The 57,671-nt window shown below is 55.4% G+C and carries 52 protein-coding genes and 1 tRNA gene (1 of these 53 only partly in view); 31 read left to right on the top strand and 22 right to left on the bottom strand.

The features are described from left to right. Nucleotides 1-1,283 carry the 5' portion of an NAD-dependent DNA ligase LigB gene (gene ligB, locus BM373_RS15115; protein ID WP_090462926.1) on the bottom strand. It extends 409 nt beyond the left edge of the window, so only the first 1,283 of its 1,692 coding nucleotides appear in the window; the start codon lies at nucleotides 1,281-1,283; its stop codon lies off the left edge, out of view. A gap of 259 nt (nucleotides 1,284-1,542) precedes the next feature. Here ligB and gmk point away from each other — a divergent pair, with 259 nt between their 5' ends. From gmk to recG, 5 genes are read left to right on the top strand one after another with little or no spacing between them, the layout of a single operon-like run. Next, the gene (gmk, locus tag BM373_RS15110; RefSeq protein WP_090462923.1) at nucleotides 1,543-2,166 is read left to right on the top strand and encodes a guanylate kinase; all 624 of its coding nucleotides are present in this window, start codon (nucleotides 1,543-1,545) and stop codon (nucleotides 2,164-2,166) included. A gap of 54 nt (nucleotides 2,167-2,220) precedes the next feature. Next, nucleotides 2,221-2,496, top strand: coding sequence for a DNA-directed RNA polymerase subunit omega (gene rpoZ, locus BM373_RS15105; protein WP_031523238.1), 276 nt, complete (start codon nucleotides 2,221-2,223; stop codon nucleotides 2,494-2,496). Nucleotides 2,497-2,514: 18 nt separating this feature from the next. Next, nucleotides 2,515-4,629: a bifunctional GTP diphosphokinase/guanosine-3',5'-bis pyrophosphate 3'-pyrophosphohydrolase gene (gene spoT / locus BM373_RS15100; protein ID WP_090462920.1), complete on the top strand. Its 2,115-nt coding sequence runs from the start codon at nucleotides 2,515-2,517 to the stop codon at nucleotides 4,627-4,629. Between the two features lie 4 nt (nucleotides 4,630-4,633). Then, nucleotides 4,634-5,323, top strand: coding sequence for a tRNA (guanosine(18)-2'-O)-methyltransferase TrmH (gene trmH / locus BM373_RS15095; protein ID WP_090462918.1), 690 nt, complete (start codon nucleotides 4,634-4,636; stop codon nucleotides 5,321-5,323). A 3-nt stretch (nucleotides 5,324-5,326) separates the two neighbouring features. After that, nucleotides 5,327-7,408, top strand: coding sequence for an ATP-dependent DNA helicase RecG (gene recG / locus BM373_RS15090; protein WP_090462914.1), 2,082 nt, complete (start codon nucleotides 5,327-5,329; stop codon nucleotides 7,406-7,408). A 12-nt stretch (nucleotides 7,409-7,420) separates the two neighbouring features. On the opposite strand, the gene BM373_RS15085 is transcribed toward recG, so the two are convergent. Continuing rightward, entirely contained in the window at nucleotides 7,421-8,263 is an 843-nt protein-coding gene (locus BM373_RS15085) for a hypothetical protein (protein WP_090462911.1), read from the bottom strand. 181 nt (nucleotides 8,264-8,444) lie between these two features. On the opposite strand from BM373_RS15085, the gene xanP reads away from it, so the two are divergent. The 4 genes from xanP (at nucleotide 8,445) to BM373_RS15065 (ending at nucleotide 14,822) form a co-directional block, all read left to right on the top strand. Beyond that, nucleotides 8,445-9,836, top strand: coding sequence for a xanthine/proton symporter XanP (gene xanP, locus BM373_RS15080; RefSeq protein WP_090462908.1), 1,392 nt, complete (start codon nucleotides 8,445-8,447; stop codon nucleotides 9,834-9,836). A gap of 120 nt (nucleotides 9,837-9,956) precedes the next feature. Then, on the top strand, nucleotides 9,957-11,672 hold the full coding sequence (locus BM373_RS15075; protein WP_090462905.1) for an AsmA family protein: 1,716 nt from the start codon (nucleotides 9,957-9,959) through the stop codon (nucleotides 11,670-11,672). A 206-nt stretch (nucleotides 11,673-11,878) separates the two neighbouring features. Next, nucleotides 11,879-13,429, top strand: coding sequence for a PTS transporter subunit EIIC (locus tag BM373_RS15070; RefSeq protein ID WP_090462902.1), 1,551 nt, complete (start codon nucleotides 11,879-11,881; stop codon nucleotides 13,427-13,429). A gap of 13 nt (nucleotides 13,430-13,442) precedes the next feature. Then, entirely contained in the window at nucleotides 13,443-14,822 is a 1,380-nt protein-coding gene (locus BM373_RS15065; RefSeq protein ID WP_090462899.1) for a family 4 glycosyl hydrolase, read from the top strand. 47 nt (nucleotides 14,823-14,869) lie between these two features. On the opposite strand, the gene yicI is transcribed toward BM373_RS15065, so the two are convergent. Then, nucleotides 14,870-17,188: an alpha-xylosidase gene (gene yicI / locus BM373_RS15060; RefSeq protein WP_090462896.1), complete on the bottom strand. Its 2,319-nt coding sequence runs from the start codon at nucleotides 17,186-17,188 to the stop codon at nucleotides 14,870-14,872. Nucleotides 17,189-17,199: 11 nt separating this feature from the next. Next, nucleotides 17,200-18,594, bottom strand: coding sequence for a glycoside-pentoside-hexuronide family transporter (locus tag BM373_RS15055; RefSeq protein ID WP_090462893.1), 1,395 nt, complete (start codon nucleotides 18,592-18,594; stop codon nucleotides 17,200-17,202). A gap of 288 nt (nucleotides 18,595-18,882) precedes the next feature. Here BM373_RS15055 and BM373_RS15050 point away from each other — a divergent pair. After that, nucleotides 18,883-18,977, top strand: a tRNA-Sec gene (locus tag BM373_RS15050). A 63-nt stretch (nucleotides 18,978-19,040) separates the two neighbouring features. Here the strand turns inward: BM373_RS15050 and BM373_RS15045 are convergent. From BM373_RS15045 to BM373_RS15030, 4 genes are all read right to left on the bottom strand, one after another. Next, the gene (locus BM373_RS15045) at nucleotides 19,041-19,976 is read right to left on the bottom strand and encodes a GlxA family transcriptional regulator (RefSeq protein WP_090462890.1); all 936 of its coding nucleotides are present in this window, start codon (nucleotides 19,974-19,976) and stop codon (nucleotides 19,041-19,043) included. After that, nucleotides 19,964-21,160, bottom strand: coding sequence for an MFS transporter (locus tag BM373_RS15040; protein ID WP_090462887.1), 1,197 nt, complete (start codon nucleotides 21,158-21,160; stop codon nucleotides 19,964-19,966). The genes BM373_RS15045 and BM373_RS15040 overlap by 13 nt, the downstream gene beginning before the upstream one ends. 2 nt (nucleotides 21,161-21,162) lie before the next feature. Continuing rightward, nucleotides 21,163-21,924, bottom strand: coding sequence for an SDR family oxidoreductase (locus tag BM373_RS15035; RefSeq protein WP_090462883.1), 762 nt, complete (start codon nucleotides 21,922-21,924; stop codon nucleotides 21,163-21,165). Nucleotides 21,925-22,183: 259 nt separating this feature from the next. Continuing rightward, nucleotides 22,184-23,092 (bottom strand): LysR family transcriptional regulator, encoded by a 909-nt coding sequence (locus tag BM373_RS15030; protein ID WP_090462880.1) that lies wholly within the window; start codon nucleotides 23,090-23,092, stop codon nucleotides 22,184-22,186. Nucleotides 23,093-23,208: 116 nt separating this feature from the next. On the opposite strand from BM373_RS15030, the gene nfsB reads away from it, so the two are divergent. Further along, nucleotides 23,209-23,862 carry an oxygen-insensitive NAD(P)H nitroreductase gene (gene nfsB, locus BM373_RS15025; protein WP_090462877.1) on the top strand — a complete coding sequence of 218 codons (654 nt, stop codon included), beginning with the start codon at nucleotides 23,209-23,211 and terminating at the stop codon, nucleotides 23,860-23,862. Here the strand turns inward: nfsB and BM373_RS15020 are convergent. Next, nucleotides 23,859-24,782, bottom strand: a complete 924-nt coding sequence (locus tag BM373_RS15020; protein WP_090462874.1) for a cupin domain-containing protein — start codon at nucleotides 24,780-24,782, stop codon at nucleotides 23,859-23,861. The genes nfsB and BM373_RS15020 overlap by 4 nt on opposite strands. Before the next feature lie 124 nt (nucleotides 24,783-24,906). On the opposite strand from BM373_RS15020, the gene BM373_RS15015 reads away from it, so the two are divergent. Beyond that, nucleotides 24,907-25,440, top strand: a complete 534-nt coding sequence (locus BM373_RS15015; RefSeq protein ID WP_090462871.1) for a carboxymuconolactone decarboxylase family protein — start codon at nucleotides 24,907-24,909, stop codon at nucleotides 25,438-25,440. A 112-nt stretch (nucleotides 25,441-25,552) separates the two neighbouring features. Here the strand turns inward: BM373_RS15015 and BM373_RS15010 are convergent, their stop codons facing one another. Then, nucleotides 25,553-26,500, bottom strand: a complete 948-nt coding sequence (locus tag BM373_RS15010; RefSeq protein WP_090462868.1) for a LacI family DNA-binding transcriptional regulator — start codon at nucleotides 26,498-26,500, stop codon at nucleotides 25,553-25,555. Nucleotides 26,501-26,793: 293 nt separating this feature from the next. Here BM373_RS15010 and BM373_RS15005 point away from each other — a divergent pair, with 293 nt between their 5' ends. The 5 genes from BM373_RS15005 to BM373_RS14985 all read left to right on the top strand — a co-directional run bounded on the left by BM373_RS15005 (nucleotide 26,794) and on the right by BM373_RS14985 (nucleotide 31,684). After that, nucleotides 26,794-27,108: a PTS sugar transporter subunit IIB gene (locus BM373_RS15005; protein WP_090462864.1), complete on the top strand. Its 315-nt coding sequence runs from the start codon at nucleotides 26,794-26,796 to the stop codon at nucleotides 27,106-27,108. A gap of 11 nt (nucleotides 27,109-27,119) precedes the next feature. After that, nucleotides 27,120-28,445: a PTS sugar transporter subunit IIC gene (locus BM373_RS15000; protein ID WP_090462861.1), complete on the top strand. Its 1,326-nt coding sequence runs from the start codon at nucleotides 27,120-27,122 to the stop codon at nucleotides 28,443-28,445. A gap of 19 nt (nucleotides 28,446-28,464) precedes the next feature. Then, nucleotides 28,465-29,856: a glycoside hydrolase family 1 protein gene (locus tag BM373_RS14995; protein ID WP_090463251.1), complete on the top strand. Its 1,392-nt coding sequence runs from the start codon at nucleotides 28,465-28,467 to the stop codon at nucleotides 29,854-29,856. 2 nt (nucleotides 29,857-29,858) lie between these two features. Continuing rightward, entirely contained in the window at nucleotides 29,859-30,161 is a 303-nt protein-coding gene (locus BM373_RS14990; RefSeq protein WP_090462858.1) for a PTS lactose/cellobiose transporter subunit IIA, read from the top strand. A gap of 143 nt (nucleotides 30,162-30,304) precedes the next feature. Next, on the top strand, nucleotides 30,305-31,684 hold the full coding sequence (locus BM373_RS14985; protein WP_090462856.1) for a carbohydrate porin: 1,380 nt from the start codon (nucleotides 30,305-30,307) through the stop codon (nucleotides 31,682-31,684). An 86-nt stretch (nucleotides 31,685-31,770) separates the two neighbouring features. On the opposite strand, the gene nepI is transcribed toward BM373_RS14985, so the two are convergent. The 9 genes from nepI to rpmH all read right to left on the bottom strand — a co-directional run bounded on the left by nepI (nucleotide 31,771) and on the right by rpmH (nucleotide 38,853). Then, nucleotides 31,771-32,952 carry a purine ribonucleoside efflux pump NepI gene (gene nepI / locus BM373_RS14980; protein WP_090462853.1) on the bottom strand — a complete coding sequence of 394 codons (1,182 nt, stop codon included), beginning with the start codon at nucleotides 32,950-32,952 and terminating at the stop codon, nucleotides 31,771-31,773. 125 nt (nucleotides 32,953-33,077) lie between these two features. Next, entirely contained in the window at nucleotides 33,078-33,644 is a 567-nt protein-coding gene (locus BM373_RS14975) for an NADPH-dependent FMN reductase (protein ID WP_090462850.1), read from the bottom strand. A 19-nt stretch (nucleotides 33,645-33,663) separates the two neighbouring features. Next, nucleotides 33,664-34,389 (bottom strand): 4'-phosphopantetheinyl transferase family protein, encoded by a 726-nt coding sequence (locus BM373_RS14970; protein ID WP_090462847.1) that lies wholly within the window; start codon nucleotides 34,387-34,389, stop codon nucleotides 33,664-33,666. 188 nt (nucleotides 34,390-34,577) lie between these two features. Beyond that, the gene (gene cspA, locus BM373_RS14965; RefSeq protein WP_090462844.1) at nucleotides 34,578-34,790 is read right to left on the bottom strand and encodes a transcription antiterminator/RNA stability regulator CspE; all 213 of its coding nucleotides are present in this window, start codon (nucleotides 34,788-34,790) and stop codon (nucleotides 34,578-34,580) included. Between the two features lie 213 nt (nucleotides 34,791-35,003). Next, nucleotides 35,004-36,368 (bottom strand): tRNA uridine-5-carboxymethylaminomethyl(34) synthesis GTPase MnmE, encoded by a 1,365-nt coding sequence (mnmE, locus tag BM373_RS14960; protein WP_090462841.1) that lies wholly within the window; start codon nucleotides 36,366-36,368, stop codon nucleotides 35,004-35,006. A 99-nt stretch (nucleotides 36,369-36,467) separates the two neighbouring features. Further along, on the bottom strand, nucleotides 36,468-38,114 hold the full coding sequence (yidC, locus tag BM373_RS14955) for a membrane protein insertase YidC (protein WP_090462838.1): 1,647 nt from the start codon (nucleotides 38,112-38,114) through the stop codon (nucleotides 36,468-36,470). A 2-nt stretch (nucleotides 38,115-38,116) separates the two neighbouring features. Continuing rightward, nucleotides 38,117-38,374 (bottom strand): membrane protein insertion efficiency factor YidD, encoded by a 258-nt coding sequence (yidD, locus tag BM373_RS14950; RefSeq protein ID WP_072570898.1) that lies wholly within the window; start codon nucleotides 38,372-38,374, stop codon nucleotides 38,117-38,119. Continuing rightward, complete coding sequence (rnpA, locus tag BM373_RS14945; protein WP_072570900.1) at nucleotides 38,338-38,697, bottom strand: ribonuclease P protein component; 360 nt, start codon at nucleotides 38,695-38,697, stop codon at nucleotides 38,338-38,340. The genes yidD and rnpA overlap by 37 nt, the downstream gene beginning before the upstream one ends. Before the next feature lie 15 nt (nucleotides 38,698-38,712). Beyond that, complete coding sequence (gene rpmH, locus BM373_RS14940) at nucleotides 38,713-38,853, bottom strand: 50S ribosomal protein L34 (protein WP_003849659.1); 141 nt, start codon at nucleotides 38,851-38,853, stop codon at nucleotides 38,713-38,715. 604 nt (nucleotides 38,854-39,457) lie between these two features. Here rpmH and dnaA point away from each other — a divergent pair. From dnaA to BM373_RS14880, 11 genes are all read left to right on the top strand, one after another. After that, nucleotides 39,458-40,852 (top strand): chromosomal replication initiator protein DnaA, encoded by a 1,395-nt coding sequence (gene dnaA, locus BM373_RS14930; RefSeq protein WP_090462835.1) that lies wholly within the window; start codon nucleotides 39,458-39,460, stop codon nucleotides 40,850-40,852. 18 nt (nucleotides 40,853-40,870) lie between these two features. After that, complete coding sequence (gene dnaN, locus BM373_RS14925; protein ID WP_090462832.1) at nucleotides 40,871-41,971, top strand: DNA polymerase III subunit beta; 1,101 nt, start codon at nucleotides 40,871-40,873, stop codon at nucleotides 41,969-41,971. Continuing rightward, nucleotides 41,971-43,044, top strand: coding sequence for a DNA replication/repair protein RecF (recF, locus tag BM373_RS14920; RefSeq protein ID WP_090462829.1), 1,074 nt, complete (start codon nucleotides 41,971-41,973; stop codon nucleotides 43,042-43,044). Before dnaN ends, recF begins: the two co-directional genes overlap by 1 nt. 28 nt (nucleotides 43,045-43,072) lie before the next feature. Beyond that, nucleotides 43,073-45,487: a DNA topoisomerase (ATP-hydrolyzing) subunit B gene (gene gyrB, locus BM373_RS14915; RefSeq protein ID WP_090462826.1), complete on the top strand. Its 2,415-nt coding sequence runs from the start codon at nucleotides 43,073-43,075 to the stop codon at nucleotides 45,485-45,487. A 261-nt stretch (nucleotides 45,488-45,748) separates the two neighbouring features. Continuing rightward, complete coding sequence (yidA, locus tag BM373_RS14910) at nucleotides 45,749-46,561, top strand: sugar-phosphatase (RefSeq protein ID WP_090462823.1); 813 nt, start codon at nucleotides 45,749-45,751, stop codon at nucleotides 46,559-46,561. A 247-nt stretch (nucleotides 46,562-46,808) separates the two neighbouring features. Beyond that, a complete protein-coding gene (dgoR, locus tag BM373_RS14905) occupies nucleotides 46,809-47,498 on the top strand; it encodes a D-galactonate utilization transcriptional regulator DgoR (protein WP_090462818.1) in 690 nt (229 codons plus the stop codon). Next, on the top strand, nucleotides 47,495-48,373 hold the full coding sequence (locus tag BM373_RS14900; protein ID WP_090462815.1) for a 2-dehydro-3-deoxygalactonokinase: 879 nt from the start codon (nucleotides 47,495-47,497) through the stop codon (nucleotides 48,371-48,373). The genes dgoR and BM373_RS14900 overlap by 4 nt, the downstream gene beginning before the upstream one ends. Then, nucleotides 48,357-48,974: a 2-dehydro-3-deoxy-6-phosphogalactonate aldolase gene (locus BM373_RS14895; protein ID WP_090462813.1), complete on the top strand. Its 618-nt coding sequence runs from the start codon at nucleotides 48,357-48,359 to the stop codon at nucleotides 48,972-48,974. The genes BM373_RS14900 and BM373_RS14895 overlap by 17 nt, the downstream gene beginning before the upstream one ends. Beyond that, on the top strand, nucleotides 48,971-50,119 hold the full coding sequence (gene dgoD, locus BM373_RS14890) for a galactonate dehydratase (RefSeq protein WP_090462810.1): 1,149 nt from the start codon (nucleotides 48,971-48,973) through the stop codon (nucleotides 50,117-50,119). The genes BM373_RS14895 and dgoD overlap by 4 nt, the downstream gene beginning before the upstream one ends. Before the next feature lie 214 nt (nucleotides 50,120-50,333). After that, nucleotides 50,334-51,626, top strand: coding sequence for an MFS transporter (locus tag BM373_RS14885; RefSeq protein WP_090462804.1), 1,293 nt, complete (start codon nucleotides 50,334-50,336; stop codon nucleotides 51,624-51,626). A gap of 50 nt (nucleotides 51,627-51,676) precedes the next feature. After that, nucleotides 51,677-52,903 (top strand): YidR family protein, encoded by a 1,227-nt coding sequence (locus tag BM373_RS14880; protein WP_090462802.1) that lies wholly within the window; start codon nucleotides 51,677-51,679, stop codon nucleotides 52,901-52,903. On the opposite strand, the gene BM373_RS14875 is transcribed toward BM373_RS14880, so the two are convergent. Beyond that, the gene (locus tag BM373_RS14875) at nucleotides 52,904-53,233 is read right to left on the bottom strand and encodes a YceK/YidQ family lipoprotein (protein WP_177220156.1); all 330 of its coding nucleotides are present in this window, start codon (nucleotides 53,231-53,233) and stop codon (nucleotides 52,904-52,906) included. Between the two features lie 309 nt (nucleotides 53,234-53,542). Here BM373_RS14875 and ibpA point away from each other — a divergent pair, with 309 nt between their 5' ends. Further along, nucleotides 53,543-53,956: a small heat shock chaperone IbpA gene (gene ibpA, locus BM373_RS14870; RefSeq protein WP_090462799.1), complete on the top strand. Its 414-nt coding sequence runs from the start codon at nucleotides 53,543-53,545 to the stop codon at nucleotides 53,954-53,956. Between the two features lie 94 nt (nucleotides 53,957-54,050). After that, nucleotides 54,051-54,479 (top strand): small heat shock chaperone IbpB, encoded by a 429-nt coding sequence (gene ibpB / locus BM373_RS14865; protein WP_090462796.1) that lies wholly within the window; start codon nucleotides 54,051-54,053, stop codon nucleotides 54,477-54,479. Between the two features lie 62 nt (nucleotides 54,480-54,541). Here ibpB and nudI read toward each other — a convergent pair whose 3' ends face one another. Continuing rightward, the gene (gene nudI / locus BM373_RS14860) at nucleotides 54,542-54,967 is read right to left on the bottom strand and encodes a nucleoside triphosphatase NudI (protein WP_090462793.1); all 426 of its coding nucleotides are present in this window, start codon (nucleotides 54,965-54,967) and stop codon (nucleotides 54,542-54,544) included. A gap of 142 nt (nucleotides 54,968-55,109) precedes the next feature. Here nudI and BM373_RS14855 point away from each other — a divergent pair, with 142 nt between their 5' ends. Next, complete coding sequence (locus BM373_RS14855) at nucleotides 55,110-56,771, top strand: putative transporter (protein WP_090462790.1); 1,662 nt, start codon at nucleotides 55,110-55,112, stop codon at nucleotides 56,769-56,771. On the opposite strand, the gene BM373_RS14850 is transcribed toward BM373_RS14855, so the two are convergent. Then, nucleotides 56,751-57,485, bottom strand: coding sequence for a GntR family transcriptional regulator (locus BM373_RS14850; protein WP_090462787.1), 735 nt, complete (start codon nucleotides 57,483-57,485; stop codon nucleotides 56,751-56,753). The two genes, BM373_RS14855 and BM373_RS14850, sit on opposite strands and share 21 nt — an antisense overlap. Nucleotides 57,486-57,671: the final 186 nt, after the last annotated feature.

The raw sequence follows: 57,671 nt of genomic DNA, 5'->3' as shown, positions 1-57,671 counted from the left end.
TCTAAGGCATCCGGTGAACTGACCCATACCAGCCGCGCAAGAAACTGCTCGCTGCATTCCGGTGCAGCATAGAAACAGGTCAGGGCGTTGAAATGAGACGGCGGCGGCGTCGGTTTCTTGCGCGTAAGGTTTCGCCAGGCAACGCCGTCAATGCGCGGTATCCCCTGCCCGGCCAGGCTGATTTGCACCTGATCGCCAGGGGCGATGTCCAGTTCATTCCAGCGGCGGACAGAACCAATGTTAACCCGCTGCACACGTTTATCATCCAGTTGCACGGGCTCCAGTTGCGCGACCACCGCAATTTTGCCGCTGCGCCCGATAGTGAACTGAATGTTTTTGACTTCCGTAACCTGCTCTGCTGGCGGATATTTCCACGCCACCACGCCGTCATTTTGCCCCGGCAGCCACCGGTGACCTTCCGGTTCTTGGCCCGTTCTGATGACCACGCCATCCGTGACAAAGGGCAGAGACGAGGTAAACCAGCGCGACCGAATCGCCTCCACATCGTCCGCATCGTCAACCGGCAGGCTGTAACGTGAGGCTAATGTAAATCCGGCGTCGTTGAGCAGCTGCAGGCGCTTTTTCATCTCCGCTGGACCATCAGGCCAGGCCCAGACAAACAGCGCTATTTCATTAAGGAGAGGCGATTGCGCTCGCTGCATCAACGCGCCCGCGACTTTCGCCCGCGCATTCATACCGCCCATCTTCTGTTGAATGTGTTTACCACGCAGTAAAAACAGTTCGCCTTGCAGGACGCTGTTTTGCAGCGCCCCATCAACATGGGCGGGCACGGACGGGATTTGCCGCACTTTTGCTGTCCAGTCTTCGCCCGCCAGCCCGTTGCCCCGGCTGATCGCCTGCACCAGTTCACCATTGCGATAAATCAGCGTGACGGCCACGCCATCAACTTTTGGTTGCACCCACAGGTCGCGCTTTTTCGTCATCCACTGGGCTAACGCCTTTTTATCTTCCAGCTTGCGGACGCCAGTATGCGCAACCGGATGAGGAACGGTGCCACTGATGGGTGGCGTGGCAATATCGGCAGACGTCGGGTGACCGAAACAGTGTTCCCAGTGTGTAAGCCGCGCGCTTAGCTGATCGTACACACCATCGCTGACCTGGCTTTTACCCTCCTGCCAGTAAGCGTCATTCCACCGGGCAATCTGCTGCTTAAGCCGGGCGATCTCCTGCTCTGCGCGGGCGGGCGGCCAGACCGGGCATGTTGCATAGGCGCATCCATTGCAGAATAAAAAGCACAACAACCATCCTGTGAGTTTGAACATCTTTATGCCTCCTTTGCATAATTCGCCCCGGTATAACCCGGCGGCAGATTTATCACTAAGGGGCAAAAATCGTTTTTTCGGCACGGATTCCAGGGTTTTTAGGCTGTTGCTGCAAACGTCCGGCAAATCAGGGAAACGCTACGCAAAATGTAATAATCTCGTGCAAAAGTGTGACAAAGGCTACGTCACCAGGCGGCGACGTGTATAATAGGCACGTATGTAAGCATTCCCATTCGTTCATCACATACAAAAGATACTCATGGCTCAAGGCACGCTCTATATTGTTTCCGCGCCCAGTGGTGCAGGTAAATCAAGCCTCATTCAGGCTTTATTAAAAACCCAACCGTTGTACGACACCCAGGTTTCTGTTTCACACACCACGCGCGCACCGCGTCCGGGTGAAGTGCACGGTGAACACTATTTCTTTGTGAATCATGACGAATTTAGAACCATGATTGGCAACGACGCGTTTCTTGAGCATGCGGAAGTCTTTGGTAATTATTACGGCACCTCCCGTGACGCTATTGAGCAAGTCCTGGCGACGGGCGTTGATATTTTCCTTGATATCGACTGGCAGGGCGCACAGCAAATTCGCCAAAAAATGCCGCAGGCACGCAGCATTTTTATCCTGCCACCGTCAAAGGTTGAGCTGGATCGCCGCTTACGCGGTCGCGGTCAGGATAGCGAAGAAGTGATTACCAAACGTATGGCCCAGGCAGTTGCAGAAATGAGCCATTACGCCGAATATGATTATCTGATCGTGAATGATGATTTTGATACCGCCATCAGCGATATGAAGACCATTATTCGCGCTGAACGTCTGCGCATGGGCCGCCAAAAGCAGCGACATGACGCTTTAATCAGCAAACTATTGGCAGACTGAACGTACTTTCAGTATCATGCCCAGTCATTTCTTCATCTGTGGAGCACTTTAAGTATGGCACGCGTAACTGTTCAGGACGCTGTAGAGAAAATTGGTAACCGTTTTGACCTGGTACTGGTCGCCGCGCGTCGCGCTCGTCAGATGCAGGTTGGTGGTAAGGATCCGCTGGTAGCGGAAGAAAACGATAAAACTACCGTTATCGCACTGCGCGAAATCGAAGAAGGTCTGATCAACAACCAGATCCTCGACGTGCGTGAGCGCCAGGAGCAGCAAGAGCAGGAAGCCGCTGAGTTACAGGCCGTCACCGCTATTGCTGAAGGTCGTCGTTAATAACACTGCGGGTCGCCCTTGTATCTGTTTGAAAGCCTGAATCAACTGATTCAAACCTATCTGCCGGAAGACCAGATTAAGCGTCTCCAGCAGGCGTATCTCGTTGCACGTGACGCTCACGAGGGCCAGACACGTTCAAGCGGTGAACCCTACATCACGCACCCGGTGGCAGTAGCCTGTATTCTGGCCGAGATGAAACTCGACTACGAAACACTCATGGCCGCCCTGCTGCATGACGTGATTGAAGATACCCCCGCCACCTACCAGGATATGGAACAGCTATTTGGCAAAAGCGTTGCCGAGCTGGTGGAAGGGGTGTCAAAACTTGATAAGCTCAAGTTTCGCGATAAGAAAGAGGCGCAGGCCGAAAACTTTCGCAAGATGATTATGGCGATGGTGCAGGATATCCGCGTCATTCTCATCAAACTCGCTGACCGCACCCACAACATGCGCACGCTGGGCTCTCTTCGCCCGGATAAACGTCGCCGCATCGCCCGTGAAACCCTCGAAATCTACAGCCCGCTGGCGCACCGTTTAGGTATCCATCACATCAAAACCGAGCTTGAAGAGCTGGGCTTTGAAGCGCTGCACCCTAACCGCTATCGCGTGATTAAAGAGGTGGTGAAAGCCGCACGTGGCAACCGTAAAGAGATGATCCAAAAAATCCTCTCTGAAATCGAAGGGCGTTTGCAGGAAGCGGGAATTCCGTGCCGCGTAAGCGGACGCGAGAAACATCTCTACTCTATTTATTGCAAAATGGTGCTCAAAGAGCAGCGTTTTCACTCGATCATGGATATCTACGCCTTCCGCGTGATCGTTCATGACCTCGACACCTGCTATCGCGTGCTTGGCCAGATGCACAGCCTCTACAAGCCGCGCCCGGGTCGCGTTAAAGACTATATCGCCATTCCAAAAGCGAACGGCTATCAATCTTTGCATACCTCCATGATTGGTCCGCACGGCGTGCCGGTTGAGGTGCAGATCCGCACCGAAGACATGGATATGATGGCGGAAATGGGTGTTGCGGCACACTGGGCGTATAAAGAGCACGGTGAGAGCAGCACGACCGCGCAAATCCGCGCCCAGCGCTGGATGCAGAGCCTGCTGGAACTGCAACAAAGCGCCGGTAGCTCCTTTGAATTTATCGAGAGCGTTAAATCTGATCTTTTCCCGGATGAGATTTATGTTTTCACCCCGGAAGGACGCATTGTCGAACTGCCCGCTGGCGCGACGCCGGTGGACTTCGCTTATGCGGTGCATACCGATATCGGTCATGCCTGCGTCGGCGCGCGCGTCGACCGGCAGCCGTATCCATTGTCGCAGTCGCTTTCCAGCGGCCAGACGGTGGAAATTATTACCGCACCGGGCGCGCGTCCGAATGCGGCCTGGCTGAACTTTGTCGTCAGCTCCAAAGCCCGCGCCAAAATTCGCCAGATGCTGAAAAACCTTAAGCGCGACGACTCCGTCAGCCTGGGTCGCCGTCTGCTGAACCATGCGTTAGGTGGCAGCCGTAAACTGGCTGAGATCCCACCGGAGCACATCCAGCGCGAACTCGACCGCATGAAGCTCGCCTCGCTCGACGATCTGCTGGCCGAAATCGGCCTTGGCAACGCCATGAGTGTGGTTGTTGCGAAGAATCTTCAACAAGGTGAAGCGGGCCCGCATGTTCCGGCGCAGTCCACCAGTCACGGTCATCTGCCCATTAAAGGCGCGGACGGGGTGCTGATTACCTTCGCCAAATGCTGCCGTCCAATTCCGGGCGATCCCATCATCGCCCACGTCAGCCCCGGTAAAGGGCTGGTTATCCACCATGAGTCCTGCCGTAATATTCGTGGCTACCAGAAAGAGCCAGAGAAGTTTATGGCGGTCGAGTGGGACAAAGACACCGCGCAGGAATTTATCACCGAAATCAAGGTGGATATGTTCAACCATCAGGGCGCGCTGGCGAATCTGACGGCGGCGATCAATACGGCCTCTTCCAATATTCAGAGCCTCAATACGGAAGAAAAAGATGGCCGCGTTTACAGCGCCTTTATCCGTCTGACCGCGCAGGATCGTGTGCATCTGGCTAATATCGTGCGCAAAATTCGCGTACTGCCAGACGTGATTAAAGTCACCCGTAACCGAAACTAGCCCTATGAATTCACAGCGTTATGCACGTATCTGTGAAATGCTCGCCAGACGTCAGCCCGATCTGACGGTCTGCATGGAGCAGGTTCATAAGCCCCATAACGTCTCGGCGATTATCCGCACCGCAGATGCCGTAGGCGTGCATGAAGTGCATGCCGTCTGGCCGGGGGGACGCATGCGCACCATGCTCTCTTCGGCGGCGGGCAGCAACAGTTGGGTACAGGTCAAAACCCATCCTGCTATCGGCGATGCCGTCTCGCACCTCAAAAGCCAGGGCATGCAGATCCTGGCGACCCATCTTTCTGATAAAGCAGTGGATTTCCGCGAGATCGACTACACCCGCCCAACCTGTATTTTAATGGGTCAGGAAAAAACCGGGATCACCCAGGAAGCGTTAGACCTTGCCGACAGCGACATTATCATTCCGATGATCGGCATGGTGCAGTCGCTTAACGTCTCCGTCGCTTCAGCGCTCATTTTGTATGAAGCGCAGCGCCAGCGGCAAAACGCAGGCATGTACCAGCGTGAAAACAGCATGTTGCCGCACGAAGAACAACAGCGCTTACTGTTTGAAGGCGGTTACCCGGTGCTCGCTAACGTAGCGAAGCGCAAAGGGCTGCCTTATCCCCACGTGAACACGCAGGGCGAAATTGAAGCCGATGCCGCGTGGTGGGCCACTATGCAGGCGACGGATTAACCTATGCGTGGCCGCCTGCTGGATGCCGTCCCGCTAAGTTCGCTTACCGGCGTGGGTGCAAGTCAGAGCGGCAAGCTCGCGAAAATCGGCCTGCATAACGTGCAAGATTTGCTCCTGCATCTGCCTCTGCGCTACGAAGACCGCACCCAGCTTTACCCTATTGGCGACCTGCTGCCGGGCATTTATGTCACGGTGGAGGGCGAGGTGCTCAACAGCAATATCACCTTCGGTGGCCGCCGGATGATGACCTGCCAGATTAGCGACGGCAGCGGCATCCTCACCATGCGTTTTTTCAACTTCAATGCGGCAATGAAAAACAGCCTCGCGCCGGGTAAACGCGTGCTGGCTTACGGTGAAGCGAAACGCGGCAAATACGGCGCGGAGATGATCCACCCGGAGTACCGCGTTCAGGGCGATCTCAGCACACCCGCGCTTGCCGAAACCCTGACGCCCGTTTATCCCACCACTGAAGGCATTAAACAGGCCACGTTGCGCAAGCTAACCGATCAGGCGCTTGAACTGCTGGATACCTGCGCCATTGCCGAACTGCTTCCCGCTGAATTAGCTCAGGGGATGATGAGCCTGCCGGAAGCCCTGCGCACGCTGCATCGCCCGCCGCCGACGCTTCAGCTTGCTGATTTAGAAAGCGGTCAGCATCCCGCACAGCGCCGCTTGATCCTTGAAGAGTTGCTGGCACACAACCTCAGTATGCTGGCGTTACGTGCCGGGGCGCAGCGCTTCCACGCGCAGCCGCTTACCGCCCGCGATGATTTAAAAAATCAGCTTCTGAACGCGCTGCCGTTTAAGCCCACCGGCGCACAGGCGCGGGTGGTGGCGGAAATTGAGCGCGACATGGCGCTGGATATTCCGATGATGCGTCTGGTGCAGGGTGACGTCGGCTCCGGTAAAACGCTGGTATCGGCGCTTGCCGCGCTGCGTGCCATCGCCAATGGCAAACAGGTGGCGATGATGGCCCCGACCGAACTGCTCGCTGAACAGCACGCCAGCAATTTCCGCAACTGGTTTGCGCCGCTCGGTATCGAAGTGGGCTGGCTGGCGGGCAAGCAAAAGGGCAAAGCGCGCCTTGCGCAACAGGAAGCTATCGCCAGCGGCCAGGTACAGATGATTGTCGGCACCCACGCGATTTTCCAGGAACAGGTGCAGTTTAACGGCCTGGCGCTGGTGATTATTGATGAACAGCACCGCTTTGGCGTGCATCAGCGTCTGGCACTGTGGGAGAAAGGCCTGCAACAGGGTTTCCATCCCCATCAGTTGATCATGACGGCAACGCCCATTCCGCGCACCCTCGCGATGACGGCTTATGCCGATCTGGACACTTCCGTCATCGACGAAATGCCGCCGGGACGCACGCCGGTGACCACAGTAGCCATTGCTGATACGCGTCGCGGCGAGATTATCGACCGCGTGCGCAACGCCTGTATGCAGGAAGGGCGGCAGGCTTACTGGGTCTGCACGCTGATTGAAGAGTCCGATTTACTGGAAGCTCAGGCTGCCGAAGCCACCTGGGAGGAGTTAAAGCTGGCGCTGCCTGAACTGAACGTCGGCCTGGTGCACGGTCGTATGAAACCCGCTGAAAAGCAGGCAGTTATGCAGGCATTCAAACAGGGTGAACTGCATTTGCTGATCGCCACCACGGTCATTGAGGTCGGCGTGGATGTGCCTAACGCCAGTCTGATGATTATCGAAAACCCCGAACGACTGGGCCTTGCGCAACTCCACCAGCTCAGGGGCCGCGTCGGGCGTGGCGCTGTCGCCTCCCACTGCGTGCTGTTATACAAATCGCCGCTGTCAAAAACCGCGCAAAAGCGTTTGCAGGTCCTGCGCGACAGCAATGACGGTTTTGTGATTGCGCAGAAAGATCTCGAAATTCGCGGTCCCGGCGAACTGCTTGGCACCCGCCAGACGGGGAATGCCGAATTCAAAGTCGCAGATTTGCTGCGCGATCAGGCGATGATCCCCGACGTTCAGCGCCTCGCCCGGCATATTCACGAACGCTACCCGGAACAGGCCGCCGCCCTGATTGAGCGCTGGATGCCGGAAACCGAGCGTTATTCCAACGCCTGACCCTGTCCCGCTTTAACGGGCCAGTTCCTCCAGTAAATCCTCGATCTGTATGGCAATGATCTCCCTGCTGTTACGGGCATCCTGCGCGACACGCCTTGCCAGCGCCTCTTCAGAACAGTCGTGCAGCATGGAAACTGCCGCCTCGATTCCTGTTAGTAGCGAATCAACCGTTAATACAGACTGTAAAAAGGCCAGATTTTCTGCAAGCCAGGGAAAGTCATAAAAGAGCGTCACTGTAAAAAACGTCCGATCTCCGGGAGAGACGGGAACGTCGCCGGGAGGATACACCAGGAACGCGGCGTAAATGATCAGGCAAACAGCCTTACCCGGCGTATCAAGCTGCCACCATTCCCGCCAGATATCAGCAATAACCGGGGCGACGCCTCCCGTTTCATTTAACAGAAGCAGCCAGGAAATACCCGGCTGCTCCCCTCGTTCCCGCTCCATACGCGCGATTATCGTATCGACAATAAAGCGCTTCACGTGCTGCCGCTGCCGGGAATTCATCATTTCCTGCCACAAAAAGGGGCGTCGCAGCGCGTGTAAAAAGAACTCCATCGTGCAACCGTGCCCTTTTTTTATGACTTCCTCATGCCAGGTCGCGAGACATAAAGGGAACAGATAGCGGAAAAGTTCAGGCTGCATCGGTTCGTTATAGGACAGGTTATGCAGGTATAAACGGCGTAATTGCGCTCCGGTAATCAATTGCCAGTCGGTGGCCGCCAGCGCACAAAGTTTTGCATCATCGTAATCAAATTCATGCTCCCAGACGTTTTTAACGGGCTGTGCGTTACCAAATATTTTCCGGCAACGCTCATGCACGGGTAAAACCTTTGTCTTATCTTTCCCTGACATACAACCTCCCTGTTTTCCCTCTGAATATACCGGCTATTACGCGCGCTCATCTGTAACTGCATCAAATTCCTGAAGTCGATTTGAGATACGGAACGGCTCTGTAAATTTTATCATTGCAAACGTTTGCTTTTACCAAACAGTCCGATAAAATGCCCGCTTTTCCACCATGGGATTGCCTGAGATGTCCGTTAACACCCTCGAGTCAGAAAATGCGCAACCGGTTGCGCCGCTGCATAACAGCGAACTGATCTACCGTCTGGAAGATCGTCCGCCGCTGGCGCAAACCCTTTTTGCCGCCTGTCAGCACCTGCTGGCGATGTTTGTTGCGGTCATCACGCCAGCGCTGCTGATTTGCCAGGCGCTCGGTTTACCGGCACAGGACACGCAGCACATCATCAGCATGTCGCTGTTCGCCTCAGGCGTTGCCTCGATTATTCAGATTAAAGCGTGGGGACCTGTCGGCTCGGGTCTGTTATCGATTCAGGGCACCAGCTTTAACTTTGTTGCCCCGCTGATCATGGGTGGTACGGCATTAAAAACCGGCGGTGCTGACGTACCGACGATGATGGCCGCGCTGTTTGGCACCCTGATGCTGGCAAGCTGCACGGAAATGGTGATCTCCCGCGTTCTGCACCTCGCGCGCCGGGTGATCACCCCGCTGGTTTCCGGCGTGGTGGTGATGATTATCGGCCTGTCACTGATTCAGGTAGGGTTAACGTCTATCGGCGGCGGCTATGCAGCGATGGCCGATCACACGTTTGGCGCACCGAAAAATCTGCTGCTGGCCGGTGTCGTGCTGGCGGTGATTATCGTTCTGAACCGTCAGCGTAATCCGTATCTGCGTGTGGCGTCGCTGGTGATCGCCATGGCGGTAGGCTACGCCCTCGCCTGGTGGATGGGGATGCTGCCGCAGAACACCGCGCCGACCAGCAACGATCTGATTATGGTTCCAACCCCGCTCTATTACGGCCTGGGCATTGACTGGAATCTGCTTCTGCCGCTGATGCTGGTGTTTATGATCACCTCACTGGAAACTATCGGCGACATTACCGCGACATCTGACGTCTCTGAACAACCGGTTTCCGGCCCGCTGTACATGAAGCGTCTGAAAGGCGGCGTCCTGGCGAACGGCCTGAACTCCTTTGTTTCAGCGGTATTCAATACCTTCCCGAACTCCTGCTTTGGCCAGAACAACGGCGTGATCCAGTTGACCGGCGTGGCCAGCCGTTACGTGGGCTTTGTGGTGGCACTGATGCTGATCGTGCTCGGTCTGTTCCCGGCGGTGAGTGGCTTTGTACAGCACATTCCTGAGCCGGTACTGGGCGGCGCAACGCTGGTGATGTTCGGTACTATCGCCGCGTCCGGTGTGCGCATCGTTTCCCGCGAGCCGCTGAACCGCCGCGCGATTATGATCATCGCCCTGTCGCTGGCCGTTGGCCTGGGCGTGTCGCAGCAACCGCTGATCCTGCAATTTGCTCCGGACTGGCTGAAAAACCTGCTCTCATCAGGTATCGCCGCGGGCGGCATCACCGCCATCGTGCTGAACCTGGTTTTCCCGCCTGAGAAAAACTAAGTTCCCACCCGGCAGCGGAGCCTTTCCGCTGCCGCCGTAACACCGATTCACCATTCCTCCCTTGAGCATTGCGCACAATTCGTGCATAAACTCTTTGTATGTTCCCTGGGATGGAAGACCATGAAACTTATTGGAAAGCTGCTGCTATTTATCCTTATCGCCCTGTTGCTACTGATTCTGGCCTGTTATTTTCTGGTTCAGACGCGCTGGGGCGCGGCGCAGGTCGCCTGGTGGGTCACCAATAACACCGCCTACCAGTTGGCATTTGAGGCGGTCGATCACCGCTTCTCTTCCCCCTCCCATCTGCTACTGAAAAACGTCAATTTTGGCCGTAAAGGACAGCCCGCCACGCTGGATGCCAAATCGGTGGAAATTGGCCTGAGCAGCCGCCAGCTCACCGATCCGCTCCATGCCGACACGATTCTTTTGCAGGACGGTACGCTGAACTTATCGCCGAATACCGCCCCGCTTCCTTTCCAGGCCGATCGCCTGCTGCTGAAAAATATGGCGTTTAACAGCCCTGCCACCGGCTGGGATCTGAGCGCGCAGCGCGTTACCGGCGGCGTCAGCCCCTGGCAGCCGAAAGCCGGGAATGTGCTCGGCAGTCAGGCCCAGATTCAGGTGAGCGCAGGCTCGATGACGCTTAATGGCGTACCGGTCAGCAATGTGCTGATTCAGGGCAGTATCGACAACAATGAAGTGACATTAAGCACCATTGGGGCTGATATGGCGCGCGGTTCGCTGACCGGCACCGCCCGGCGCACGGGGAACGGCGGCTGGATCGTCGACAGCCTGCGGCTGAATGATATTCGCCTGCAAAGTGATAAATCCCTGAGCGATTTCTTCGCCCCGCTGACCACGCTGCCTTCGCTGCAAATCGGCAGGCTGGAAGTGACCGATGCACGCCTGCAGGGTCCGGACTGGGCGATAACCGACCTCGATCTGAGCGTACGCTCCCTGACGCTCAGTAAAGGAGACTGGCAAAGCGAGGACGGTAAATTGTCGATGAACGCCAGCGAGTTCATCTACGGCTCGCTGCATTTGTTCGATCCGATTCTCAACGCGGAGTTCTCACCGCAGGGCATTGCGCTGCGTCAGTTCACCTCACGCTGGGAGGGCGGCATGGTGCGCACCTCCGGCAACTGGTTGCGCGACGGGAAAGCGCTGGTACTGGATGACGCCGCGATTGCCGGGCTGGAATACACGCTGCCTGAGAACTGGAAACAACTGTGGATGGACAACCTCCCTGCCTGGCTGAACGCCGTGGTGGTGAATAAATTCAGCGCCAGCCGCAACCTGGTAATCGATATCGATCCCACCTTCCCCTGGCAGATCACCGCGCTGGATGGCTATGGCGCAAATCTGCAACTGGCGCGCGATGGCAAATGGGGTGTCTGGGGCGGTAGCGCGACGCTGAACGGCGCAGCGGCAACCTTCAATCGCGTTGATGTCCGTCGCCCGTCATTAAGCCTGGCCGCCAACAACAGCACGGTGAACATCAGCGAACTGAGCGCGTTTACCGGACAGGGACTCCTGGAAGCCACGGCGACGGTGTCGCAACTGGCCGACAGGCAGGTCAATCTGAGCCTGAACGGACGCGGCATCCCCCTGAACGTGCTGCAACAGTGGGGTTGGCCTGCGCTACCCGTATCGGGTGACGGAAATGTTCAGCTTACTGCCACCGGTAAAGTGCAGGCTGATCAACCGCTAAAACCGACGGTAAATGGAGAGTTGAAGGTGCTCAATACCCGGAAGCAGCGCGTCACCCAGACAATGCGTGGCGGGGAAGTGAGCACCGCTCAGGCAGACGCTCCTGCTTCCACCCCTTCTCCCTGATAAACAGCAACCGCCTTTCTATTAGTTTTACTCCCGGATCGCCCGGTCCGGGAGTATGACTCCCGCAAAACGAAACTGGTATTCATTCCTCGGCTATTTGTGCCTATTTCCCGCAACAGGTTTTCAACCTCTGATGGACTTGTTATAAGAATAATGTTGGAAGCACAAATAAATAATTAAAACAGCTCTTTTTATGAGGGATAGCCATGTCTATAACACGTCAACGTATTCTGGCGGATATGCAAAGATTCTCCAGAGCAATGATCGGGGCGGTATTATTTTTGCCAGTTATTGGCTTAATTCTGGCATTAAGTTCCGTTTTTACTAACCCTACCTTAATTTCTGAAACCAGTGCATTACATCAAATTGGTAAACTTCTCGGCGATACCTTCTGGCCTTTATTCGGCAATCTTGGTCTGCTCTTTTGCGTAGGCATTAGTTATGGGCTGGCGAAAGATAAAAAAACCGAAGTCGCGCTGGTCGCGGTGATGAGCTTTATTATGTTTCTGGGCGCAAATCATTCGTGGCTGGAATATACGAACGGTATTGCAGAAAAAGTTAATGGTGAATATTACGGTACCGGGCAAACGCAAATATTAGGTTTTGTGGTTGTCGATATGGGTATTTTTTTAGGGATTATCCTCGGCTGCACAATTGCATGGGTACACAATAAAGTCTCTGAAATAGAATTGCCTGGCGCACTCTCTCTGTACGGCGGAGCCAAACTGACGCTAATCGTGATAACACCAGTTATTCTCTGTTACGCCATCGCGTTTACATGGTTCTGGCCCATCATGACGCACGGCATCGCCGCTTTAACGGGCTTTATGAAAAACGCAGGGGTGGCGGGCGTCTTTGTCTACGGCTTCTTTGAAAAATTCCTGATCCCAACGGGCCTGCACCATTTTGTCTGGTCACCGTTTCAGTTAACCCAGATTGGCGGCACCCTGAGCGTGGACGGGCAGACGGTGTCGGGTACTCAGGCGATTTTCCTCGCCTATATGCGCCATCCCGATCTCACCCCGGTAATGAACGAGGCACTGCGTTTCTCTCAACAGGGAATGACCACTATTTTTGGTCTTTCCGGCGCAGCGCTGGCGTTCTACCACACCGCGAAACCTGAAAAGAAAATCATGGCGAAAGCCATTCTGCTGCCTGCCATTATTACTTCTATTCTGACAGGGATTACGGAACCGATTGAATTCACCTTCCTATTTATTTCACCGCTGCTGTGGCTGATTCACGCTGTTCTGACCGCTACATCACAGGCAATTTGCGATATTTTCTCCGTGCGCCCCTGGGGTGCGGCAGGACTGATTGAGTTCCTGATATATAACTTACCTCTGCCGGTTTCACTGACCCGCTGGCCGCTTTACGTCGTGATTGGGCTTGGGCAATTCGCCGCATACTACGCCATTTTCCGCTACCTGGTTATCCGAATGAATTTGAAAACGCCGGGGCGTGAGGATGAGGGCGAGGTTAAACTTTACAGCAAAGAAGATTACCGTAATAAAAAACAGGCGGTCACCGACGAAATTATTAAAGGACTGGGCGGCAAAGAAAATATTATTTCAGTTGATAACTGTTTTACCCGCTTACGTGTTGCACTGCATCACCCGGATAAAGTGGATGAGGCTTTATTAAAAAGCACCGGGGCCAATGGCGTGGTGCGTAATCAAAACGAAGTTCAGGTTATTTACGGCGTCAGGGTTGGGCAGATCCGCTCACGGGTAGATAACTGGCTGGCAAATAATTAAATCAGGAGTTGTTATGAAATTAACCGTATTAGGCGGGGGCGGCGTTCGTTCCGCATTCCTGGCAAAATCACTGGCCTATAATGCGCACCGTATTGGTTTACAGGAAGTGGTATTTCTCGACAGTTCAGAAGAGAACCTGAAGATTTTCGGCGAGATCGCCCGCTATGTGTTTAGCCAAATTCGACCCGATATTCATTTTAGTCTGACGACCGATCCTGTTTCCGCGTTAACAAACGCCAATTATGTCATTACCACCTTGCGCGTCGGCGGCGATGAAAGTCGCGTTCACGATGAACGTATTGCGCTGAACCATAATACGTTAGGCCAGGAAACCACCGGCGCGGGCGGTTTTGCCATGGCGATGCGTTCTATTCCTGCCATTCTCAACTATTGCCGTTTGATCGAAGAACATGCTGCCCCGGATGCCATCCTCTTCAACTTCACTAACCCCTCCGGGCTGGTTACCGAAGCGATCATTAAATCCGGATTTAAGCGCCGGGTTTACGGTATCTGCGATGCGCCTTCCGAGTTGATTCGTGAGCTACCGGCAATTCTCAATTGCGATGAGTCCGATCTGAGCGTTGAATGCTATGGCCTGAATCACTTCTCCTGGTTTACGCATTTCACTGTGAAAGGGGAAGATGTCACCGACCGGCTGATTAATAACCCCGATCTCTACAGCAAAACAGCGATGCAGTATTTCTCGCCGGAACTGGTTAAGCTCTGCGATAAGCAGTTACTGAACGAATATCTCTATTACTACTACTACCGGGAAGTGGCGCTCAAAGCGATCCAGGATGCACCGGAAACACGCGGTGAGATGATCGCGCGGATTAATCATGAGATGCGCGACGAGCTACGCAGCATTAATGTGAAAGAGAACCCGAAAGCAGCTTTTGATATCTGGATGAAGCACTATCTGCGCCGGGAAAATAGCTATATGCAGAATGAGTCGCAGCAGGAAAAATTCAACACGCGCACCCCGCTCACGCTACAGCAATTTATTGAAGAGCCGGATTCGGGCGGCTACGCGGGCGTTGCACTGGATATCCTCGAAGCGGTGAACAGCACCACCACCAAACGCATTGTCGTCTCGCTGCAAAACAATGGCACACTGGATTTTCTGCGCCCGGATGATGTCATTGAAATCAGCTGCGATCTGAGCAAAGAGGGGCTTAAGCCCGTCACGCCTGTTCATGTGCCGGATGCACAGAAAAACATGCTTTCATCGGTCAAAGAGTATGAGCGACTGGCCGTTGCCGCCATCCTGCAAAAAGATAAGTCACTGGCGGTCCGGGCGTTGATGGCGCATCCGCTGATTGGCTCCTGGTCACTGGCGGATAAGCTGGTTAATGAGTATCTGAGCGCCGCCCATATTAACGACTGGAAATAAACCTCTTACGGGGCATCAGCCGATGCCCCGTAATATTCACGCCCGTTTTAAAGAGTAATGGTGAGCTCATTCCCCTGCGGCGCGATCACCACGCCCCATTCGCTGCCCGTCTGTGAACCGCCCTGCACCTCTTTGACCTGAGACACATTACGCAGGCACAGCGTCCAGTTTTCGGCACTGCCGCTTCCTTTCACGGTAATGGCGTTGCCGTTGCGCGTCGCTTGCAGCGTAAACGCAACCGACCCGTCTACGGCGGGAATCTCACAGCGCGCTTCGCGGCCTTCTTCCAGGCTGAACAACTGGAATGCCGTGCCTTCGTGCCAGGCATAATCCGGCTTCCGATCGTTATTTCCGAGTGCCAGCAAGGTGTTGTCACGTACATAGACCGGCAAACTCAGGAAGTCATGCTGTTGCTTATGCCAGCGGCTGCCGGTGAGCTCGTCGTTGCGCCACAGGTGCGTCCAGCGTCCTTCCGGGAGATAAAACTGCACGTCGCCTGCCTCTGAAAACACCGGCGCGACCAGCACGGCATCACCGAGCATGTACTGGCGGTCGAGGTAATCACACGCCGGATCGTCCGGGAATTCGAGCATCATGGCGCGCATCATCGGTGTGCCCAGTTCGCGGGCCAGCGCTGCCTGACGATACAGGTACGGCATCATGCGGCATTTAAGCTGTGTGAAGTGGCGCACCACATCGCAGGATTCATCGTCATAGGCCCACGGCACCCGGTAGGATTTGCTACCGTGCAGACGGCTGTGGCTGGAGAGCAGCCCGAAGGCGCACCAGCGTTTGTAGACATGCGCCGGGGCGGTATTTTCAAATCCGCCGATGTCATGGCTCCAGAAGCCAAAACCCGACAGGCCAATCGACAGCCCACCGCGCAGGCTTTCCGCCATGGATTCGTAATTGGCATAGCAGTCGCCACCCCAGTGCACCGGGAATTTCTGCGCGCCCACCGAGGCTGAACGGGCAAACAGCACGGCCTCTTCTTCACCGACGGTCTCTTTAAGCACGTTCCACACCATTTCGTTGTAGATGTAGGCGTAGTGATTGTGCATTTTCTGCGGATCGGAACCGTCAAACCACTGCACGTCGGTCGGGATGCGTTCACCAAAATCGGTTTTGAAGCAGTCAACGCCGATCGCCACCAGTTCTTTGAGTTTGTCTGCATACCACTGGCAGGCGGCCGGATTGGTGAAGTCGTAAATCGCCAGTCCAGGCTGCCATTTATCCCACTGCCAGAGCGATCCGTCCGGGCGTTTAAGCAAATAGCCTTTCTCTTTCAGCTCCTGAAAGACCGGGGATTTCTGCCCGATGTAAGGGTTGATCCAGACGCAGATTTTCAGGCCTTTCGCTTTCAGGCGTTTAATCATGCCTTCCGGGTCCGGGAAGGTCAGCGGGTCCCACTGGAAGTCGCACCACTGGAAAGCCTTCATCCAGAAGCAGTCAAAATGGAAGACGTGCAGCGGCAAACTGCGCTCGGCCATGCCGTCGATAAAGCTGTTAACGGTGGCTTCGTCGTAATTGGTGGTAAACGAGGTGGTGAGCCACAAGCCAAAAGACCATGCAGGCGGCAGCGCCGGGCGGCCGGTGAACTGCGTATAGCGGTTGAGCACCTCTTTGGGTGTCGGGCCATCGATAACAAAATATTCCAGATGTTCCGATTCCACGCTGAACTGCACTTTGGAGACTTTCTCAGAGCCGATTTCAAACGACACGCACTCCGGGTGATTCACCAGCACGCCATACCCGCGATTGGTCAGGTAGAACGGGATGTTTTTATACGACTGCTCGGTGCTGGTGCCGCCATCGCGGTTCCAGGTCTCAACGGTCTGGCCGTTGCGCACCAGCGCGGTAAAGCGCTCGCCGAGGCCGTAAACCGTTTCACCCACGCCCAGATCCAGCCGCTCGAACAGGTAGTTGCGATTGCTGTTGGTATCCTGCACGTAGCCATTATTTTTTACCTGGCTGCCGGTGATCCGCTCACCGTTGCGCAGAAAATCAAGCGACCAGTTCTCCCCTTTGGTGACGCGCACGCTGAGGCTGCCGGAGGTCAACGAGGCGAATTCACGGGTGTTCTGCATCTCCACTTTAACGTCGTGCACCACATTCAGCGGGTAGTGCGGGCCATTGTTGAGCGCGCCCTGAAAGTGCTCGATGCGCACGCCCACGATGCCTTCCTGCGGTGAGAAAAAGCGCAGGGTAAACAGCGGCGTATCCAGTTGCCACGTGCGCTCGCGCACATCACGCGGCGCGGCGTAGACCACCATCTCGTTACCCTGCTGCTCCACGTCAAACACCTGAATCGGGTGAATCAGGTTCAGACCCGGTTGAATTAGCCAGTTTCCATCACTGATTTTCATCATCTTCTCCTTTAGAGCGGTAATTCTTTAGCGGCTGCTACGTGATCCTGGGTGCGTCCATCGCGGCGCTCGCCTCTCGCCAGTTGCGTCATGATGTTTTTCAGCACAGGCGTTTTAAGGGTGTAGTAGCGTCTGGCGATAATGGCGCTGAAGAAGTAGCACACCGCCGGGACGAGGGTGAACAGCGCGATAATGATGGTAATGGTGGTGCTGTTTTGCGCTTTGGCTGCGGCATCATAACCCCCGCCCGCCAGCGCCCAGCCGATTAGCGCACCGCCAAAGGCCAGGCCCAGTTTCAGGACGAACAGCGTGCCTGCGAAGCTGATCCCGGTCAGACGCTTGCCGTTACACCATTCGCCGTAGTCGACGGTATCGGACATCATCACCCACTGGATTGGCGTCACAAGCTGGTGCAACACGCCGATAATAAAGATGAAGACAAACATGGTGATGCTGGCGCTGATCGGCACGAAGAACATCGCGACGCTGAAAAACGTCAGTAAGGCGTTCGTCCACCAGAAGATAGTGACTTTGCATTTCCAGTCGGTGAGCGGTTTCGCCAGCGCGCTGCCAATCAGGTTGCCGACGCAGTAGGTGGTGAGGAAGGCGACGAACACTTCCGGGGTGCCTAAAATCCAGGTGACGTAATACATCATTGCGCCACCGCGCACGCACACGGCCAGGATGTTAAGGATGGTCAGCAATCCAACGATGCGCCACTGGTCGTTATTCCAGATATCACGCAAATCTTCACGCATTGGCGTGGTACTCGGCGGCACCTGAATACGCTCTTTGGTGGTGAAGAAGCAGAACGCGAGCATCAGAAATGCCGTCACCGAGAGCACCGCGATGCCGCCCTGATAGCCCAGCGCTTTATCGTCGCCGCCAATCAGATTAACCAGCGGCATCATCAACACGGTGGAAAGCATGCCGCCCGCCGTCGCCAGCACAAAGCGCCAGGACTGCAGGGAGATGCGCTGTTTTGGATCGTTGGTGATTACGCCGCCCAGCGCGCAGTAGGGGATGTTAACCACGGTGTACAGCAGGGTGAGCAGCGTGTAAGTGATAGCGGCATAAAGCATTTTGCCGTTCATGCTGAGGTCCGGCGTGGTGTAAGTGAGCACGCAGACAATGCCAAACGGCAGCGCGCCAAACAGCATCCACGGGCGGAATTTACCCCAGCGGCTGCGTGTGCGGTCAGCGATTAAGCCCATACAGGGATCGGAAATCGCATCCAGCGCACGCGCCAGCAGGAACATCGTCCCGACGAATCCGGCGGGAATACCGAAAATATCCGTATAAAAAAACATCATGTACATCATGACGTTATCAAAAATGATATGACTGGCGGCGTCCCCCATGCCATAGCCGATCTTTTCCTTCACAGAAATAATCTGATCGCTCATCTCTTTATCCTTAAACGTTTTATTAGCGTCGATACCGGTTGCAGACGTTGTAAACGATCGACCTGGACGCGGGTATTCCGTTTTCTGGTTATCAGATTATGAGTTTTCTTTTATGTGATCGCGGTAGCTCAAATAGATGCGCCGAATGTAACCAATGGATTTGTTATGGTTTTAACTAAAATTAAGAGCAGCAAATGAACGGGTAAGAGAAATAAATGTGACAAGGTATGTGGTTATGACAGGAAAGTAGCTATAATGCGCCCCGCCTCCATGTAGCAATGCAGGCGCGGAAGGTCGTCGTCTCCGGTGAGATGGCTGGACTTCAAATCCAGATGGGGCCGCCAGCGGTCCCGGGCAGGTTCGACTCCTGTGATCTTCCGCCAGTTTTGCCTGAATTTCCCCCCAAAATCATCCCCAATGCGGTAACGCAAACTCACTCAGTACAGCTAACGTCCACTGCGCAGTGACTGCGGCGGCACGCCATAACCACGCACAAACACTTCTCGCATGTGGCGGCGATCGCGAAAGCCGGACTCGCGGGCAATGACATCCAGTGACAGACGGCTTTGTTCGATCATCAGTCGTGCCGCTTCGAGGCGCAGCCCTTCGATGGCTTTAGCCGGAGATTTTCCGGTTTCGGTGCGAAACAGGCGGCTTAGCTGACGGGCGCTAAGGTGCACGGCATCCGCCAGTATTTCCACCGTCAGCGATTTATTGAGGTTGTTTCGCGCATACTCCAGCGCGCGTTGCAGGCGATCGGAGCGCGGTGCGAGGGCCAGCATCTGCGAGTGTTGCGTTTGTCCTCCGGCGCGGCGTTGATTCATCACCAGTCGGTGCGCGACGTCGCGGGCGATGGCTTCCCCCAGATCTTTTTCGACCATTCCCAGCGCCATGTCCAGCGCGGCGGTCATTCCGGCCGACGTCCAGATTGCCTCATCGATGATAAAAATCCGGTCTTCATCCAGCCGTATTGACGGGTGAAGCGTTTTCAGGCTCTGCGCATGCGCCCAGTGCGTGGTCGCGCGTTTATTTTCCAGGAGGCCTGCCTGCGCCAGCACAAACGCCCCGGTGCAGACGCCCGCGATGCGCCGGGCCTGGCGCGCCGTGGTTTGCAAAAAGTCGATAGTTTCGCCCGATGCGGGTTCACTGGCAGGCATCAACACCCCGGCGACCAGCCAGGTATCCACCACGACCTCATCAGATAGCGCGACGCTATCAATGCTCACCCCGGAGGATGACCGGACAGGGCCGCCGCGCCCGGAATAGACCGTGGGCTGATAAAACGCCTCGCCCACCACCAGGTTGGCGAACTCAAATACCGACAGCGTGGACAGTGCCAGCACCTGAAAGTTATCAGCGACGATCAACCCTATCCTGTGCATAATTTCACCTTTGCCGAGTGCGCGCGAAAACGCTCCGAAAGCCACAGGCTAAACAGCGCCAGCAGCAAAAATCCCACTGAACTTGCCATCACACCATAAAAGCCCCAAACCGGATAGATCCACGATGCGACGGCTGCGCCAAAACCAATCCCGCAAAACATAAACGCACTGGTCAGCGCCAGAGAAATACCGCGAGTCTGCGGATCAGAAATCTCAACGATGCGCCGCTGCTGCGTCGGCCACAGCAAATCGGTGGCAAACGCCCAGAACACCAGCGCGACGTAAAGTAGCGCCAGCCTGCCGGGAAGCAGCATGATGATAAGCATGTCCACCACCAGCACCGTCATACCGAACGTTAACAGCGTCTCTGCACGATAAACCCGCGCCGCGCGCGCCACAAAAAGATTACCGACGATCCCGGCGACGCCAATCACCGCCAGCGCTATCGAGACACTGTTATGGCTGCCATGCCAGGTGTCGCGAATGACTGGCGAGATAAATGAATACATGTCGTAAACGCCGGCGGTAATAAAAAATACGACCAGGAATGCGGTCAGGGAGGTCCGCTCCGTCAGCACACTGCCTACCTGTTGCAGACGAATGCGCATCCCTTCCACACTGTCCGGCACGGACAGCCAGATATTGATGACTGACAGAAAACTCACCGCGCTGATTAGCGCAAACAGAACGCGTGCGCCCAGCAGACTAGCGATCCATGCCGCCAGCGGGATGCCAACCATGCTTGCCATCGACACACCCAGTAAGATCATGGCGATAGCGCTGCCACGCTCTTTTTGCTTCACCAGTTCAGATCCCAGTGCCACCAGCACCGGGCCGATGAGAGACGCGCCCAGCCCCATCACGATGCGGGCGACGACCAGCCAGCCGTAATTCGGCGCGAGAGCAAACACAATCGACCCGAGGCCGAACACGGTCATGCCTGCCAGCACCTGCTGACGCCGTCGGAGATGGCCGAAAAAAACCTGTGCCAGTGGCGCGGCAAGCGCAAACGTCAGGCCAAAAATCGCCAGCAAAAGTGCGCTTTGCGCATCGGTCAGTCCCCACGCCAGCGAAATCGGTGCGAGGCTGCCCGCCACCGACAGCGATCCCGTCGCCTGCACAAAATAGGCGATCCTGAGCGCCCACAGCGCACGGCGCTGTGGTGGAGTAATGTCACTTTTCATGGTTATGCGACGGGGATGGGGTTATCAACGACCGACTGGTTGAACGCGTTAACCACGGTGTGTTCGTTGGCACCGGGGTTGTCGCGCGCAGGCAGCACCCGATCAACGATGGCTTCGATGGTGTCGGTCGCCAGTTTGTCGAATGTCTCGCGGATAAAATCATCCAGCGGCATCGCGCGGTCGTCACCGCTTTTGTAGATCAGGTCGGTATCCACCCACGGCGGGGAGATTTCAATCACCTTCACGCCGGTATCACGCAGTAAAAAGCGTTGCGACAGCGTGTAGGAATGGATTGCCGCTTTGGTCGCAGAATAGAGCGCGTTGGTTGCCAGCGGAATATACGCCAGGATTGAGCTGTTGTTGATCAGCACGGCATCCGGCTGGGTTTTCAGATGTTCGAGAAAGTCGGAGCTAATGCGCACCGGGCCAAGCAAGTTGGTGTTGAGCAGCGTCACGGCCATCTCGTCATCCTGCACGCCGCCCGCGTTATCAAACGGCATGATCCCGGCGTTATTAATCACCACGTTCAGCGCTGGATAGCGCGCCAGCACACTTTGTGCCGCTGCCGTGATGCTCGCCGCATCGGTAACGTCCAGCACCACAGAATCCATACCCGGATTGGCGGCGGTTACGCTGTCCAGCAGCGCTTTGCGGCGGCCGGAGATAATGACCTGATTGCCCAGTTGATGGAATTTTTCCGCCATCGCGCGGCCAATGCCCGATGTGCCGCCCGTGATAAAAATTGTGTTGTTGGTCAGTTTCATGTTGTTCACCTTGTGTGTTGTGTCAGTGAACAGAGGTTATGCGATTTTGGGTTGGCTTAAATGACGTACATGGTGGTGATTTGGGACGTTGTGCTTTTACCCTCACCCCGGCCCTCTCCCTAAGGGAGAGGGGGAAAGCGAGGCCGCGATCTGTCCCTTAGGGAGAGGGAGAAGGGCAAGACCGCGCTCGATCTGTCCCTCAGGGAGAGGGAGAAGGGCAAGACCGCACTCGATCTGTCCCCTCTCCCTGGGAAGAGGGCTAGGGTGAGGGGGGTTGCAATGCCGACAACTGCTCCCGCAGCAAACCATAAAGCTGACGAATAGCCGGAGAAAACTGTTTGCGGTGCGGGCAGATCAAATTCAGCGGGGCGGCTTCGCCGGTGAACTGGGGCAGCAGCACTTCCAGCCGTCCGGCTTCAACATCGGCGCTGATATCAATCCACGATTTATAGACGATGCCCATCCCGGCAATCGCCCAGCGGCGGGCGACGTCGGCGTCATCGCACAACATGCGGCTTTTTACCGTGAGCTGGCGACGCAGGCCATTTTCCTGGAATGTCCATTTATCGTAGACGTGACTGTTCATGGTAAACAGCAGGCAGTGATGATGAGTGATGTCACCGAGCGTCGCGGGTCGCCCGTGTTGGGTCAGATAATCCGGTGACGCCGCCAGCACCCGGCGGTTTTTCTCGGCCAACGGCAGCGCCACGTAGCTGCTGTTATCCAGCACGCCATAGCGGATCGCCACGTCCACCGGATCGCGGAAAATGTCGCTTATCTGATCGGAGAGCGACAGCCGCAGCGTGATTTTTGGGTGCTGTTCGCAAAAGCGGGTGATCAGCGGCAACAGCACGTTGCGGCCAATATCCGACGGCACGGCGATCTTTAATTCCCCCTGCAATTCGTCATCGCTGCTGTGCAGGCTTTCCGCCCCCGCCTGCATCACCGCCAGCATCTCATGGGCAAACGGCAGATATTTTTCACCTTCCGCCGTCAGGCGCAGGCTGCGGGTGGATCGGACAAAAAGCCGTTTATCCAGATCGCGCTCCAGCCGGTGCACGGCGGCGCTCACCTGGCCTGGCAGCAAATCCGCTTCACGCGCGGCACTGGAAAAACTGCCTAACGCAGCGGCACGGACAAACAGCGTTACGTCTTCAAGGCGGATCATGATGTCTCCGGTGTGTGGATTTTCACCTTCAAAGAGAAAGTGTTGCACGCGAGAGACGGTGTTTTCACGCACTATTTTTGTTTATTCTGCTTTGATTTTATGGTCAGGAGAAAATTATGACGCTCAATGATGCAGTTCTTACCCGCCACACCGTTAAGGCTTTTGAACCCGGCAACACGCTGCCGCAAGCCGATATCGACACGCTGCTGAATGTGCTGCAAAACAGCCCGTCCTCGGTGAACTCTCAGCCCTGGCATTTTGTGGTCGCCTCAACCGACGAAGGCCGCGCCGCCATTGCGCAGGCTACCACCGGGGCGTTTATTTATAACGAGCCTAAAGTATTGAACGCCTCGCACGTCATCGCGCTGTGCATGAAAAGCGACATCACCGAAGCGCATCTGCAAAGCGTGCTGGCGCAGGAAGAGAAAGATGGCCGCTTTGCCAGTGCCGACGCCAAAGCCGGACAGGACAAGAGCCGCCGGGGTTACGTCGATATGCACCGCTATGAACTGCGCGATGTGCCGCAGTGGATGGAAAAGCAGGTTTACCTTGCGTTAGGCGGCCTGCTGCTGGGCGCAGCGATGCTCGGCATTGATGCCACGCCGATGGAAGGTTTTGATCAGCGCGCGCTGGATCTCTCCCTGGGACTGCGCGAAAAAGGCTTAACCAGCGTGGTGCTGGTGTCGCTGGGCGTGAAAAGCGATAAAGATTTCAACGCCGCGCTGCCGAAATCCCGCCTGGCCCGCGAAGAGATCTTCACCTTTATCTAAGCGACTATGCCCGCGCGGGTTTTCCGGTAATGGGCCGGGGTGAGCGCATAGTGCCGCCGGAACGCTTTCGAAAATGATGCCAGGGATAAAAACCCGCAGCGGGCAGCAATCGCGTCCACCGTCTGGCTGCGCTCCTGAATCAACAGCCGTGCCGCCAGCGCCATGCGTAACTGGGTAAGCCAGGCCTGGGGCGTCTGGTGGTAGCAGCGGGCAAAATGACGGGCGAAGGTGGCGCGGGATAAAAAGCAGCGCCCGGCCATGCTCTCCATCGTCCAGGGCTGTGAGGGATCGGCCAGCACCGCCAGCACGGCCGGGGCGAGGCGTTTGTCAGTCAACAGACGCAGCAACCCGGCTGGCGGTTCACTTTCTGTGAGTAAAATCCGCAGCACCAGCACCAGGAACGTGGCCGTCAGGTTATCGACGATGGTTGTACCGCCCGGCGAACCGCTGAGGCTTTCACGCACCAGCATCGCCAGCAGCAGTTCCAGTTCCGGGCAATCCTGGCGATCCCGTGTGCGCAGATGGATCACCCCGCTCTCTTTCGCAAACAGCCAGCCGCTGTTCGCGCCGAAATGAAACTCACCGCACAGTACGTCCACGCTGTCTCCTTCGCCTTCCGTGCGCACTTCCGTCAGCGTCCCGTTGAAATGTTTTGCCACCGGCGCAACCTGCCCCCACTCCACCAGCCCTTGCAGTATGTGCGGTGAACCGTGCGGCAGGAGCAGCACATCGCCCGCGTTCACGTTCAGCGTTTTACCCGCCAGTTGCAGCTGCGCGCTGCCGTGCAGGATCACATGCCAGGGCACGACGCCCGGCGCAAGCTGCGCGTGATCGGCCGTCCAGCGCCCGGCAAAACGACAGTGCAGATTAACGACGCTGGCAGGGGCAAGCAGCGTAAGGACCCGGCTGAGGCTATCCAAGGTTTCTCTCCTGAGACGATAAGACAAAAAAGCGAGACGATGAGCGCCATTCTACCTGCTGGCATCGCCCTATGATGTGTCCATCGCCACTACGGCGGAAATTATTTACTCACAGGAGATTGTTATGAGCCGTTTAACTTCAGTTCAGCCCGTCCATGCCACTGGCAAAGCCGCCGAGTTATTTACCGCGATTAATCGTGCAATGGGCAAAGTGCCGAACGCCTATCAGACCATCGGCAATGCCCCGGACGTGCTCGGCCAGGCGTTACAACACAATGCGATGCTGGCAAAAAGCAGCCTGAGCAGAAAGCAACTGGAAGCGATTAACCTCGCTGTCAGCGAAGCGTCTGGCTGTGATTATTGCCTGGCCGCGCATTCGCTGATGGGCAAAATGGCGGGCTTTACGCCAGAGCAAATGCGTCAGCTTCGTCAGGGCGATTACCCGGATGACGCGCAACTGGACGCGCTGGTGAAATTTGTGCAGACGCTGGTGACCACGCACGGCACGCTGCCTGAAGAGGCGGTGAACGATTTCCGCGAAGCCGGGTTTGATGATGTGCAGGTGGTGGAAACCATCAGCGCGGTGAGCGCGATTTTGTTTACCAATATGATTAACCGGGTGAATGATACGGTGGTGGATTTCCCGGCGGTGAGTTAAGGGGTTTTCCCCTCACCCCGGCCCTCTCCCCTTGGGAGAGGGAGAAAAGCGAGTCCGCGCTCGGGCGGTTCCCTCTCCCATGGGGAGAGGGTTAGGGTGAGGGGGCTTTTCCTCAGCGGCGTTCCGGAATAATCAAATCCCCGCGCAGTACGCAGGACCCCAGCACACTCTGGGTTTTTTCCGTCAGCCAGGTCACGATCCGCGCGGCCATCGCATCCATCGAATATTCAATGGCCGGAATGGTCGGTATGCCCGGCAGTTGCAGTGAACCGGCGAGGCTGAAGACCATAATGTCGCCCGGTACCGATTTATTAAACGCCTGAAGCTGCGTGATCACCCGCTGTGCGGCCTGCTCGTCGGCCACCAGCAATGCGTTGAAGTTCAGCGTGGTGGCGTTGTTTAGCAGCACCTGAAGCGCCACTGACGAGGTGGTGGAATCCATAAACACCAGATTGCGGTTAAACGGCAGGAAGTTATTTTCCAGCGCGTGTTTATAACCAAGCAGTACCTGGTCGGCGGAGCCGCTACCTTCCGGGTGGATCAGCGCAATTTGCCGACGCCCCTGGCTAATCAGGTAATTACAGGCGGTTTCAGCAGCGAAGGCATGGTCAAACTGGATGCTGTTCGGCGTGTCGGCTTCGACGCAATCCACCAGAATGACGTTTTCATCCGCCAGATTGAGCGGAAAGCGCGCGCCGATAATCAGCACGTCATCGCACAATCCGCAGGTGAGTTCATCCAGCGCATTCATCACCCCCGCTTTACTGTTGGCAAAACGCAGCAGCAGATGTTTCTGATGTTGGCTGAGATGTTTCTCAAGCGCATAGAGATAACCGGTGGTCTGGTTAACGTTATCTTGTGCACAAATCACCCCTATGCAGCCCGTAGACTGACTGAGCAAGGACTGCGCAATGACATTGGGCCGATAATTGAGTTCATCGACCGCTTTCAGGACCGCGAGGCGACTGGCTTCCTTAACGCCGCGCGAACCACTCAACACCCGTGAGACTGTGGCTTTGGACACCCCAGCTAAACGTGATACATCGTTGATTGTTGACATCTTTATCCCCTGGCAGCCCCAAGCGGGCCAAAAAATCCAAATCGTACAATGGCTCAGAATATCGCCAACCTCAGTATAACCGCTTTCTAAATTTCACGGAAACCGATTTTCCATGAGGTCAAAGTTGTTCTCAGAATTTCCTCAAATACTGTGACGTGAATCCAATAAAAAAATCTTATAGGACTAAGAGATTGACGCGCTTCACACTTCCCTCGCTAAAAAATGGAAACCGGTTTCCATATGTTATCCAATCAGCCCCGCAATAACTTTTAACACTTTGAGGATGGATGTCGATGGTTAAGATCATGCTGTGTTGTTCCGCGGGCATGTCCACAAGCCTGCTGGTCAGAAAAATGGTCGATGAAGCACAGGTCAGAGGATTACCGGTCGAGATTGACGCCTATGGCGTGGCGGAATTTGATACCCAGTTTCCGCGCTACCAGGTCGTGCTGCTTGGGCCACAAGTGAAGTACATGTTAAATACGCTTTCAGAAAAGGCTGCCACTCACGGCATTCCCGTTCAGCCCATCAACCCGATGGATTACGGGATGCAGCGCGGTGATAAGGTACTGGACTATGCTCTGTCGCTCATCGAAGCGGCGCACTAAAAGGTGTCTCTATGAGTTCGTTATATCAGTCAATGGTTGCCGTTATTGAGCAATCGATCACCCCGCTGGCAGGCCGGCTGGGACAGCAAAAATATGTTATCGCCATCCGTGACGGCTTTACCGCCGCGCTGCCGTTTATGATTATCGGCTCGTTTATGCTGGTGTTTATTTTCCCGCCGTTCTCCGCGGATACCACCAATAGCTTTGCGCGCGGCTGGCTCGATTTCTCCCAGACTTACCGCGAACAACTGATGCTGCCGTTTAACCTGAGCATGGGCGTGATGACGTTCTTTATCTCAGTGGGGATTGGCGCAAGCCTTGGGCGGCAGTTTAACCTTGATCCGGTGATGTCCGGTCTGCTGGCATTTATGGCGTTTTTGCTGGTCGCGGCTCCTTATGCCGACGGTAAAATCTCTACCCAGTACCTTTCCGGTCAGGGGATTTTCACCGCGCTTATCACCGCCATCTATTCAACCCGTATGTACGCGTGGCTGAAGCAGAACAACATTACCATCCGCCTGCCGAAAGAAGTGCCGACTGGCGTGGCGCGCTCATTTGAAATCCTGATCCCGGTGCTGGTGGTGATTGCCACGCTGCATCCGCTCAACCTGTTTATCGAAGCGCAAACCGGCATGATCCTGCCGCAGGCGATTATGCACCTGCTGGAACCGCTGGTGTCGGCGTCCGACTCCCTGCCTGCCATTCTGCTCTCCGTGCTGCTGTGCCAGATTTTCTGGTTCGCGGGCATCCACGGTTCGCTTATCGTTACCGGTATCATGAACCCGTTCTGGATGGCGAACCTCTCGGCAAACCAGGCAGCACTGGCGGCGGGTGCGGCGTTACCGCACGTTTACCTGCAAGGCTTCTGGGATCACTATCTGCTGATTGGCGGCGTTGGCTCCACCCTGCCGCTGGCGTTTTTGCTGCTGCGTAGCCGTGTCACCCACCTGCGTACTATCGGCAAAATGGGCGTTGTGCCAAGTTTCTTTAACATCAATGAACCTATCCTGTTCGGTGCGCCGATCATCATGAACCCGATGCTGTTCATCCCGTTCGTCTTCGTTCCGCTGATTAACGCCTGCCTCGCTTACGGTGCAACCCGTCTCGGCTGGGTGGATCAGGTGGTTTCGCTGACGCCGTGGACCACGCCTGCACCTATCGGTGCGTCCTGGGCCGCGAACTGGGCGTTCAGTCCGGTGGTGATGTGCGCAATCTGTATGGTGATGTCAGCGCTGATGTACCTGCCGTTCCTGCGTGCCTATGAGCGTTCTTTGATGAAAACCGAAGAGCAGAAAGCCCAGGCTGCGGCCCCGCTCACGGAAACCGTCCGCCCGTAGTCATAAGGAGAGAATGACCATGAAATATACATTTCCCGCCCATTTCTGGTGGGGCAGCGCCAGCTCCGCACAGCAAACCGAAGGGGAAAGCCTGCACGGTGGAAAAAGCGCCACGACCTGGGATCACTGGTTCGCCACTCAGCCACTGCGCTTCCACCAGCAGGTCGGGCCTGCTGATACCTCAACGTTTTATCAGCACTGGCGGGAAGATATCGCGCTGTTAAAGCAGTTAAACCACAACAGCTTTCGCACCTCGATCAGCTGGTCGCGTCTTATCCCGGACGGCACCGGCGAGGTGAACCCGGAGGCGGTGGCGTTTTATAACAACGTGATTGACGAGTTGCTGGCGCAGGGGATCGCTCCGTTTATTACCCTGTTCCACTTCGATATGCCGATGGTGATGCAGGAGAAAGGCGGCTGGGAAAACCGCGAAGTGGTCGAGGCGTTCAGCCGTTACGCGCAGATCTGTTTTGAGCTGTTCGGTGACCGCGTGATGTACTGGTTCACCTTTAACGAGCCGATTGTGCCGGTGGAAGGCGGATACCTGTATGACTTCCATTACCCGAACGTGGTGGATTTCAAACGTGCGGCGACCGTGGCGTACAACACCGTGCTGGCCCATGCCTCAGCGGTGCGGGCGTTTCGCGCCGGGCATTACGCCGGGGAAATCGGCATTGTGCTGAACCTGACGCCGTCATATCCGCGCTCGCAAAATCCGGCGGATCTGCTGGCCGCGCACCATGCCGATTTGCTGTTTAACCGCAGTTTCCTCGACCCGGTGCTGAAAGGCGAATATCCGGCGGATCTGGTGGCGTTGCTGAAAGCCTACGATCAGCTTCCGACCTGCAAGCCGGACGATGTGGCGCTGATTGCTGAAGGTAAAGTCGATCTTCTGGGGATTAACTATTACCAGCCGCGTCGGGTGAAATGCCGCGACAGCGCGGTCAATCCACAATCGCCGTTTATGCCGGAGTGGTTATTTGATTATTACGAAATGCCAGGGCGGAAAATGAATCCCCATCGTGGATGGGAAATTTACGAACCAGGTATTTACGATATTCTGACCAACTTACGCGTTAATTACGGCAACCCACGCTGCTTTATTTCTGAAAATGGCATGGGTGTGGAAAATGAACAGCGCTTTATTGAAGACGGGCAAATTAACGATCAATACCGTATCGAATTTGTTTCCGGTCATTTGAAGTGGCTGCATAAAGGGATTTCTGAAGGCTGTAATTGTCTCGGTTATCATATGTGGACGTTTATTGATAACTGGTCATGGTGTAATGCGTATAAAAACCGCTACGGGTTTGTCCAGCTGGATTTAAAAACCCAGAAACGCACCATCAAGAAAAGTGGGGAGTGGTTTGCCGCGACCTCAGCCAATAATGGTTTTAGCGAAGAGTCATAAACATGATTGAATTAGAAGAAGCGGTGATGGAAATCATCGTCAATGCCGGTCAGTCCCGTAGTCTCTGTTTTGAAGCCCTGCGCGCCGCGCGCGCGGGCAACTTTGATGAGGCCAAAAATCTGCTGCGCGAGGCCGATGGCTACTCGCGCCAGGCGCACCATATGCAAACTAAACTCATTGAGCAGGACGCCGGTGAAGCCCGCCAGCCAATGACGTTAATTATGGTGCACGCTCAGGATCATTTAATGACGTCATTACTGGCGCGTGAATTATCCGAAGAGATTATCCAACTTTATCAGCGCTAATTAATTAAATCGTGGAGATCCGTTAAGAGAATATTATTAATCCGCCGTACCCTAACAATATTACATGGTGATAGCACAATTATTCCGTTAAATGCGGACGGGATAATTATTGTCTGAAAATAATTTACTAAATTGAGACAAACATGAAATTAATTAAAAAACTTCCAGTGGCACTGGCAGTAATGGCTGCGCTTTGCTCAGGAAATGTCGTTGCACAAGAATTTACTCAGGAACAAATTGACGCCATCGTGGCAAAAGCGGTGGATAAAGCCCTCACCGAACGCCAGGCCAAAATGGATGCGGCGGTTGCGAAAAAAGCCGATGTGATTACCGAACCGCAAAGCACCGCGCAATCACCGGATATGGCTATTCCGTTTGGCGTGAAATTTACCGGTTATGCGCGTTATGGCGCGCAGTTCCAGGCAGGCGATCAGAAATTTGTCGGCGTCGATGGCTCATATAACGGTTCCTCAGCGATCGGTCGTCTGGGTAACGAAGGCAACGGCGGCGAATTCCAGCTTTCCAAAGCGTTCAAAGGCGACAACGGCGCAATCTGGGACATCAACGTGATGATCGACCACTGGGGCGACGAGGTGAACCTCAAGAAAGCCTACGCCGGGGTGACCAACATTCTGGAGTCCAACCCGAACGCCTACATCTGGGCCGGTCGTGACTTCCACCAGCGTCCACAACAGGGCATCAACGATTACTTCTGGATGAACCACGACGGCCAGGGTGCAGGGGTGAAAAACTTCGACATCGGCGGCGTGCAGTTTGACCTAGCGACCGTGGCGGCAGTGGAATCCTGTAGCCCGGAAGTGATGAACGATGAAGGCAACCCGTCGCGTATTACCTGTACCGGCGGTTCCGGCACCGGTGATAAAGGCAACTATGCGGTGACCTCAAAAATCCACGGTATGAAGGTTGGTCCGCTGGATCTGGAACTGTACGCCAACTACGGCTTTGACTCCAAAGCCGTTGACAGCGATGCGCGTCTGAAAGCGTGGCAGGGCGGCGTGGTGCTGAGTCACACTGGCGAAAGCAGCGTGAACAAGTTGATTGCGCGCTACTCCGATAACTCGGACAACAGTGTATACAACAAAACCGATGATCTGACGGCGATTTATACCAGCTTCGAGGGTAGCTACAAATTCACCCAACAGGCACAGGTTGAATACCTGCTGGCGTACCACGACTACGAAAATGATGCCAACGGCATCGATGATCGTCGTAACTACAACGCCATTGTGCGTCCGATGTACTGGTGGAACGACGTGCATTCAACCTGGCTGGAACTGGGCTGGCAGAAAGTCGATTTCGAACAGGGCGGGGATAACCACGGCTGGAAAGCCACGCTGTCTCAGAACATCTCCATCAACATGGGACCGGAATTCCGTCCGATGCTGCGCTTCTACGTGACCGGCGGTCAGGTGGATAACGAACGCACCGCACGCATCAACGGCACTGAAGACGAGACGCTGGATTCGTTCAACGTCGGCGCGATGTGGGAAGCCTGGTTCTAAAACGTCAGGCCCGGCGGCGCAGGCTTGCCGGGCCGACAACAGTTTTGCAGGTCGGGTCAGCGTCATGGCTCCCGGCCTGATGTTTGTTAACCCTCAGTGCTCACTTTCACGCGAACCTTCGCTGCCACCAGCAGAGCCGTCAGAAGCATCAGGCTGCCGGAAATCACCAGCGGCGAGAGCAGACCGAGGTTATCGAGAGCGTAGCCTCCCACCGCTGCACCGCAGGTATTGGCAAGCTGGATCACCGCCACCTGAATTGATCCAGCTTTTTCTGCCTGATCCGCCAGCGATCGGGTGATCCACGTTGACCAGCCCACCGGCACCAGCGCAAACGCCAGTCCCCACACCACGGCAATGCCCGACGCGACCACTTTATCGCTGCCCCACAAAATCAGAACCAGCGCGCTCACTGCCAGCACCAGCGGCGCACAGGCCAGCGCGAACTTAAGGGATTTTTTAAGGAACAGCGACGACATCGAGGTGCCAATAAAACTGGCGATGCCGAAACTCAGCAGCACCAGCGTCAGACCGTCAACGTCGAAACCGGCCATGCTCATGTACACCGGGCGGATATAGGTAAAGAACGCAAACTGCCCGGCAAAGGACATGAAAATGGCGCACATGCCCGCCAGCACGCCGGGGCGTTTTAAGATGCTGAACATGTTTTGCTTATGCTGCATCGGCTCGCCCGGCAGATGCGGCAGCGCTTTCCACACCCAGACGATGCAGACCGCGCCCATTACTGCCGCCGCATTAAACACGTTACGCCAGCCGATAATTCCGCCGAGGAAACTGCCTAACGGAGCGGCGATCACCAGCGCAATCGACACTGCGCCGAAGATCACCGACAGCGCTTTGGGCACGGTACGCGCCGGGACTAAGCGCATAGTCAGCGACGCCGACATCGCCCAGAAGCCGCCAAGCGCAAGCCCTAAGCAGGCGCGCCCCACCAGCAGCAGCGTGAAGTTATTGGCAAAAGAGACCAGCAGACAGGAGAGGGTCAGCAGGACGGAGAATAAAATCACCACGTAGCGCCTGTCGGTGGTGCGAATGGTCTGGGTGATAAACAGGCTGGCAAACATCGCAATAAAGGCGGTGACGGTCACCGACTGCCCGGCTAACCCCTCGGAAATGCCCAAATCCTGCGCCATCGGCGTGAGCAGGCTGACCGGCAGAAATTCCACGGTAATTAAACACGCGACACAAAACGCCACGGCAAAAACCGCCGACCAGTTTGGTCGATGGTGTCCTTCTTTATGCTCACTCATGTCGTCTCCTGCGTTGTTTAAAGGCGTAAAGCCGCGCAGTGTAACACTCTGAGTGTGACGTATTTAACGTTTTAGCAACTTTTATGGGGGAATTCCCCCTCTCAGAACCGGGAGGGGGACAAATCTCAGGCTTTTACCCGGCTGATGTAGCCGCTAAATGCGGTTAACTGCCCGGTCAGATGATCCAGCGTACTCTGGTCTATCACTTCGCCCGTCTGGGTATCGACTTTATTCTGAATAACGCCGCCCATAAATTCCGGCTTGTTCATGACCATCGCGTCGAGGAAAACGAGGATTTGTCGCAGATGATACTGGCAGCGTGCGCCGCCAATTGCGCCCATGGAGCTGGTCTGGATCAGCACCGGCTTGCCTGCCAGCGGTTGATCCGGCAGGCGGGACAGCCAGTCGATGGCGTTTTTCAGGCCGCCGGGGACGGAATAGTTATATTCCGGCGTCACGATCACCACGCCATCCGCCGCGCGGATCTGCGCTGCGATCGCTTCCACGCTTTGCGGGAAACCCTCTTCCTGCTGGATATCCGCATCGTACAGCGGAATGTCGCCAATCGACGGCAGCGCGGTCACTTCCATACCTTCCGGGGCAATTTTTGGCAGCGTGCGGGCGACCATCGCATTAAACGAACCCTTACGCAGACTTCCGAGCAATGTTACGACTTTCAGTGTGTCAGACATCATTTCTCCTTAAGATCGGTCAGGCAGATAGACTACTAAAGCGCATCAGGCGGGCAGCGGGTTTATTGGCGCGCGGCTGGATAGCCGGCAGGCGATGCCACCCTTCTTTGCTGTCGAACGACCAGATATTCAAACTTTCAATGGCAGGCGTGACGGCAACCGACCAGATAAGCACGTCTTCTGCATCGCATACCACTTCTGTCGGCGCTGACTGCGCGGTTCGCAGACGCCCGGAACCGGGGAAAAGTTGCAGAAATCCCGACGTATCCTGCATCTGATTCGCCATTTTCAATACGCTCTGGCGCAGGGTGATGATTTGCGCCTGGGCTTCATTGGGATCGGTTTGATTATTGATCCACAGTTTTTCACTGCTGGCGAACGTGTGGCGCTCCTGCGCGTGGGGACTCAGAAAACCCCGTGTGGCGCGCTGAAGCTCCATATCCAGTCCGCATACGCCCTCAGTAGTGACGGTAACGCCCACCAGGTTTCCGGCATAGGACAGAGAGAAAGAAGGCAAATGTGCGTCTGCAAAGACCGGGCGGCCCTCTGCCCTGACGATAATTTCCGGCAGCTCGCTAATACCGTAGAGCATAAACATCAGCTCGGCGAGTAGCGATCGGGAAGCCAGGAAGCGATTACGCTGATGTTCAGGAAGTTGCCGCGCTGCTTCATGACAGGAAGAAGGCAGCCGAATCGACATGAGATGCCCTTCTGTCAGGATCCCTCTGGCAAAGTGTGTCGCCATTTTTCTCTCCGTGATAATGGTCTGTGGGGCCAGACAAAATAGTGTCGCCTATTGTGCGCAGGTTTTGTGGAGGAAAAAAGAAGATAAAAGTTTCCGGGGTGACTTTTACATTTCCTTTAACAGGAACCCTGAAAACGAAAAAACCCGCCAGAGGCGGGTTTTAAGAAATTGTGCTTTTGAACGGAAGCTTAGATGCTTACAACGTTACCAGCAGCCGGGCCTTTAGCGCCGCTTTCGATGGTGAAGGACACTTTCTGACCTTCGTCCAGAGATTTGTAGCCATCGTTCTGGATAGCAGAGAAGTGTACGAACACATCTTTAGAGCCATCGTCAGGAGTGATGAAGCCGAAACCTTTATCAGCGTTGAACCATTTTACCAGACCAGTCATTTTACCAGACATTGAAATTACCTTTTACATTAAGAATGAGCCTTTCGGCGCGATGGTGTGCTTTACAGAATTTTTGAAGCGATTAAGGAGAAGCTCACGTCGAAGGGTATCTTAGGATAACTTCTGGAGGACTGCTTTACTAACTGCTTTAAAGGTCTGTACGTCAAACCAGTCCGAGTATTAACGCACAGATCCTTAGCCAGTAGCAATGTTTATTTTCACATATTACTTACCAATGCAAAAACTGGAGAAGATCCGGCCCAGCAGATCGTCCGAAGTAAACTCACCGGTGATCTCGCTTAACGCCTGCTGAGCAAGGCGCAGCTCCTCAGCGAGCAGCTCCCCGGCCCAGGCCCCCAGTAATTGTGCTTTGCCCTGTTGCAGGTGGTCTGCTGCCTGCTCAAGCGCCTGTAAATGACGGCGACGCGCGAGGAAGCCCCCTTCCATACGCGTGTCAAAGCCCATACTGGCCTTGAGATGATGGCGCAGCACATCCACACCTTCTCCCGTACGCGCGGAAAGGCGAATAAGTGAGTGACCATTCACATCGCTTAACCCCAGCGGCTCGTCGGTGATATCCGCTTTATTGCGTACCACAGTAATCGGTAATTTCGCTGGCAGTCGGGCGATAAAATCAGGCCAGATCGCCGCCGGATCGGTGGCGTCGGTCGTGGTACCGTCAACCATAAACAGCACGCGGTCAGCCTGGTCGATCTCCTGCCAGGCGCGTTCAATACCGATGCGCTCTACCTCGTCGCTGGCTTCACGCAGGCCCGCAGTATCGATGATGTGCAGCGGCATCCCGTCGATGTGGATATGCTCGCGCAGCACGTCGCGGGTCGTCCCTGCGATATCGGTGACGATAGCCGCTTCACGCCCGGCCAGCGCGTTAAGCAGGCTCGATTTCCCGGCGTTCGGACGCCCGGCAATGACCACTTTCATGCCTTCACGCAGAAGGCTGCCCTGACGGGCTTCAGCGCGGACGGCATCAAGATCGGCCATCACGCCATTCAGTTGCGCTTCAATTTTGCCGTCAGAAAGAAAATCAATTTCTTCATCCGGGAAATCAATCGCGGCTTCCACATAGATGCGCAGGTGAGTGAGTGCTTCCACCAGATGATTTACACGGGCGGAGAACGCCCCCTGTAACGAGTTGAGTGCCGAACGTGCAGCCTGCTCGGAACTGGCATCGATCAGATCGGCAATCGCTTCAGCCTGGGCCAGATCCAGCTTGTCGTTAAGAAACGCCCGTTCGGAAAACTCGCCCGGACGCGCAATACGCACGCCTGTAATCTTCAGAATGCGTTTGAGCAGCAGGTCGAGAATAACCGGCCCGCCGTGCCCCTGAAGCTCCAGCACGTCTTCACCGGTAAAAGAATTGGGGCCAGGGAACCACAGCGCGATCCCCTGATCGAGCGCGGTACCATCGGCATCTTTAAACGGCAGGTAATCGGCGTAACGCGGCTTTGGCAGCTTACCCAGTACGGTTTCAGCCACCTCCCGTGCCTTCAGGCCGGAGATACGCAGAATACCCACACCACCGCGTCCTGGAGGGGTGGCCTGGGCAACGATAGTGTCGTTATGGCTCATGATTCGTCTCTTTAAATAGCAATAAAAAAGGCGGTCATCAGACCGCCCTTTGTTCACTTTTCCGTTTGCCGGGTGGCGCTACGCTGACCCGGCCTGGTGTCAGGAGCTTTTCTTCTCGCGGCTATGCAGGCCACGTTTCTCCAGACCACGGTAAATCAACTGCTGTTGCAGAATGGTCACCAGGTTGCTGACGATATAGTACAGCACCAGACCAGACGGGAACCACAGGAAGAACACCGTAAAGATGACCGGCATAAAGGTCATGATTTTCTGCTGCATCGGGTCGGTCACGGTGGTCGGCGACATCTTCTGGATGAAGAACATCGTCACGCCCATCAGGATCGGCAGGATGTAGTACGGGTCTTGTGCGGACAGGTCATGGATCCACAGGGCGAACGGCGCATGACGCAGTTCAATGGAGCCCATCAGCATGTAGTACAGCGCAAGGAAGATCGGCATCTGGATAAGCAGCGGGAAGCAGCCGCCCAGCGGGTTCACTTTCTCTGCTTTATACAGAGCCATCATTTCCTGGCTCTGACGCTGTTTGTCATCGCCCAGACGCTCACGCATTGCCGCAATCTTCGGCTGCAGCATACGCATCTTCGCCATGGAGGTGTACTGCGCTTTGGTCAGCGGGTACATGATGCCACGAACGATAAAGGTGATAACGATGATGGAGAAGCCCCAGTTGCCCAGGAAGCTATGGATCCACTTCAGCAGTTTAAACAGCGGCTGAGAGATGAACCACAGCCAGCCGTAATCCACGGTCAGGTCAAGATGCGGCGCAACGGCAGCCATTTTGTCCTGAATTTCCGGACCAACCCACAGGGTGCTGGCAAGCGCACCGGTTTGACCCGGTTGCACCAGAACCGGCGCAGACTTATAGCCGATAGCGGCAACGCCATTGCCCAGGTTATTGGTGTAGAAGTTGCTCGTCACATCGCTGCGCGGGATCCAGGCCGTTGCAAAGTACTGTTGCAGCATCGCCACCCAACCGCCGTTAGCCGTTACGTTCAGGTTTTCGTTGTCTGCAATGGTGTCGAATTTGTATTTTTCGTACTTTTCATCCGGCGTGGAGTACGCCGCACCACGGAAGGTATGCAGCGCGAAGTTGCTGCTTCCGGTATCAAGATGAGCAGGCAGATTGATGGATTGCTTAAGCTGACCAAACGTTGCCACTTCCAGCGGTTTTGCACCGGCGTTCTGCACGTTATAGCCCACGTTCACCGCATAGTCACCGCGCTTCAGGGTGAAGGTTTTGGTGAAGGTGTTGCCCGCCGCGTCGATATAAGTCATCGGGATCGCCAGTTCATTCTGGCCTTCAGCCAGTACAAAGGCGTCACTGGTGACGTTATACAGCGGACGTGCGCCGTTAGCCGGGTTATCCGGGCCATCACGACCTGTCAGACCGCTTTGAGCCTGGTAAATAAACTGTGGAGACGTTTCCAGTAACTGGAACGGCTCTGAAGAACCCAGCTCTTTCGGGTAACCCAACAGCTGCGCCTTTTCAACATCACCACCACGGGTGTTGATAGTTAATTCAAGCACGTCGGTCTTAACTGTAATCAGTTTCCCCTGGCCACTGGCTGGTACGCCCTGGTCTGCGGCGCTACCCGCTGCGGTGGTCGTAGTCTGCGTGGTCTGCTGCGTCTGAGGCTGAGGATTTTTATCCTGCTCCCAGGCTTGCCAGATCATGAAAGACACGAACAACAAAGCGATGACTAAAAGATTGCGTTGCGAATCCATCGTTAGTGTTCTCTGGTATTAAAAGGTCCTGGCGGGACGGGGTCGTCGCCACCCGGGTGTAAAGGGTGGCATTTTAATACGCGTTTCACCGTCAACCAACTGCCTTTTATCACTCCAAACCTGCGCAATGCCTCAATTCCGTAGGCCGAACAGGTAGGAGTGAAACGACAATGTGGCCCGAGTAGCGGACTAATCAGGCGCTGATAGACCCTAATAAGGGCTATCAGGAGCCTTGAGCCAGGCGACAGTGGCGGCGCCATAATTTTTCCAACGCTTCCGAGAGAGCACGGTTATCGAGGTCGGCAACCCCCTTTTTCGCCACCACCACGAAATCCATTGCAGGGAGTTCATGTTGACGTAAACGAAAGCTTTCGCGCGTCAGGCGTTTAATCCTGTTGCGTTCATGTGCACGTTTAACGTTTTTCTTGGCGACGGTAAGACCGATGCGGGGATGCCCCAGCGAATTCAGGCGGCCGAGGATGGTGATTTGCGGCGTGCCAGCCCGTTGTGGCTGCTGGAAGACGAAAGTGAAATGATTGGGAGTTAACAAACGTAACTCCCTGGGAAATGCGAGCTTAACCACGCAGGGTTAGCTTTATTACTTGGAAACGGTCAGACGAGAACGGCCTTTAGCACGACGACGTGCCAGAACCTGACGACCATTTTTAGTTGCCATACGAGCACGGAAGCCGTGAGAACGGTTGCGCTTCAGTACAGACGGTTGAAAAGTGCGTTTCATGGCGATTTCTACCTAAACTTGAATGATTTCACTGACTTTTGCGCCTGCTCGTTTAGCAATGCCAACAGCTAACGCTTCAGTGTGGGTGATTAAAGAGGCCGGATTGTAATAATTGTACACTCCGGAGTCAATTCTCTTTCCTTATATCCCGCGTATTTTCGCATGATTCTGCCCGTAAAATGAACAACCTTTGACGACAGAATGCACGCGTTGCGCGCCGGGTGGAGGATTATACGGGCTGATAATCAAAGCGCAAGGATCCTCAAGGATCAACTCGCGATCGATTACGCAAATTTTTGCTGCCAGGTATGAATTTTTCCAATATGCGGGCGAAATCGTCCCGCAGCGGAGCCAGGATCGTTTACACTTACCCGGTTCGGATCGACCTGTGGATAAATCGTGAAGAATCTGTGAGAAACACAAGATCTCTTCGGCAGTTTACGCTATGATCCGCGGTCCCGATCGCGATCCAGGATCGTTTAAAGGGGCCAAACCGCAGATAGCGGTTCGCACGTCACCCTTCAGGGGTCTTATCGATGTGTGTCAACAATCACGAATATTCAGCCTTTGTCATTTTATCGACTTTGTTCGAGTGGAGTCCGCCGTGTCACTTTCGCTTTGGCAGCAGTGTCTTGCCCGATTGCAGGATGAGTTACCAGCCACAGAATTCAGTATGTGGATCCGCCCGTTGCAGGCGGAGCTGAGCGATAACACGCTGGCTTTGTATGCGCCAAACCGTTTCGTACTTGATTGGGTCAGAGACAAATACCTCAATAACATCAACGGACTGCTGAACGATTTTTGCGGCACCGATGCTCCCCAGTTGCGGTTTGAAGTCGGCACAAAGCCTGTCACCCAGACGCTGCGCGAAACGGTAAACGTTGCGCCCGCGCAGGTCGCGGCAGTACACACTCCTCGCGTTGCCCCTGCGGCTCGTTCCGGCTGGGATAATGTCCCTGCTCCGGCGGAACCGACGTATCGCTCGAACGTCAACGTGAAGCACACATTCGATAACTTCGTTGAAGGTAAATCCAACCAGTTAGCCCGTGCGGCGGCGCGTCAGGTAGCAGATAACCCTGGCGGCGCGTATAACCCGCTGTTCCTTTATGGCGGCACCGGTCTCGGTAAAACCCACCTGCTGCACGCGGTCGGTAACGGCATTGTGGCGCGTAAGCCGAATGCCAAAGTGGTGTACATGCACTCTGAACGTTTCGTTCAGGACATGGTTAAAGCCCTGCAAAACAACGCCATTGAAGAGTTCAAACGTTACTACCGCTCGGTCGATGCGCTGCTTATCGATGACATTCAATTCTTTGCCAATAAAGAGCGCTCGCAGGAAGAGTTTTTCCACACCTTTAACGCCCTGCTCGAAGGCAACCAACAGATCATTTTGACCTCGGATCGTTATCCTAAAGAGATCAACGGCGTCGAGGATCGTCTGAAATCCCGCTTCGGCTGGGGGCTGACCGTCGCGATCGAACCGCCCGAACTGGAAACCCGCGTCGCGATCCTGATGAAGAAAGCCGACGAAAACGATATTCGTCTGCCGGGCGAAGTGGCGTTCTTTATTGCCAAGCGTCTGCGATCCAACGTGCGTGAGCTCGAAGGCGCACTGAACCGCGTGATTGCCAACGCCAACTTTACCGGTCGCGCCATTACCATCGATTTCGTGCGTGAAGCGCTGCGCGATCTGCTGGCGTTGCAGGAAAAACTGGTCACTATCGACAATATTCAAAAGACAGTGGCGGAATACTACAAAATTAAGGTGGCGGATTTGCTGTCAAAACGCCGCTCCCGCTCGGTAGCCCGTCCGCGTCAGATGGCGATGGCGCTGGCAAAAGAGCTGACCAACCACAGCCTGCCGGAAATCGGCGACGCCTTTGGTGGTCGCGACCATACTACCGTGCTGCATGCCTGCCGCAAGATCGAGCAGTTGCGTGAAGAAAGCCATGATATCAAAGAAGATTTCTCAAATTTAATCAGAACATTGTCTTCCTGATGCGATGAAAGTGACGCTATGAAATTTACCGTTGAACGTGAACACTTATTAAAACCGCTCCAGCAGGTCAGTGGCCCGCTCGGTGGCCGCCCTACGCTGCCTATCCTCGGTAACCTCCTGCTTCAGGTGGCGGACGGTACGCTGTCGCTGACCGGTACCGATCTTGAGATGGAAATGATCGCCCGCGTGGCGCTGCTACAGCCGCACGAGCCGGGCGCGACCACCGTACCGGCACGCAAATTCTTTGATATTTGCCGTGGCCTGCCGGAAGGCGCAGAAATCGCCGTGCAGCTTGAAGGTGACCGGATGCTGGTGCGCTCAGGTCGCAGCCGCTTCTCGCTCTCCACGCTGCCTGCCGCCGACTTCCCGAATCTGGACGACTGGCAGAGCGAGGTGGAATTTACCCTGCCGCAGGCGACCATGAAGCGTCTGATCGAAGCGACGCAGTTTTCCATGGCGCATCAGGACGTTCGCTATTATTTAAACGGTATGCTGTTTGAAACCGAAGGTGAAGAGTTGCGTACTGTCGCCACCGACGGTCACCGTCTGGCAGTGTGTTCAATGCCTGTTGGTCAGCCGCTGCCGAACCATTCGGTGATCGTGCCGCGTAAAGGCGTTATCGAACTGGTGCGTATGCTGGACGGCGGCGATTCGCCGCTGCGTATTCAGATCGGCAGCAATAATATTCGTGCGCACGTGGGTGATTTTATCTTCACCTCGAAGCTCGTTGATGGCCGTTTCCCGGATTATCGCCGCGTATTGCCGAAAAACCCGGACAAACACCTCGACGCAGGCTGCGATATTCTCAAACAAGCGTTTGCCCGCGCGGCGATCCTGTCGAACGAGAAATTCCGCGGCGTGCGCCTGTACGTCAGTGAAAATCAGCTAAAAATTACTGCCAATAACCCGGAGCAGGAAGAAGCCGAGGAGATCCTCGACGTCACCTACGCCGGCACAGAAATGGAAATTGGCTTTAACGTCAGCTACGTGCTGGATGTGCTCAACGCGCTGAAGTGCGAAAACGTGCGTATCCTGCTGACGGACTCCGTTTCCAGCGTGCAGATTGAAGATGCGGCGTCTCAAAGTGCTGCGTATGTTGTTATGCCCATGAGATTGTAATGTCGCTCACCCGCCTGTTGATCCGCGATTTTCGCAATATCGAAAACGCGGATCTCGCTTTATCTCCCGGCTTTAACTTCCTGGTTGGCGCGAACGGTAGCGGCAAAACCAGCGTGCTGGAAGCGATCTACACGCTCGGTCATGGCCGGGCGTTCCGCAGTCTGCAAACGGGCCGCGTCATTCGTCATGAGCAAGAGTCGTTTATTCTGCACGGGCGTTTGCAGGGCACGGATCATGAAACGTCCATCGGCCTGACCAAAGATAAGCTGGGCAGCAGTACCGTGCGCATCGATGGCACGGACGGGCACAAAATCGCTGAACTGGCGTTAATGATGCCGATGCAGCTCATTACGCCGGAGGGGTTTACTTTACTCAACGGCGGCCCCAAATACAGAAGAGCGTTTATTGACTGGGGATGTTTTCATAACGAAGCCGGTTTCTTTAACGCCTGGAGTAACCTGAAGCGTTTGCTCAAGCAACGCAACGCCGCGTTACGCCAGGTGAGTCAATACGCGCAGTTACGCCCGTGGGATAAGGAATTAATTCCACTTGCGGAACAAATCAGCCAGTGGCGTGCCGAATACAGCACCGCCATCGCGCAAGATATGGCAGATACCTGTAAACAGTTTCTACCTGAATTCACCCTGACCTTCTCTTTCCAGCGCGGCTGGGAAAAAGAGACCGATTACGCCGACGTTCTGGTGCGCAATTTTGAGCGTGACAGGATGCTGACTTACACCGCGCATGGCCCGCACAAAGCGGATTTCCGCATTCGTGCCGACGGTGCGCCGGTGGAAGATACGCTCTCGCGCGGTCAATTAAAGCTATTGATGTGCGCGCTACGTCTGGCGCAGGGTGAGTTTTTAACCCGTGAAAGCGGGCGACGCTGTTTATATCTGATAGATGATTTTGCCTCAGAGCTTGATGACGCCCGGCGCGGACTGCTTTCCAGCCGCTTAAAAGCCACACAGTCACAGGTCTTTGTCAGCGCCATCAGCGCTGAACACGTTATGGACATGTCGGACAAAAATTCGAAGATGTTCACCGTGGAAAAGGGTAAAATAACGGATTAACCCAAGACAAAATGAGCGAGAAACGTTGATGTCGAATTCTTATGACTCCTCCAGTATCAAAGTCCTGAAAGGGCTGGATGCGGTGCGTAAGCGCCCGGGTATGTATATCGGCGACACGGATGACGGCACCGGTCTGCACCACATGGTATTTGAGGTGGTAGATAACGCTATCGACGAAGCGCTCGCAGGTCACTGTAAAGATATCGTCGTGACCATCCACGCTGACAACTCCGTTTCTGTAACGGATGATGGCCGTGGTATTCCGACCGGTATTCACCCGGAAGAAGGCGTTTCCGCGGCAGAAGTGATCATGACCGTTCTGCATGCGGGCGGTAAATTCGACGATAACTCCTATAAAGTTTCCGGCGGCCTGCACGGCGTAGGCGTTTCCGTGGTTAACGCCCTGTCGCAGAAGCTGGAACTGCTGATCCGCCGCGAAGGTAAAGTCCACCAGCAAACTTACGTGCACGGCGTGCCGCAGGCACCGCTGGCTGTGACTGGCGATACCGATGCGACCGGGACTCAGGTGCGTTTCTGGCCGAGCCATGAAACCTTCACCAATGTCGTTGAATTTGAATATGAAATTCTGGCAAAACGCCTGCGTGAGCTGTCATTCCTGAACTCCGGCGTTTCTATTCGTCTGCGCGACAAACGCGATGGCAAAGAAGATCACTTCCATTACGAAGGCGGTATCAAGGCCTTCGTTGAGTATCTGAACAAGAACAAAACCCCGATCCACCCGAACGTGTTCTATTTCTCCACTGAGAAAGACGGCATTGGCGTGGAAGTGGCGTTGCAGTGGAACGACGGCTTCCAGGAAAACATCTACTGCTTTACCAACAACATTCCGCAGCGCGACGGCGGTACGCACCTCGCGGGCTTCCGTGCGGCGATGACCCGTACCCTGAACGCCTACATGGATAAAGAAGGCTACAGCAAAAAAGCGAAAGTCAGCGCCACCGGTGACGATGCCCGTGAAGGTCTGATCGCCGTGGTTTCCGTCAAAGTGCCGGATCCGAAATTCTCCTCACAGACCAAAGACAAACTGGTTTCTTCCGAGGTGAAATCGGCGGTTGAGCAGCAGATGAACGAACTGCTGGCGGAATACCTGCTGGAAAACCCGGGCGATGCGAAAATCGTTGTCGGTAAAATTATCGACGCCGCGCGCGCCCGTGAAGCTGCACGTAAAGCGCGTGAAATGACCCGTCGTAAAGGCGCACTGGACTTAGCTGGTCTGCCGGGCAAGCTGGCGGATTGCCAGGAGCGCGACCCGGCGCTGTCTGAACTGTACCTGGTGGAAGGGGACTCTGCGGGCGGCTCTGCCAAGCAGGGGCGTAACCGTAAGAACCAGGCGATTCTGCCGCTGAAAGGTAAAATCCTCAACGTGGAGAAAGCGCGCTTTGACAAGATGCTCTCTTCGCAGGAAGTGGCAACGCTTATCACCGCGCTGGGCTGCGGCATCGGCCGCGACGAGTACAACCCGGACAAACTGCGCTATCACAGCATCATCATCATGACCGATGCGGACGTCGATGGTTCACACATCCGTACTCTGCTGCTGACCTTCTTCTATCGTCAGATGCCGGAAATCGTTGAGCGCGGCCACGTCTACATTGCGCAGCCGCCGTTGTACAAAGTGAAGAAAGGCAAGCAGGAACAGTACATCAAAGACGACGAAGCGATGGATCAGTACCAGATTTCGATCGCGCTTGATGGTGCCACGCTGCATACCAACGCCAGCGCTCCGGCACTGGCAGGCGAACCGCTGGAAAAACTGGTTTCTGAGTTCAACGCTGCGCAGAAAATGATTGGCCGTATGGAGCGTCGCTTCCCGCGCTCGCTGCTTAAAGAGCTGGTCTATCAGCCGACGCTGACCGAAGCCGAACTGAGCGATGAAGCGAAAGTCACCGCCTGGGTTTCACAGCTCATCACCACACTTAACGAAAACGAAATGCACGGCAGCACCTGGAACTTCGCGGTGCGTGAAAACGCCGAACTGAAGCAGTTTGAGCCGGTGGTCCGCGTGCGTACGCACGGTGTGGATACCGACTATCCGCTGGAGCAGGAGTTCATTGCCGGTGGCGAATACCGCCGTCTGTGTCAGCTCGGTGAAACGCTGCGTGATTTGATCGAAGATGACGCGTTCATCGAACGTGGCGAGCGTCGCCAGCCGGTAGCCAGCTTCGAACAGGCGCTGGACTGGCTGGTGAAAGAGTCCCGCCGTGGCCTTTCCATTCAGCGTTATAAAGGTCTGGGTGAAATGAACCCGGATCAGCTGTGGGAAACGACGATGGACCCGGAAAGCCGCCGTATGCTGCGCGTGACCGTGAAGGATGCGATTGCCGCGGACCAGCTGTTCACAACACTGATGGGCGACGCCGTTGAACCGCGCCGTGCGTTTATTGAAGAGAATGCGCTGAAAGCCGCGAATATCGATATTTAATCGCGTTCCCCTCACCCCGACCCTCTCCCACCGGGAGAGGGAGAAGGGCAAGCCTGCGCTCGATCTGTGGGAGAGCACAAAGGCAAGTCTGCGCTCGATCTGTCCCCTCTCCCTGTGGGAGAGGGTTAGGGTGAGGGGGTTCCTCTCTCAAAAGAGGCACACCTCTCCCCCATCCCGCCCCCTTTTTCCTCCGACTCTGCTGCTGTTTTTTGAGCTAAATCGCGTTAGCATGAGTACAGACTCGTTCACGTTGGGGATCTCATGGCTATCAAACTTATTGCAATCGACATGGATGGCACACTGCTGCTGCCCGATCACACCATTTCACCTGCCGTCAAAGAGGCGATTTCTGCCGCGCGCGAACGTGGCGTCAACGTCGTCCTGACCACAGGCCGCCCGTACGCAGGCGTTCATAATTACCTGAAAGAGCTGCATATGGATAAGCCGGGTGACTACTGCATCACCTATAACGGCGCGCTGGTGCAGAAAGCGGCGGATGGCAGCACGGTTGCACAAACCACCCTCAGCTATGACGATTATCGCTACCTTGAACAACTATCCCGCGAAGTGGGTTCACACTTCCACGCGCTCGATCGCAACACCCTCTACACCGCCAACCGTGATATCAGCTACTACACCGTGCATGAATCCTACGTGGCCACCATTCCGCTGGTGTTCTGCGAAGCGGAAAAAATGGACAAAGAGATCAAGCTGTTAAAAGTGATGATGATCGACGAGCCGGCTATTCTCGACAAAGCCATCGCCCGCATCCCGGCGGAAGTGAAAGAGAAATACACCGTGCTGAAAAGCGCGCCGTACTTCCTTGAAATCCTCGATAAACGCGTCACCAAAGGTACAGGCGTCAAATCGCTGGCCGATGCGCTGGGCATTCAGCCGGAGGAGATCATGGCGATTGGCGATCAGGAAAACGACATTGCAATGATTGAGTACGCGGGGACCGGTGTGGCGATGGATAACGCCATCGATTCCGTGAAAGAGGTCGCTAATTTCGTCACCAAATCCAACCTGGAAGACGGCGTGGCATGGGCCATTGAGAAGTTTGTCCTGAATTAATCCCCGCTTTACTTCCTGTTAAGCCCGCCATTCGTGCGGGCTTTTTGTTGCCTGAAAAATTTTCTTCTTAACCTTTTTGTTACCGATTGTCGTTTTTGTGATCTGAATTGTAGTACAACCTACATTCATTGTACTACTATCGCCATCAGTAACCGGCAGCAAGGCTCACATTTGTACTGCAATGTTGAGGTTTTTTACGCCAGCCGGGATAAAGTAATGGCAGTGAAAACGTTCAAAAGGAACAGCCATGACCATTACTAAAACCGACCGCATCATCAACACCCTCGGGCGGCAGATTGTGAGCGGGAAGTATGTGCCCGGAGCCGCGCTGCCGTCGGAAGCGGATTTATGCGAAGAGTTCGAAACGTCGCGCAACATCATCCGCGAGGTGTTTCGCTCGCTGATGGCGAAGCGGTTGATTGAGATGAAGCGCTATCGCGGCGCGTTTGTGGCGGCGCGAAATCAGTGGAATTACCTCGACACCGAGGTGCTGCAATGGGTACTGGAACACGATTACGATCCGCGCCTTATCAGCGCGATGAGCGAAGTGCGTAATCTGGTGGAACCGGCCATTGCCCGCTGGGCGGCTGAACGCGCCACTTCCAGCGAACTGGCGCAAATCGAGGCGGCGCTCAATGACATGATCCTCAACAACCAGGATCGCGATGCCTTTAACGAAGCGGACATTCGCTATCACGAAGCGGTTTTGCAGTCGGTGCACAACCCGGTGTTACAGCAGTTGAGCGTGGCCATCAGCTCCTTACAGCGCGCCGTTTTTGAGCGCACCTGGATGGGTGATGAAAGCAACATGCCGAAAACGCTCCAGGAACATAAAGCGCTGTTTGATGCGATACGACATCAGGACGGCGATGCCGCTGAACAGGCGGCGCTGGCGATGATTGCCAGCTCAACCCGACGATTAAAGGAAATCACATGACATCACGCTATATCGCTATCGACTGGGGTTCAACCAACCTCCGCGCCTGGCATTATCAGGGCGATGAATGCCTCGACAGCAGGCAATCGGAAGCCGGAGTCACGCGCCTCAACGGGCGCACTTTCGAAGCGGTATTAGCAGAAGTCACCCAGGGGTGGGATCGGGAAAACACCCCGGTGATTATGGCGGGTATGGTGGGCAGCAACGCAGGCTGGCAGTCCGTTCCCTATTTACCCTGCCCGGCGCGTTTCGCCGACATTGGCCAGCAGTTAACTGCCGTTGCCGACAAAGTATGGATTATTCCCGGCCTGTGCGTGGATCGCGACGACAACCATAACGTGATGCGCGGCGAAGAAACTCAGCTTCTTGGCGCGCGCGCCTTGCACCCTTCTTCGCTGTACGTCATGCCCGGCACCCACTGCAAATGGGTGCAAACGGACGACGAGCGCGTCTGCGATTTCCGTACCGTGATGACCGGCGAGCTACACCACGTTTTGCTCAATCACACGCTGGTGGGCGCAGGATTGCTGGACCAGGTCGCCTCCCCCGATGCCTTCGATGCCGGATTAACACGCGGCCTGGCCTCCCCCGATTTGCTTCCTTCCCTGTTCGAAGTCCGCGCCGCGCATGTGCTGAACGCCCTGCCGCGTGAACAGGTGAGCGACTTTCTTTCCGGTCTGCTGATTGGCAGTGAAGTGACCAGCATGGTCACCCGTTACGATCCGCAGCAGACCATCACTCTCGTCGCCAGCCCCTCGCTCAGCGCCCGCTACCAGCGCGCGTTTGAGCATATCGGGCGCAGTACGCAAACGCTCAGTGGCGACGTCGCATTTCAGGCAGGCATAAGGAGCATAGCTCATGCAGTGGCAAACTAATCTTCCGCTCATCGCGATCCTTCGCGGTATCACGCCGCACGAGGCGCACGCGCACGTCGCCGCGGTGCTGGACGCCGGTTTTGACGCGGTCGAAATCCCGCTGAATTCACCGCAGTGGGAAGAGAGCATTCCGGCCATGGTTAAAGCCTTTGGCGATCGCGCGCTGATTGGCGCGGGCACGGTGTTAACGCCCGCTCAGGTAGATCAACTGGCCACCATGGGTTGCAGGCTTATCGTCACTCCCAACATTCAGCCTGAGGTGATCCGCCGCGCCGTGGCGCACGGCATGACCGTTTGCCCTGGCTGTGCAACGGCGACCGAAGCGTTTGACGCGCTCAATGCCGGGGCGCAGGGGCTGAAAATCTTCCCGTCGTCGGCATTTGGCCCGGATTACATCAAAGCGCTGAAAGCGGTGCTGCCGTCAGACGTGCCGGTTTTTGCTGTGGGTGGCGTCACGCCGGAAAACTTAAAGCAGTGGATTGACGCAGGTTGCGTGGGTGCCGGACTGGGCAGCGATCTCTATCGCGCCGGGCAGTCCGTTGAGCGCACCGCGCAGCAGGCAGCGGCATTTGTTAACGCGTATCGAGAGGCAGTGGCATGAAAATTACCAAATTAACGACGTACCGGTTACCCCCGCGCTGGATGTTTTTGAAAATCGAAACTGACGAAGGCATCGTCGGCTGGGGCGAGCCGGTCATCGAAGGCCGTGCGCGCACCGTCGAAGCGGCAGTACATGAGTTCGGCGACTATCTGATTGGTCAGGACCCGTCACGCATCAATGACTTATGGCAGGTGATGTACCGCGCCGGATTCTACCGTGGCGGCCCGATCATGATGAGCGCAATCGCCGGTATCGATCAGGCGCTGTGGGATATCAAAGGCAAAGTCCACAACGCCCCGGTGTGGCAATTAATGGGCGGCCTGGTACGCGATAAAATCAAAGCCTATAGCTGGGTCGGCGGCGACCGTCCGGCAGAGGCCATCGAAGGCATTAAAACGCTGCGTAATATTGGCTTTGATACTTTTAAATTAAACGGCTGCGAAGAATTAGCCATTATTGATGATTCCCGCAAAGTCGATGCGGCAGTCAATACCGTGGCGCAAATCCGTGAAGCGTTTGGCAATGAAATTGAATTTGGCCTCGATTTCCACGGTCGCGTCAGTGCCCCAATGGCAAAAGTATTAATTAAAGAACTGGAACAATATCGCCCGTTATTTATTGAAGAGCCGGTATTAGCTGAGCAGGCAGAATATTATCCAAAACTGGCCGCGCAAACGCATATTCCTATTGCCGCCGGTGAGCGTATGTTCTCCCGCTTTGAATTTAAACGCGTATTGCAGGCGGGTGGTCTGGCAATATTACAGCCCGATTTATCCCACGCAGGCGGTATTACCGAATGCTATAAAATCGCTGGCATGGCGGAAGCCTATGACGTGGCGCTGGCCCCGCACTGCCCGCTCGGCCCGATTGCGCTGGCAGCCTGTCTGCATGTGGATTTTGTCTCCCATAATGCGGTCTTCCAGGAGCAAAGCATGGGTATTCATTACAATAAGGGCGCGGAATTGCTCGACTTTGTGAAGAATAAAGAAGACTTCAGCATGGAAGGCGGCTTCTTTAAACCGTTAATGAAACCAGGCCTCGGCGTGGAAATTGACGAAGAGAAAGTCATTGAACTGAGTAAAAATGCCCCGGACTGGCGGAATCCGTTGTGGCGGCATGCGGATGGTACCGTCGCCGAATGGTAATGCTCTTCATAATTCGCGCCATGAATGCGTTGGCTACGCTTATTCAACCCAGTCACTTACTTAAGTAAGCTCCTGGGCATTCATAAGCTTGCCGCCTTTCCCTGACGCAAATTATTTAGAGCATTCACCTAATAATAATTTCAAACACACCCTCTGTAATTTACCGGGCAGGGTGAGCGGCTTCGCCATGCCCAAAATCTGGAGACAGATTACGATGGATATTTCAGTTACTGCTGCAAAACCGGGGCGTCGCCGTTATCTGACGCTGGTGATGATCTTTATTACCGTGGTGATTTGCTACGTTGACCGCGCGAATTTAGCGGTGGCTTCGGCGCATATTCAGGAAGAATTCGGTATCACCAAAGCGCAAATGGGCTATGTCTTTTCTGCATTTGCCTGGCTTTATACGCTGTGCCAGATCCCCGGCGGCTGGTTCCTCGATCGCGTCGGCTCACGGATGACTTACTTTATCGCGATTTTCGGCTGGTCAGTGGCGACACTGTTCCAGGGCTTTGCCACCGGATTAATGTCGTTGATTGGCCTGCGGGCGATCACCGGTATTTTCGAAGCGCCAGCGTTCCCGACCAATAACCGCATGGTGACAAGCTGGTTCCCGGAACATGAACGCGCCTCGGCGGTGGGTTTTTACACCTCCGGGCAGTTTGTCGGCCTGGCGTTTCTCACCCCGCTTCTGATCTGGATCCAGGAGATGCTGAGCTGGCACTGGGTGTTTATCGTCACCGGCGGCATTGGTATCGTCTGGTCGCTGATCTGGTTCAAAGTCTATCAGCCACCGCGTTTAACCAAAGGCATCAGCAAGGCGGAACTGGATTACATCCGTGATGGCGGCGGTCTGGTGGACGGCGACGCACCGGTGAAAAAAGAGGCGCGTCAGCCGTTAACCAAAGCCGACTGGAAGCTGGTGTTCCATCGTAAATTACTGGGCGTGTACCTCGGGCAGTTTGCCGTGACCTCGACGCTGTGGTTCTTCCTGACATGGTTCCCGAACTACCTGACTCAGGAAAAAGGTATCACCGCGCTGAAAGCGGGCTTCATGACCACCGTGCCGTTCCTCGCGGCCTTCTTTGGTGTGCTGCTCTCCGGCTGGCTGGCAGACCGTCTGGTGCGCAAAGGCTATTCGCTGGGCGCGGCGCGTAAAACGCCGATTATCTGCGGGCTGCTGATTTCCACCTGCATCATGGGCGCGAACTACACCAACGATCCGCTGTGGATTATGGTGCTGATGGCTGTCGCGTTCTTCGGTAACGGTTTTGCGTCGATCACCTGGTCGCTGGTCTCCTCGCTGGCTCCGATGCGCCTGATTGGTCTGACCGGCGGCGTGTTTAACTTTGTCGGCGGGCTGGGCGGCATTACCGTCCCGCTGGTGATCGGCTACCTGGCACAGGATTACGGCTTCGGCCCGGCGCTGATTTATATCTCCGTCGTGGCACTCATCGGCGCGCTCTCTTACATCCTGCTGGTGGGCGACGTTAAACGCGTAGGCTAACGCCCGCTCTTACGCTACCCTGAAGCGAAACAGCGCTTCAGGGTCTTTTCATGAAACAACTCACCTTTGCCCCCCGTCATCATCAACTCACCAATATCAACACCTGGACCCCGGACAGCCAGTGGCTGGCGTTTGACGTGCGCCCGTCCGGTGCGTCATTTACCAGCCAGACCATTGAGCGGGTGAATGTGCAAACCGGCGAGATCGACGTGATTTACACCGCAACCCAGGGCGCGCACGTGGGCGTAGTGACCGTCAGCCCCAAGGCGGAAAAATATGTCTTTATTCATGGCCCGGAGAACCCGGATGACGCCTGGCACTACGACTTTCACCATCGTCGCGGCGTGGTGAGCGAAGGCGGGAAGACCCGTAATCTGGATGCGATGGATATTACCGCGCCCTATACGCCGGGCGCGCTGCGCGGCGGCAGCCATGTGCATGTGTTCAGCCCCAACGGGGAGTACGTCAGTTTTACCTATAACGATCATGTCCTGCACGAACGCGACGCGCGACTGGATTTACGCAATGTCGGCGTGGCTGCTCCTTTTGGCCCGGTGACGCCGGGCGGCTCACATCCGCGTGAATACGCCGGTTCGCACTGGTGCGTGCTGGTGAGTCGCACCACGCCGCAGCCGACGCCAGGCAGCGATGAGATCAACCGCGCCTATGAAGAGGGCTGGGTCGGCAACGACAAACTGGCGTTTATTGGCGATACGCTTTCCGAAAGCGGCGAGAAAGTGCCGGAACTGTTTATTGTCGATCTGCCAAAAACAGCGCAGGCCTGGAAGCAGCCGGGTGACGCGCCGCTGGCAGGAACCGACGCGCTGATGCCCGCCCCGCCCGCAGGCGTGGTGCAAAAACGGCTCACCTTTACCCATGACCGCGCGTTTCCGGGACTGGTGAACGTGCCGCGTCACTGGGTACGCAGCCATCCGCAGGCAACGGAGATCGCTTTTTTGATGCGTGATGAGAAGGGCGTGGTCCAGCTGTGGCTTATTTCCCCTGACGGCGGCGAACCGCGCCAGTTAACCCGCAGCGGCACGGGCATCCAGTCGGCGTTTAACTGGCATCCTTCAGGAAAAGCGTTAGGGTTTGTGCTGGAAAATCGTATTGCGCTGGCCGATGCGCAGAGCGGCGACATCACCTTTTTGACGCCCGATCAGGATAATCCGCCCAGCGCGGATGCGGTGGTTTTCTCACCGGACGGGAAAAACATCGCCTGGATGGCCGAAACGCAGGGTTACCGCCAGCTATGGATGACGGAAACCGGCCTGTAATCAGGGGGAAGGCATTCGCGCAGGCGGGATCACGGAATTAGTCGCCAGATTCGCCTGCTCGCTTTTCTCCACGCGCGATTTGATGGAGCTGTCGGTGCGGAACATATCCCACGGCAGCAGCAGCGTATCCACCAGCGCGGTAAAAGGCATATCCAGTGCCACCAGCGATTTCATACCCAGACTGGTATCGTCATCGCCCAGCATCGTTGAGCTGGCGCGCGTGCCGGGGTACGTCCCCTCTTTGCCGCCCGTGTGCGACATGACGCTTGAGCATCCGCTCATTGAGAGCATCCCGCCCAATAAAACCAGCTTTAACAGAACATTTTTCATGATGATGTAATCATTGTGATTGGCTGTAACGCTTATAGCGACCCTGTAGAGAAAAGAATAGCGCTGGTGCACCGCTCTGTGGCGGCAATCGCAATTTAACAATGCGTGCTGTCATCCCAGTCTATGCAATAGCGGGGAAAGTGCAAAAAAAGTCAGACAAGCGCTCTTGAAAAAAATTGCACCGCACCCATTTTATGAACGTGTCCGAAGAAGAACATGCCTGCGGGGTGTTCAGGGCACAACGTCTGATTAAACGGCCTGTCCCGCGTGGAAGGCTTAAGAATCTCGCTGATTTCAGGAGCTTGTAGCATGCGTAATTTCGATCTTTCTCCGCTGTATCGTTCTGCCATTGGTTTTGACCGCCTGTTCAACCTGTTAGAAAACAACCAAAGCCAAAGTAACGGCGGCTACCCTCCGTATAACGTTGAACTGGTGGATGAAAACCATTACCGCATCGCCATTGCCGTCGCCGGTTTTGCTGAAAGCGAACTGGAGATCACCGCGCAGGATAACCTGCTGGTGGTGAAGGGTTCCCACACGGCTGAGCAAAAAGAGCGTACCTATCTCTACCAGGGCATCGCCGAACGCAATTTCGAGCGCAAATTCCAGTTAGCCGAAAATATCCACATTCGCGGCGCAAATCTGGTCAATGGCCTGCTGTACATCGATCTTGAGCGCGTTATTCCGGAAGCGAACAAACCGCGCCGTATCGAAATTAACTGATTTCCTGGGTCGCACAGGCGGCCCAACCTTAACCTTGCTCGCCGTCAGGGAGCATCAACACGTTCATTTCTTGCTTCAAAGAAGGAGAAACACCATGCGTAACTACGATTTATCCCCATTACTGCGTCAGTGGATCGGTTTTGACAAACTGGCGAATACGCTGCAAAACGCCGGTGAAGGCCAGGCGTTCCCGCCGTATAACATCGAAAAAAGCGACGATAACCACTACCGCATCACCCTTGCGCTGGCGGGTTTTCGTCAGGACGATCTGGATATCCAGCTTGAAGGCACGCGCCTGACGGTGAAGGGCACCCCGGAAAAACCGGCCAACGAGCCTTCATACCTGCATAAAGGGCTGGTGATCCAACCGTTCAGCCTGAGCTTTACGCTGGCAGAGCACATGGAGATCGACGGCGCGACCTTTACCAATGGCCTGCTGCATATTGATATCACCCGCAACGTGCCAGAAGCCATCGCCCCGCAGCGCATCGCCATCAGCGAACGCCCGGCGTTAAACAGCTAATCGGTTATCCATGAAAAAGGCGTCGAAAGACGCCTTTTTTGTTTGCCAGGCGGCGGGGTGCGTTACAGGAAGCCTTTTTCAGCAAAGGTAATGCGCGTTGCCTCATTCAGATCCATCTCTTTCATCGCTTCCGGTGATACCCAGATAACCTCCTGAAACTCTTCGTTGAAGGTGATGGCGCGGTTAGCGCTTACGCAGTCAAAGATGAGATAAATCATATAAATCTCTTCCGTGGTGCCATCCGCATAGGTTTTCATTCGCACGTCATCACGAAAAGCCCAGGGCTTCACTTCTGTAATGTCGAGTTCCTCACCCAGTTCTTCTCTAATCTCCCGCCTGAGCGCCTCTTCCATTGTTTCTCCCGGCTCCATTCCACCTCCCGACAAAGCCCACTGGCCCGGGAAGACACCGCGATCGGCGGCCATTTTACAGAGCAGGTATTCACCCTCATTCTGAATGACAGGGCAGACTATTATTCGCTGGCGCATTTCATCTCCGTATTAAGCCATACAAACCAGGCATGGTTATACACGCCCCGGCGCGGCTTTTTTGTGCGCCATCCCCCATACAACCCACTGGCGCTCTGACAAAATCCGCAAAGAAAATAGTGTTATTCACAAGGATCCCGTCATGAGTGAAATAGCGTTAACCGTGAGTATTATGGCGCTGGTTGCGGTTGTGGGTTTATGGATAGGCAATATAAAAATCCGTGGCGTGGGTTTTGGCATCGGAGGGGTGCTGTTTGGCGGGATTATTGTCGGGCACTTTGTCGATCAGGCGGGCATCGGCCTTAACAGCGCGATGCTGCATGTAATGCAGGAGTTTGGCCTGATCCTGTTTGTTTACACAATTGGGATTCAGGTGGGGCCGGGGTTTTTCGCTTCGCTCAGGGTATCGGGTTTACGCCTCAATCTGTTTGCCATTCTGATCGTCATCCTGGGCGGCCTTGTCACCACGCTGCTACATAAGTTTTTCGCGATTCCGCTCCCTATCGTGCTGGGGATTTTCTCCGGCGCGGTGACCAACACGCCCGCGCTCGGTGCCGGGCAGCAAATCCTGCGGGATTTAGGCACGCCCGGAGAGATGGTCGATCAAATGGGTATGAGCTATGCCATGGCCTATCCGTTCGGTATCTGCGGAATTTTGCTGACGATGTGGCTTATCCGCATGGTGTTTCGCATCAATGTCGACAGCGAAGCACAGCAGCACGATCTGCATTCCGGTAACGGCCACAGCCTGCTTAAAACCATCAATATCCGCGTTGAAAACCCGAACCTGAATGGCATGGCGATTCAGGATGTGCCGATCCTGAACAGCGATACCATCATTTGCTCGCGCTTAAAGCGTGAAGAGACGCTGATGGTGCCCGCGCCCTCCACGCTGATTATGCAGGGGGATCTGCTGCATCTGGTCGGCCAGGAGGCCGATTTACGCAACGCGCTGGTGGTCATCGGCAGAGAAGTTGATACCTCGCTTTCCACGCGCGGTACGGATTTACACGTTGAGCGCGTGGTAGTGACCAATGAAAAAGTGCTGGGTAAAAAAATCCAGGATCTGCACTTCAAGCAGCGCTATGACGTGGTGATCTCCCGGCTCAACCGCGCGGGCGTGGAACTGGTGGCCAGTAGCCAGGCCAGCCTGCAATTTGGCGATATCCTCAACCTGGTAGGCCGCCAGGCGTCGATTGATGCCGTGGCTGCGGAAGTGGGTAACGCGCAGCAAAAACTCCAGCAGGTGCAGATGCTGCCGGTGTTTATCGGTATCGGGCTTGGGGTGTTGCTGGGTTCGATTCCGCTGTTTATTCCCGGCTTCCCGGTGGCGTTAAAACTGGGTCTGGCGGGCGGTCCGCTGATCATGGCGCTGATTCTGGGGCGTATCGGCAGCATCGGGAAGCTCTACTGGTTTATGCCGCCGAGCGCCAACCTTGCGCTGCGCGAGCTGGGGATCGTGCTGTTCCTGGCCGTCGTCGGGCTGAAGTCAGGCGGGGATTTTATTACCACGCTGACCGAGGGCGAGGGGGTTAACTGGATGCTTTACGGCGTCTTTATTACCGCTGTCCCGCTCATCACCGTGGGCCTGCTGGCGCGGATTTTCGCGAAGATGAATTACCTGACGCTGTGCGGCATGTTAGCGGGTTCAATGACCGATCCACCCGCGCTGGCGTTTGCCAACGGCCTGCACGCCACCAGCGGCGCGGCGGCGCTCTCCTATGCCACCGTTTACCCGCTGGTGATGTTCCTGCGCATCATCACGCCGCAGTTGCTGGCGGTCCTATTCTGGGGAATGGGTTAACAGGGTTTGCGGGTGGATGCGGTGCAGGTGGTAATCCACCTGATACTCGCTGGTATTGCGAAACATCACGGAATAATTCAGAAACTCGCCGCTGTCGCTATAAGAGAGGGAGGTAATACGCAGCAGCGGCGTGTGTTCAGGCACATTTATCAGGCTGGCGAGCTGTTTATCCGCCAGTACCGGCGTCAGGGTCTCATAGTTGCCGCTGATCGTAATCCCGCACTCCTTCTCAATATAATCAAATTTTGATCCCTCCAGATGCACCAGTGAAAGGTTGCGAAACAGCTTCACGGGCATGTAGCTGTCCTCAAGCATCAGCGGCTTATCGTTCACATAGCGCACCCGGCGTGAGAAATAGATCCGCTCGTTAATCTGAATGCGCAACTGACTGGCGATGGCAGGCGGGGCCGGCATCAGTTCAAACACCAGCACTTTACTGGAAACATGTTTGCCTTGCTGACGCATCACCTCAACAAAGCCGGTGAGGTTGGTGGTTTCGTGGTGGACATCCTTGCGGGCGACAAAGGTTCCGCTCCCGTGGCGACGCACCACTAATCCCCAGCCAACCAGCAGGTCAATCGCTTTGCGGATGGTCATCCGCGCCACGCCAAACTCCTGCGCCAGCACTTTCTCGCCGGGTAACGGACTGCCGACGTTGTAATCCGATGAATTCAGTCGCAGGCGTAATCTTTCAGCAATGGATTTATAGATCATCTGTAGATCTCTCTGTGAACATTAAGCGGGGCTTCGCGGCTGAACAGGTCCAGTTTCATTAAAAAAAGTAGACATGAGAGGACGAAATAAAACCATGAATAGGATCACGAATCGCAGCGGCACGTCATGTTGCCGGGATCGTAACTATTTATTCTCAGCCCGTCAGCATTCACTACAAAAAGACCT

It is taken from the genome of Enterobacter sp. kpr-6, assembly GCF_900116015.1.
In the GTDB taxonomy this organism is placed as follows: Bacteria; Pseudomonadota; Gammaproteobacteria; order Enterobacterales; family Enterobacteriaceae; genus Enterobacter_D.
This window is presented reverse-complemented; position numbering and strand designations above follow the sequence as displayed.

Bases quoted from the DNA above. Each gene is read 5' to 3' on its own strand.
- recG (WP_090462914.1), top strand. From the start codon at position 5,327: ATGCGTGGCCGCCTGCTGGATGCCGTCCCGCTAAGTTCGCTTACCGGC.
- gyrB (WP_090462826.1), top strand. From the start codon at position 43,073: ATGTCGAATTCTTATGACTCCTCCAGTATCAAAGTCCTGAAAGGGCTG.
- BM373_RS15045 (WP_090462890.1), bottom strand. From the start codon at position 19,976: ATGCACAGGATAGGGTTGATCGTCGCTGATAACTTTCAGGTGCTGGCA.
- BM373_RS15005 (WP_090462864.1), top strand. From the start codon at position 26,794: ATGGTTAAGATCATGCTGTGTTGTTCCGCGGGCATGTCCACAAGCCTG.
- BM373_RS15040 (WP_090462887.1), bottom strand. From the start codon at position 21,160: ATGAAAAGTGACATTACTCCACCACAGCGCCGTGCGCTGTGGGCGCTC.
- BM373_RS15015 (WP_090462871.1), top strand. From the start codon at position 24,907: ATGAGCCGTTTAACTTCAGTTCAGCCCGTCCATGCCACTGGCAAAGCC.
- yidD (WP_072570898.1), bottom strand. From the start codon at position 38,374: ATGGCGCCGCCACTGTCGCCTGGCTCAAGGCTCCTGATAGCCCTTATT.
- BM373_RS15035 (WP_090462883.1), bottom strand. From the start codon at position 21,924: ATGAAACTGACCAACAACACAATTTTTATCACGGGCGGCACATCGGGC.
- nudI (WP_090462793.1), bottom strand. From the start codon at position 54,967: ATGCGCCAGCGAATAATAGTCTGCCCTGTCATTCAGAATGAGGGTGAA.
- BM373_RS14880 (WP_090462802.1), top strand. From the start codon at position 51,677: ATGAAACAACTCACCTTTGCCCCCCGTCATCATCAACTCACCAATATC.
- rpmH (WP_003849659.1), bottom strand. From the start codon at position 38,853: ATGAAACGCACTTTTCAACCGTCTGTACTGAAGCGCAACCGTTCTCAC.
- nfsB (WP_090462877.1), top strand. From the start codon at position 23,209: ATGACGCTCAATGATGCAGTTCTTACCCGCCACACCGTTAAGGCTTTT.
- yidC (WP_090462838.1), bottom strand. From the start codon at position 38,114: ATGGATTCGCAACGCAATCTTTTAGTCATCGCTTTGTTGTTCGTGTCT.
- xanP (WP_090462908.1), top strand. From the start codon at position 8,445: ATGTCCGTTAACACCCTCGAGTCAGAAAATGCGCAACCGGTTGCGCCG.
- BM373_RS14885 (WP_090462804.1), top strand. From the start codon at position 50,334: ATGGATATTTCAGTTACTGCTGCAAAACCGGGGCGTCGCCGTTATCTG.
- nepI (WP_090462853.1), bottom strand. From the start codon at position 32,952: ATGAGTGAGCATAAAGAAGGACACCATCGACCAAACTGGTCGGCGGTT.
- BM373_RS15000 (WP_090462861.1), top strand. From the start codon at position 27,120: ATGAGTTCGTTATATCAGTCAATGGTTGCCGTTATTGAGCAATCGATC.
- BM373_RS15065 (WP_090462899.1), top strand. From the start codon at position 13,443: ATGAAATTAACCGTATTAGGCGGGGGCGGCGTTCGTTCCGCATTCCTG.
- trmH (WP_090462918.1), top strand. From the start codon at position 4,634: ATGAATTCACAGCGTTATGCACGTATCTGTGAAATGCTCGCCAGACGT.
- BM373_RS15030 (WP_090462880.1), bottom strand. From the start codon at position 23,092: ATGATCCGCCTTGAAGACGTAACGCTGTTTGTCCGTGCCGCTGCGTTA.
- dgoR (WP_090462818.1), top strand. From the start codon at position 46,809: ATGACCATTACTAAAACCGACCGCATCATCAACACCCTCGGGCGGCAG.
- BM373_RS14855 (WP_090462790.1), top strand. From the start codon at position 55,110: ATGAGTGAAATAGCGTTAACCGTGAGTATTATGGCGCTGGTTGCGGTT.
- yidA (WP_090462823.1), top strand. From the start codon at position 45,749: ATGGCTATCAAACTTATTGCAATCGACATGGATGGCACACTGCTGCTG.
- cspA (WP_090462844.1), bottom strand. From the start codon at position 34,790: ATGTCTGGTAAAATGACTGGTCTGGTAAAATGGTTCAACGCTGATAAA.
- ibpB (WP_090462796.1), top strand. From the start codon at position 54,051: ATGCGTAACTACGATTTATCCCCATTACTGCGTCAGTGGATCGGTTTT.
- dnaN (WP_090462832.1), top strand. From the start codon at position 40,871: ATGAAATTTACCGTTGAACGTGAACACTTATTAAAACCGCTCCAGCAG.
- BM373_RS14900 (WP_090462815.1), top strand. From the start codon at position 47,495: ATGACATCACGCTATATCGCTATCGACTGGGGTTCAACCAACCTCCGC.
- recF (WP_090462829.1), top strand. From the start codon at position 41,971: ATGTCGCTCACCCGCCTGTTGATCCGCGATTTTCGCAATATCGAAAAC.
- yicI (WP_090462896.1), bottom strand. From the start codon at position 17,188: ATGAAAATCAGTGATGGAAACTGGCTAATTCAACCGGGTCTGAACCTG.
- rpoZ (WP_031523238.1), top strand. From the start codon at position 2,221: ATGGCACGCGTAACTGTTCAGGACGCTGTAGAGAAAATTGGTAACCGT.
- BM373_RS14975 (WP_090462850.1), bottom strand. From the start codon at position 33,644: ATGTCTGACACACTGAAAGTCGTAACATTGCTCGGAAGTCTGCGTAAG.
- BM373_RS15010 (WP_090462868.1), bottom strand. From the start codon at position 26,500: ATGTCAACAATCAACGATGTATCACGTTTAGCTGGGGTGTCCAAAGCC.
- BM373_RS14995 (WP_090463251.1), top strand. From the start codon at position 28,465: ATGAAATATACATTTCCCGCCCATTTCTGGTGGGGCAGCGCCAGCTCC.
- BM373_RS14985 (WP_090462856.1), top strand. From the start codon at position 30,305: ATGAAATTAATTAAAAAACTTCCAGTGGCACTGGCAGTAATGGCTGCG.
- BM373_RS15070 (WP_090462902.1), top strand. From the start codon at position 11,879: ATGTCTATAACACGTCAACGTATTCTGGCGGATATGCAAAGATTCTCC.
- BM373_RS14990 (WP_090462858.1), top strand. From the start codon at position 29,859: ATGATTGAATTAGAAGAAGCGGTGATGGAAATCATCGTCAATGCCGGT.
- gmk (WP_090462923.1), top strand. From the start codon at position 1,543: ATGGCTCAAGGCACGCTCTATATTGTTTCCGCGCCCAGTGGTGCAGGT.
- BM373_RS15075 (WP_090462905.1), top strand. From the start codon at position 9,957: ATGAAACTTATTGGAAAGCTGCTGCTATTTATCCTTATCGCCCTGTTG.
- dgoD (WP_090462810.1), top strand. From the start codon at position 48,971: ATGAAAATTACCAAATTAACGACGTACCGGTTACCCCCGCGCTGGATG.
- BM373_RS14850 (WP_090462787.1), bottom strand. From the start codon at position 57,485: ATGATCTATAAATCCATTGCTGAAAGATTACGCCTGCGACTGAATTCA.
- BM373_RS14970 (WP_090462847.1), bottom strand. From the start codon at position 34,389: ATGGCGACACACTTTGCCAGAGGGATCCTGACAGAAGGGCATCTCATG.
- ibpA (WP_090462799.1), top strand. From the start codon at position 53,543: ATGCGTAATTTCGATCTTTCTCCGCTGTATCGTTCTGCCATTGGTTTT.
- mnmE (WP_090462841.1), bottom strand. From the start codon at position 36,368: ATGAGCCATAACGACACTATCGTTGCCCAGGCCACCCCTCCAGGACGC.
- BM373_RS15085 (WP_090462911.1), bottom strand. From the start codon at position 8,263: ATGTCAGGGAAAGATAAGACAAAGGTTTTACCCGTGCATGAGCGTTGC.
- BM373_RS14895 (WP_090462813.1), top strand. From the start codon at position 48,357: ATGCAGTGGCAAACTAATCTTCCGCTCATCGCGATCCTTCGCGGTATC.
- BM373_RS14875 (WP_177220156.1), bottom strand. From the start codon at position 53,233: ATGAAAAATGTTCTGTTAAAGCTGGTTTTATTGGGCGGGATGCTCTCA.
- BM373_RS15055 (WP_090462893.1), bottom strand. From the start codon at position 18,594: ATGAGCGATCAGATTATTTCTGTGAAGGAAAAGATCGGCTATGGCATG.